Annotated in this window: 59 protein-coding genes (2 of these 59 cut by a window edge); 34 read left to right on the top strand and 25 right to left on the bottom strand. The window is 53.7% G+C overall.

The features are described from left to right. The 8 genes from mrdA to lipA form a co-directional block, all read left to right on the top strand. On the top strand, positions 1–1,056 hold the 3' portion of the coding sequence (gene mrdA, locus AC6EMZ_RS01915; protein WP_498400726.1) for a peptidoglycan DD-transpeptidase MrdA. 846 nt of this gene lie to the left of the window's left edge; only the last 1,056 of its 1,902 coding nucleotides appear in the window; the start codon falls outside the window, past its left edge; it ends in the stop codon at positions 1,054–1,056. Between the two features lie 2 nt (positions 1,057–1,058). Further along, a complete protein-coding gene (gene mrdB, locus AC6EMZ_RS01910) occupies positions 1,059–2,171 on the top strand; it encodes a peptidoglycan glycosyltransferase MrdB (RefSeq protein WP_498400724.1) in 1,113 nt (370 codons plus the stop codon). 16 nt (positions 2,172–2,187) lie between these two features. Next, positions 2,188–3,294, top strand: coding sequence for an endolytic peptidoglycan transglycosylase RlpA (gene rlpA, locus AC6EMZ_RS01905; RefSeq protein WP_498400723.1), 1,107 nt, complete (start codon positions 2,188–2,190; stop codon positions 3,292–3,294). Positions 3,295–3,433: 139 nt separating this feature from the next. Continuing rightward, positions 3,434–4,645, top strand: a complete 1,212-nt coding sequence (dacA, locus tag AC6EMZ_RS01900) for a D-alanyl-D-alanine carboxypeptidase DacA (RefSeq protein ID WP_498400722.1) — start codon at positions 3,434–3,436, stop codon at positions 4,643–4,645. A 104-nt stretch (positions 4,646–4,749) separates the two neighbouring features. Further along, a complete protein-coding gene (ybeD, locus tag AC6EMZ_RS01895; RefSeq protein ID WP_003022706.1) occupies positions 4,750–5,013 on the top strand; it encodes a DUF493 family protein YbeD in 264 nt (87 codons plus the stop codon). Positions 5,014–5,066: 53 nt separating this feature from the next. Next, on the top strand, positions 5,067–5,708 hold the full coding sequence (gene lipB / locus AC6EMZ_RS01890; protein ID WP_498400720.1) for a lipoyl(octanoyl) transferase LipB: 642 nt from the start codon (positions 5,067–5,069) through the stop codon (positions 5,706–5,708). A 300-nt stretch (positions 5,709–6,008) separates the two neighbouring features. Next, complete coding sequence (locus AC6EMZ_RS01885) at positions 6,009–6,962, top strand: YbeF family transcriptional regulator (RefSeq protein WP_498400719.1); 954 nt, start codon at positions 6,009–6,011, stop codon at positions 6,960–6,962. Between the two features lie 207 nt (positions 6,963–7,169). Beyond that, the gene (lipA, locus tag AC6EMZ_RS01880) at positions 7,170–8,135 is read left to right on the top strand and encodes a lipoyl synthase (protein WP_498400718.1); all 966 of its coding nucleotides are present in this window, start codon (positions 7,170–7,172) and stop codon (positions 8,133–8,135) included. A gap of 80 nt (positions 8,136–8,215) precedes the next feature. On the opposite strand, the gene tatE is transcribed toward lipA, so the two are convergent. Together tatE and AC6EMZ_RS01870 are read right to left on the bottom strand one after the other, a co-directional pair. Beyond that, a complete protein-coding gene (tatE, locus tag AC6EMZ_RS01875) occupies positions 8,216–8,419 on the bottom strand; it encodes a twin-arginine translocase subunit TatE (protein WP_498400717.1) in 204 nt (67 codons plus the stop codon). Positions 8,420–8,546: 127 nt separating this feature from the next. After that, positions 8,547–9,335, bottom strand: a complete 789-nt coding sequence (locus AC6EMZ_RS01870; RefSeq protein WP_498400716.1) for a deaminated glutathione amidase — start codon at positions 9,333–9,335, stop codon at positions 8,547–8,549. Between the two features lie 66 nt (positions 9,336–9,401). Between AC6EMZ_RS01870 and crcB the strand changes: the two genes are divergently transcribed. Then, complete coding sequence (gene crcB / locus AC6EMZ_RS01865; RefSeq protein WP_498400715.1) at positions 9,402–9,785, top strand: fluoride efflux transporter CrcB; 384 nt, start codon at positions 9,402–9,404, stop codon at positions 9,783–9,785. 219 nt (positions 9,786–10,004) lie between these two features. On the opposite strand, the gene cspE is transcribed toward crcB, so the two are convergent. The 7 genes from cspE to AC6EMZ_RS01830 all read right to left on the bottom strand — a co-directional run bounded on the left by cspE (position 10,005) and on the right by AC6EMZ_RS01830 (position 17,493). Further along, positions 10,005–10,214: a transcription antiterminator/RNA stability regulator CspE gene (gene cspE, locus AC6EMZ_RS01860; RefSeq protein WP_000034826.1), complete on the bottom strand. Its 210-nt coding sequence runs from the start codon at positions 10,212–10,214 to the stop codon at positions 10,005–10,007. Positions 10,215–10,404: 190 nt separating this feature from the next. Further along, positions 10,405–10,947 (bottom strand): lipid IV(A) palmitoyltransferase PagP, encoded by a 543-nt coding sequence (gene pagP, locus AC6EMZ_RS01855; RefSeq protein WP_498401454.1) that lies wholly within the window; start codon positions 10,945–10,947, stop codon positions 10,405–10,407. A 194-nt stretch (positions 10,948–11,141) separates the two neighbouring features. Further along, positions 11,142–14,258: an efflux RND transporter permease subunit gene (locus tag AC6EMZ_RS01850; protein ID WP_498400713.1), complete on the bottom strand. Its 3,117-nt coding sequence runs from the start codon at positions 14,256–14,258 to the stop codon at positions 11,142–11,144. Then, positions 14,255–15,460 carry an efflux RND transporter periplasmic adaptor subunit gene (locus AC6EMZ_RS01845; protein ID WP_498400711.1) on the bottom strand — a complete coding sequence of 402 codons (1,206 nt, stop codon included), beginning with the start codon at positions 15,458–15,460 and terminating at the stop codon, positions 14,255–14,257. The genes AC6EMZ_RS01850 and AC6EMZ_RS01845 overlap by 4 nt, the downstream gene beginning before the upstream one ends. After that, positions 15,457–16,713: a TolC family protein gene (locus AC6EMZ_RS01840; protein WP_498400710.1), complete on the bottom strand. Its 1,257-nt coding sequence runs from the start codon at positions 16,711–16,713 to the stop codon at positions 15,457–15,459. The genes AC6EMZ_RS01845 and AC6EMZ_RS01840 overlap by 4 nt, the downstream gene beginning before the upstream one ends. A gap of 11 nt (positions 16,714–16,724) precedes the next feature. Next, positions 16,725–17,036, bottom strand: a complete 312-nt coding sequence (locus AC6EMZ_RS01835) for a copper-binding protein (RefSeq protein WP_498400709.1) — start codon at positions 17,034–17,036, stop codon at positions 16,725–16,727. Positions 17,037–17,091: 55 nt separating this feature from the next. Then, on the bottom strand, positions 17,092–17,493 hold the full coding sequence (locus AC6EMZ_RS01830; protein ID WP_498400708.1) for a hypothetical protein: 402 nt from the start codon (positions 17,491–17,493) through the stop codon (positions 17,092–17,094). Positions 17,494–17,834: 341 nt separating this feature from the next. Between AC6EMZ_RS01830 and dcuC the strand changes: the two genes are divergently transcribed. The 7 genes from dcuC to ptsP all read left to right on the top strand — a co-directional run bounded on the left by dcuC (position 17,835) and on the right by ptsP (position 26,544). Beyond that, positions 17,835–19,208, top strand: a complete 1,374-nt coding sequence (gene dcuC / locus AC6EMZ_RS01825; protein ID WP_498400707.1) for an anaerobic C4-dicarboxylate transporter DcuC — start codon at positions 17,835–17,837, stop codon at positions 19,206–19,208. 93 nt (positions 19,209–19,301) lie between these two features. Next, on the top strand, positions 19,302–20,111 hold the full coding sequence (rna, locus tag AC6EMZ_RS01820) for a ribonuclease I (protein ID WP_498400706.1): 810 nt from the start codon (positions 19,302–19,304) through the stop codon (positions 20,109–20,111). A gap of 173 nt (positions 20,112–20,284) precedes the next feature. Next, positions 20,285–20,611 (top strand): PTS fructose transporter subunit IIB, encoded by a 327-nt coding sequence (locus AC6EMZ_RS01815; protein WP_498400705.1) that lies wholly within the window; start codon positions 20,285–20,287, stop codon positions 20,609–20,611. A gap of 27 nt (positions 20,612–20,638) precedes the next feature. Next, entirely contained in the window at positions 20,639–21,889 is a 1,251-nt protein-coding gene (locus tag AC6EMZ_RS01810) for a PTS fructose transporter subunit IIC (protein ID WP_498400704.1), read from the top strand. Between the two features lie 11 nt (positions 21,890–21,900). Continuing rightward, positions 21,901–22,986: an aminopeptidase gene (gene ypdF / locus AC6EMZ_RS01805; RefSeq protein WP_498400702.1), complete on the top strand. Its 1,086-nt coding sequence runs from the start codon at positions 21,901–21,903 to the stop codon at positions 22,984–22,986. Beyond that, entirely contained in the window at positions 22,986–24,026 is a 1,041-nt protein-coding gene (gene ypdE, locus AC6EMZ_RS01800) for an aminopeptidase (RefSeq protein WP_498400701.1), read from the top strand. Before ypdF ends, ypdE begins: the two co-directional genes overlap by 1 nt. A 22-nt stretch (positions 24,027–24,048) precedes the next feature. Further along, the gene (gene ptsP / locus AC6EMZ_RS01795; RefSeq protein WP_498400699.1) at positions 24,049–26,544 is read left to right on the top strand and encodes a phosphoenolpyruvate--protein phosphotransferase; all 2,496 of its coding nucleotides are present in this window, start codon (positions 24,049–24,051) and stop codon (positions 26,542–26,544) included. A gap of 2 nt (positions 26,545–26,546) precedes the next feature. Here ptsP and AC6EMZ_RS01790 read toward each other — a convergent pair whose 3' ends face one another. From AC6EMZ_RS01790 to AC6EMZ_RS01780, 3 genes are all read right to left on the bottom strand, one after another. Next, positions 26,547–27,401, bottom strand: coding sequence for a helix-turn-helix transcriptional regulator (locus AC6EMZ_RS01790; protein ID WP_498400698.1), 855 nt, complete (start codon positions 27,399–27,401; stop codon positions 26,547–26,549). A gap of 1 nt (position 27,402) precedes the next feature. Continuing rightward, positions 27,403–28,023: a flavin reductase family protein gene (locus AC6EMZ_RS01785; RefSeq protein WP_498400697.1), complete on the bottom strand. Its 621-nt coding sequence runs from the start codon at positions 28,021–28,023 to the stop codon at positions 27,403–27,405. Between the two features lie 88 nt (positions 28,024–28,111). Then, positions 28,112–28,942, bottom strand: a complete 831-nt coding sequence (locus tag AC6EMZ_RS01780; protein ID WP_498400696.1) for an alpha/beta fold hydrolase — start codon at positions 28,940–28,942, stop codon at positions 28,112–28,114. A 254-nt stretch (positions 28,943–29,196) separates the two neighbouring features. Here AC6EMZ_RS01780 and rnk point away from each other — a divergent pair, with 254 nt between their 5' ends. From rnk to uspG, 3 genes are all read left to right on the top strand, one after another. After that, positions 29,197–29,607, top strand: a complete 411-nt coding sequence (gene rnk, locus AC6EMZ_RS01775) for a nucleoside diphosphate kinase regulator (protein ID WP_498400695.1) — start codon at positions 29,197–29,199, stop codon at positions 29,605–29,607. A 138-nt stretch (positions 29,608–29,745) separates the two neighbouring features. Further along, positions 29,746–29,835 carry a small membrane protein YldA gene (yldA, locus tag AC6EMZ_RS01770; RefSeq protein ID WP_498400694.1) on the top strand — a complete coding sequence of 30 codons (90 nt, stop codon included), beginning with the start codon at positions 29,746–29,748 and terminating at the stop codon, positions 29,833–29,835. 135 nt (positions 29,836–29,970) lie between these two features. After that, a complete protein-coding gene (gene uspG, locus AC6EMZ_RS01765) occupies positions 29,971–30,399 on the top strand; it encodes a universal stress protein UspG (RefSeq protein WP_498400693.1) in 429 nt (142 codons plus the stop codon). A gap of 61 nt (positions 30,400–30,460) precedes the next feature. Here uspG and ahpF read toward each other — a convergent pair whose 3' ends face one another. Together ahpF and ahpC are read right to left on the bottom strand one after the other, a co-directional pair. Further along, positions 30,461–32,026, bottom strand: a complete 1,566-nt coding sequence (gene ahpF / locus AC6EMZ_RS01760; RefSeq protein ID WP_498400692.1) for an alkyl hydroperoxide reductase subunit F — start codon at positions 32,024–32,026, stop codon at positions 30,461–30,463. Positions 32,027–32,152: 126 nt separating this feature from the next. Further along, positions 32,153–32,716: an alkyl hydroperoxide reductase subunit C gene (gene ahpC, locus AC6EMZ_RS01755; RefSeq protein WP_470395121.1), complete on the bottom strand. Its 564-nt coding sequence runs from the start codon at positions 32,714–32,716 to the stop codon at positions 32,153–32,155. Between the two features lie 514 nt (positions 32,717–33,230). Here ahpC and citR point away from each other — a divergent pair. From citR to AC6EMZ_RS01740, 3 genes are all read left to right on the top strand, one after another. Then, positions 33,231–34,130, top strand: coding sequence for a DNA-binding transcriptional repressor CitR (gene citR / locus AC6EMZ_RS01750; RefSeq protein WP_498400690.1), 900 nt, complete (start codon positions 33,231–33,233; stop codon positions 34,128–34,130). A 108-nt stretch (positions 34,131–34,238) separates the two neighbouring features. Then, the gene (locus AC6EMZ_RS01745) at positions 34,239–35,462 is read left to right on the top strand and encodes a phosphoadenosine phosphosulfate reductase (RefSeq protein WP_498400689.1); all 1,224 of its coding nucleotides are present in this window, start codon (positions 34,239–34,241) and stop codon (positions 35,460–35,462) included. Then, positions 35,447–36,070, top strand: a complete 624-nt coding sequence (locus AC6EMZ_RS01740) for an IbrB-like domain-containing protein (protein WP_498400688.1) — start codon at positions 35,447–35,449, stop codon at positions 36,068–36,070. The genes AC6EMZ_RS01745 and AC6EMZ_RS01740 overlap by 16 nt, the downstream gene beginning before the upstream one ends. Here AC6EMZ_RS01740 and AC6EMZ_RS01735 read toward each other — a convergent pair whose 3' ends face one another. Next, complete coding sequence (locus AC6EMZ_RS01735) at positions 36,071–37,231, bottom strand: pyridoxal phosphate-dependent aminotransferase (protein ID WP_498400686.1); 1,161 nt, start codon at positions 37,229–37,231, stop codon at positions 36,071–36,073. 123 nt (positions 37,232–37,354) lie between these two features. Here AC6EMZ_RS01735 and AC6EMZ_RS01730 point away from each other — a divergent pair, with 123 nt between their 5' ends. The 3 genes from AC6EMZ_RS01730 to AC6EMZ_RS01720 are packed head-to-tail and all read left to right on the top strand — an operon-like array spanning position 37,355 to position 39,194. Continuing rightward, positions 37,355–37,969, top strand: a complete 615-nt coding sequence (locus tag AC6EMZ_RS01730; RefSeq protein ID WP_498400685.1) for a methylthioribulose 1-phosphate dehydratase — start codon at positions 37,355–37,357, stop codon at positions 37,967–37,969. After that, positions 37,966–38,655, top strand: coding sequence for an acireductone synthase (gene mtnC, locus AC6EMZ_RS01725; protein WP_498400684.1), 690 nt, complete (start codon positions 37,966–37,968; stop codon positions 38,653–38,655). The genes AC6EMZ_RS01730 and mtnC overlap by 4 nt, the downstream gene beginning before the upstream one ends. Then, on the top strand, positions 38,652–39,194 hold the full coding sequence (locus tag AC6EMZ_RS01720; RefSeq protein ID WP_498400683.1) for a 1,2-dihydroxy-3-keto-5-methylthiopentene dioxygenase: 543 nt from the start codon (positions 38,652–38,654) through the stop codon (positions 39,192–39,194). Before mtnC ends, AC6EMZ_RS01720 begins: the two co-directional genes overlap by 4 nt. Positions 39,195–39,258: 64 nt before the next feature. Here the strand turns inward: AC6EMZ_RS01720 and AC6EMZ_RS01715 are convergent, their stop codons facing one another. Both AC6EMZ_RS01715 and AC6EMZ_RS01710 read right to left on the bottom strand, forming a co-directional pair. Further along, positions 39,259–40,581 carry a DUF6602 domain-containing protein gene (locus AC6EMZ_RS01715; protein ID WP_498400682.1) on the bottom strand — a complete coding sequence of 441 codons (1,323 nt, stop codon included), beginning with the start codon at positions 40,579–40,581 and terminating at the stop codon, positions 39,259–39,261. Positions 40,582–40,594: 13 nt separating this feature from the next. Beyond that, a complete protein-coding gene (locus AC6EMZ_RS01710) occupies positions 40,595–40,831 on the bottom strand; it encodes a helix-turn-helix domain-containing protein (RefSeq protein WP_498400681.1) in 237 nt (78 codons plus the stop codon). A 106-nt stretch (positions 40,832–40,937) separates the two neighbouring features. On the opposite strand from AC6EMZ_RS01710, the gene AC6EMZ_RS01705 reads away from it, so the two are divergent. Further along, entirely contained in the window at positions 40,938–41,210 is a 273-nt protein-coding gene (locus AC6EMZ_RS01705; protein WP_498400680.1) for a helix-turn-helix domain-containing protein, read from the top strand. A gap of 62 nt (positions 41,211–41,272) precedes the next feature. On the opposite strand, the gene AC6EMZ_RS01700 is transcribed toward AC6EMZ_RS01705, so the two are convergent. Further along, positions 41,273–41,743, bottom strand: coding sequence for an SRPBCC family protein (locus AC6EMZ_RS01700; RefSeq protein WP_498400679.1), 471 nt, complete (start codon positions 41,741–41,743; stop codon positions 41,273–41,275). A 42-nt stretch (positions 41,744–41,785) separates the two neighbouring features. After that, complete coding sequence (mtnA, locus tag AC6EMZ_RS01695) at positions 41,786–42,802, bottom strand: S-methyl-5-thioribose-1-phosphate isomerase (protein WP_498400678.1); 1,017 nt, start codon at positions 42,800–42,802, stop codon at positions 41,786–41,788. A gap of 105 nt (positions 42,803–42,907) precedes the next feature. Here mtnA and mtnK point away from each other — a divergent pair, with 105 nt between their 5' ends. Next, positions 42,908–44,107: an S-methyl-5-thioribose kinase gene (gene mtnK, locus AC6EMZ_RS01690; protein ID WP_498400677.1), complete on the top strand. Its 1,200-nt coding sequence runs from the start codon at positions 42,908–42,910 to the stop codon at positions 44,105–44,107. 475 nt (positions 44,108–44,582) lie between these two features. Here mtnK and AC6EMZ_RS01685 read toward each other — a convergent pair whose 3' ends face one another. From AC6EMZ_RS01685 to AC6EMZ_RS01670, 4 genes are read right to left on the bottom strand one after another with little or no spacing between them, the layout of a single operon-like run. Beyond that, positions 44,583–45,824 (bottom strand): LVIVD repeat-containing protein, encoded by a 1,242-nt coding sequence (locus AC6EMZ_RS01685; protein WP_498400676.1) that lies wholly within the window; start codon positions 45,822–45,824, stop codon positions 44,583–44,585. Continuing rightward, positions 45,821–46,885: a sugar ABC transporter substrate-binding protein gene (locus AC6EMZ_RS01680; protein ID WP_498400675.1), complete on the bottom strand. Its 1,065-nt coding sequence runs from the start codon at positions 46,883–46,885 to the stop codon at positions 45,821–45,823. The genes AC6EMZ_RS01685 and AC6EMZ_RS01680 overlap by 4 nt, the downstream gene beginning before the upstream one ends. A gap of 30 nt (positions 46,886–46,915) precedes the next feature. Then, complete coding sequence (locus AC6EMZ_RS01675) at positions 46,916–47,911, bottom strand: ABC transporter permease (RefSeq protein ID WP_498400674.1); 996 nt, start codon at positions 47,909–47,911, stop codon at positions 46,916–46,918. Then, the gene (locus AC6EMZ_RS01670) at positions 47,908–49,410 is read right to left on the bottom strand and encodes a sugar ABC transporter ATP-binding protein (protein ID WP_498400673.1); all 1,503 of its coding nucleotides are present in this window, start codon (positions 49,408–49,410) and stop codon (positions 47,908–47,910) included. The genes AC6EMZ_RS01675 and AC6EMZ_RS01670 overlap by 4 nt, the downstream gene beginning before the upstream one ends. A 159-nt stretch (positions 49,411–49,569) precedes the next feature. Here AC6EMZ_RS01670 and AC6EMZ_RS01665 point away from each other — a divergent pair, with 159 nt between their 5' ends. From AC6EMZ_RS01665 to AC6EMZ_RS01650, 4 genes are all read left to right on the top strand, one after another. Continuing rightward, positions 49,570–50,667, top strand: a complete 1,098-nt coding sequence (locus tag AC6EMZ_RS01665; protein WP_498400672.1) for an oxidoreductase — start codon at positions 49,570–49,572, stop codon at positions 50,665–50,667. Positions 50,668–50,728: 61 nt separating this feature from the next. Further along, on the top strand, positions 50,729–51,472 hold the full coding sequence (locus tag AC6EMZ_RS01660) for an SDR family NAD(P)-dependent oxidoreductase (RefSeq protein ID WP_498400671.1): 744 nt from the start codon (positions 50,729–50,731) through the stop codon (positions 51,470–51,472). A gap of 188 nt (positions 51,473–51,660) precedes the next feature. Continuing rightward, positions 51,661–51,957, top strand: coding sequence for a type II toxin-antitoxin system RelE family toxin (locus AC6EMZ_RS01655; RefSeq protein WP_498400670.1), 297 nt, complete (start codon positions 51,661–51,663; stop codon positions 51,955–51,957). Further along, the gene (locus tag AC6EMZ_RS01650; RefSeq protein ID WP_498400668.1) at positions 51,938–52,342 is read left to right on the top strand and encodes a helix-turn-helix domain-containing protein; all 405 of its coding nucleotides are present in this window, start codon (positions 51,938–51,940) and stop codon (positions 52,340–52,342) included. The genes AC6EMZ_RS01655 and AC6EMZ_RS01650 overlap by 20 nt, the downstream gene beginning before the upstream one ends. On the opposite strand, the gene AC6EMZ_RS01645 is transcribed toward AC6EMZ_RS01650, so the two are convergent. Together AC6EMZ_RS01645 and cstA are read right to left on the bottom strand one after the other, a co-directional pair. Further along, on the bottom strand, positions 52,339–52,536 hold the full coding sequence (locus AC6EMZ_RS01645; RefSeq protein ID WP_498400667.1) for a YbdD/YjiX family protein: 198 nt from the start codon (positions 52,534–52,536) through the stop codon (positions 52,339–52,341). The two genes, AC6EMZ_RS01650 and AC6EMZ_RS01645, sit on opposite strands and share 4 nt — an antisense overlap. A gap of 57 nt (positions 52,537–52,593) precedes the next feature. Next, the gene (gene cstA, locus AC6EMZ_RS01640) at positions 52,594–54,699 is read right to left on the bottom strand and encodes a pyruvate/proton symporter CstA (protein WP_498400666.1); all 2,106 of its coding nucleotides are present in this window, start codon (positions 54,697–54,699) and stop codon (positions 52,594–52,596) included. A gap of 293 nt (positions 54,700–54,992) precedes the next feature. Here cstA and AC6EMZ_RS01635 point away from each other — a divergent pair, with 293 nt between their 5' ends. The 3 genes in view from AC6EMZ_RS01635 to AC6EMZ_RS01625 are tightly spaced (at most 14 nt apart) and all read left to right on the top strand, a layout consistent with a single transcriptional unit that may run on beyond the window. Continuing rightward, on the top strand, positions 54,993–55,715 hold the full coding sequence (locus AC6EMZ_RS01635; RefSeq protein WP_498400665.1) for a nucleoside recognition domain-containing protein: 723 nt from the start codon (positions 54,993–54,995) through the stop codon (positions 55,713–55,715). Beyond that, positions 55,712–56,176: a YjiG family protein gene (locus AC6EMZ_RS01630; RefSeq protein WP_498400664.1), complete on the top strand. Its 465-nt coding sequence runs from the start codon at positions 55,712–55,714 to the stop codon at positions 56,174–56,176. Before AC6EMZ_RS01635 ends, AC6EMZ_RS01630 begins: the two co-directional genes overlap by 4 nt. Before the next feature lie 14 nt (positions 56,177–56,190). Next, positions 56,191–56,709: the 5' portion of a M20 family metallopeptidase gene (locus AC6EMZ_RS01625; protein WP_498400663.1), read on the top strand. It continues 594 nt past the right edge of the window; the window shows 519 of its 1,113 coding nt (coding positions 1–519); it begins with the start codon at positions 56,191–56,193; its stop codon lies off the right edge, out of view.

Here is a 56,709-nt window from a genome sequence, read left to right as displayed (position 1 = left end):
ATTCTGGCGCTGGTGTCAATGCCAAGCTACGATCCCAACCTGTTTGTGGACGGCATTTCCAGCAAAGATTATTCCGGCCTGCTTAACGACCCCAATACGCCGCTGGTTAACCGCGCCACGCAGGGGGTTTATCCACCAGCCTCTACCGTTAAACCGTATGTTGCGGTATCGGCACTTAGCGCGGGCGTAATCACCCGTAACACCAGCCTGTTTGACCCAGGTTGGTGGCAGCTCCCGGGCTCAGACAAACGTTACCGCGACTGGAAGAAATGGGGACACGGTCACCTGAACATTACGAAATCCCTCGAAGAATCAGCGGACACCTTCTTCTATCAGGTGGCCTATGATTTGGGGATTGACCGTCTTTCCGAGTGGATGAGCAAGTTTGGCTACGGTCACTATACGGGCATCGATCTGTCAGAAGAACGGTCCGGAAACATGCCGACGCGCGAGTGGAAGCTCAAACGCTTTAAAAAGCCGTGGTATCAAGGTGACACCATTCCCGTTGGTATCGGCCAGGGTTACTGGACAGCAACCCCGATTCAGATGAATAAAGCCATGATGATCCTCATTAACGATGGCGTGGTGAAAGTGCCGCACCTGCTGATGAGCACCGTTGAAGACGGTAAAAAGGTGCCGTGGTCACAGCCACATGAACCTCCCGTTGGCAATATTCATTCTGGATTCTGGGAAATTGCTAAAGACGGAATGTACGGCGTAGCGAACCGCCCGAACGGAACAGCACATAAATATTTTGCAGGCGCACCGTATAAGGTGGCGGCGAAATCGGGTACCGCGCAGGTATTTGGCCTGAAAGCGAACGAAACCTATAACGCGCATAAAATTGCTGAACGTCTGCGTGACCATAAGCTGATGACCGCGTTTGCGCCATATGATAACCCGCAGGTTGCGGTGGCGATCATTCTGGAAAACGGCGGTGCAGGCCCGGCAGTGGGTACCATCATGCGCCAGATACTCGACCACATCATGCTGGGTGATAACAACACCGAATTGCCAGCTGAAACCCCAGCCGCCTCGGCGACAGAGGACCAATAATCGTGACGGATAATCCGAATAAGAAATCGCTGTGGGACAAAATCCACATCGACCCAGCCATGCTGCTCATCCTGCTGGCATTGCTGACCTACAGCGCCCTGGTTATCTGGAGCGCCAGTGGTCAGGACATCGGCATGATGGAGCGCAAAATCGGGCAGATCGCGATGGGCCTGGTTATCATGGTCGTGATGGCGCAAATCCCCCCTCGCGTTTACGAAGGCTGGGCACCATATCTTTACTTTGTCTGTATCATCCTGCTCATCGCAGTCGATGCCTTCGGGGCGATTTCGAAAGGGGCGCAGCGCTGGCTTGATCTGGGTATTGTTCGTTTCCAGCCATCGGAAATCGCAAAAATTGCTGTGCCGTTGATGGTTGCGCGCTTTATCAACCGTGACGTCTGTCCTCCATCGTTAAAAAATACCGCTATTGCGCTGGTGCTGATCTTCCTTCCGACCCTTCTGGTCGCGGCACAGCCCGATCTTGGCACCTCCATCCTTGTGGCGCTGTCAGGCCTGTTTGTGCTTTTCTTATCTGGCTTAAGCTGGCGATTAATTGGCATAGCGGTGGTACTGGTGGCCGCCTTCATCCCAATACTGTGGTTCTTCCTGATGCACGACTATCAACGTCAACGTGTCATGATGCTGCTCGATCCAGAAACTGACCCGCTGGGTGCTGGCTACCATATTATTCAGTCTAAAATTGCTATTGGTTCCGGTGGGTTACGCGGCAAAGGCTGGCTACATGGAACACAGTCTCAGCTCGAATTCCTGCCAGAACGTCATACCGACTTTATCTTTGCCGTACTGGCAGAAGAGTTGGGGTTAGTTGGCATTCTCATACTGCTGGCGCTTTACCTGCTGCTCATTATGCGTGGACTCTGGATTGCCGCGCACGCTCAAACTACCTTTGGCCGCGTCATGGCTGGCGGTTTGATGCTGATTTTATTCGTTTATGTCTTCGTAAATATTGGTATGGTGAGTGGGATTCTGCCGGTTGTTGGTGTGCCGCTACCGCTGGTGAGTTACGGGGGCTCGGCGCTGATCGTGTTGATGGCCGGGTTTGGTATAGTGATGTCTATCCATACCCACAGAAAAATGTTGTCCAAAAGCGTATAAAAATAAGGGGATCGCAATGCGTAAGCAGTGGCTGGGTATCTGCATCGCGGCAAGTTTACTTGCGGCTTGTACAAGTGATGATGGTCAACAACAGGCGACCATTGCGCCACCGCAGCCTGCGGTCTGTAACGGCCCGATTGTTGAAATCAGCGGTGCGGACCCGGTTTTCGAACCGCTGAACGCCACCGCGAATCAGGATTATCAGCGCGACGGCAAGAGTTATAAAATCGTTCAGGATACGTCCCGCTTCAGCCAGGCCGGTTTCGCCGCCATCTACGACGCCGAACCGGGCAGCAATTTAACTGCCTCAGGTGAAGCGTTTGATCCTGCACAAATTACCGCAGCGCACCCTACTCTTCCTGTTCCAAGCTATGCGCGCGTGACTAACATGGCGAACGGTCGCATGATCGTCGTGCGTATTAACGATCGTGGCCCATATGGTAACGATCGCGTGATCTCGCTTTCTCGTGCCGCAGCGGACCGCCTTAATACCTCGAACAATACTAAAGTGCGTATCGATCCGATCATTGTGGCGCAGGACGGCACGCTTTCTGGCCCGGGTACAGTTTGTACCACCGTCGCTAAGCAAACGTATGCACTCCCTTCTCGCCCGGATCTCAGTGGTGGAATGGGAGGCGCGTCCTCAACGCCTGAAGCAATGCAGCCTCAGGGCGATGTCCGAGCCATCAGCAACGATACTCTGAAAAGTGAAGATAGCACTGGCGCGCCGGTCAATAGCAGCGGTTTCCTCGGTGCCCCAACGACGCTGGCATCAGGCGTACTGGAAGGAAGTGAACCGACGCCCGCTCCTGTCGTGACTCCCCCAGTCACTCAAAGTGCTCCCGTGACGGCCCCTGCGTCATCCCAAGGGACGGTTGCGGCTACGCCAGCCGCCAGCGGTAGTTTTGTGGTACAGGTGGGTGCCGTGAGCGATCAAGCGCGCGCGCAGCAGTATCAACAACGTTTGAGCCAGCAGTTTGGTGTGCCGGGCCGCGTTGAGCAAAATGGCGCGGTATGGCGTATCCAGATGGGTCCGTTTGCCAGCAAACCGCAGGCTGCATCCTTGCAACAGCGCCTGCAAAGCGAAGCGCAGTTACAATCGTTCATCGCTGTTGCAAAGTAATTAATCGGCGGTATCCGAATTGTCAGCTTGTGTAACTTACATTCACAAACTCATGCTGAAAGTCGGATGCCTGCCTGTATAGCTTTTGCTATAGTAAGGCACTTTTTTTAATTCCATCACGGATGTCGTTGTTCTGACCATGAAGACCACTTTCTCCGCTCGTTTCGTACAGCGCGTGGCGCTGACCACGGCCCTTTGCGCAGCTGCGCTTTCCGCAGCTCACGCCGATGACCTGAATATCAAGACCATGATCCCTGGCGTTCCGCAGATCGACGCTGAATCTTATATTCTGATCGACTACAACTCAGGCAAAGTGCTGGCAGAACAAAACGCTGACACCCGGCGCGATCCGGCGAGTCTGACCAAAATGATGACCAGTTACGTTATCGGTCAGGCCATGAAAGCGGGTAAGTTCAAAGAAACCGACCTGGTGACAATTGGTAACGATGCCTGGGCTACTGGGAATCCGGTGTTCAAAGGTTCTTCTTTGATGTTCCTGAAACCAGGCATGCAAGTTCCTGTTTCCCAACTGATCCGCGGGATTAACCTGCAATCGGGTAACGATGCCTGCGTGGCGATGGCTGATTTCGCTGCCGGAAGCCAGGATGCCTTCGTTGGCCTGATGAACAGCTATGTCTCCGCTTTGGGTCTGAAAAACAGCCACTTCCAGACCGTACATGGCCTGGATGCTGACGGTCAGTACAGTTCCGCACGCGATATGGCGCTCATTGGTCAGGCCCTGATTCGTGACGTGCCAAACGAATACACCATCTATAAAGAAAAAGAATTCACCTTTAACGGTATTCGCCAGACCAACCGTAACGGCTTGCTGTGGGATAACAGCCTGAACGTTGACGGCATCAAAACCGGCCATACGGATAAAGCAGGCTATAACCTTGTTGCATCCGCAACTGAAGGCCAGATGCGTTTGATCTCCGCGGTGATGGGCGGTCGCACGTTTAAAGGTCGTGAAACCGAAAGTAAAAAACTGCTGACCTGGGGTTTCCGTTTCTTCGAAACCGTGAACCCACTGAAGGCAGGGAAAGAATTTGCTTCTGAGCCAGTATGGTTTGGCGACAACGATCGTGCCTCACTGGGCGTTGATAAAGATCTCTATCTGACCATCCCGCGTGGCCGTATGAAAGATCTGAAAGCAAGCTATGTGCTGAACACCAGTGAACTGCATGCGCCGCTGCAGAAGAACCAGGTAGTCGGCACCATCAACTTCCAGCTCGACGGTAAAACTATTGATCAGCGCCCGCTGGTGGTCCTGGACGAAATCCCTGAAGGTAATTTCTTCGGCAAAATCATTGATTACATTAAATTGATGTTCCATCACTGGTTTGGTTAATAATTGAACACTTGAAAGTGTGATTTCCATCCCCATATACTGTGTATCCAGATAACTCCCACCGACGTGGGAGTTATTATTTTTTGAAGTACTGCGGAGCTGACATGAAAACCAAACTTAACGAACTGCTTGAATTCCCTACTCCATTTACTTACAAAGTAATGGGTCAGGCGTTGCCGGAGCTGGTTGACCAGGTGGTTGAAGTGGTACAGCGCCATGCACCGGGCGATTACTCCCCTACGGTAAAACCGAGCAGCAAGGGCAACTATCATTCCGTGTCGATTACCATTACGGCAACGCACATTGAGCAGGTAGAAACGCTGTACGAAGAGCTCGGCAATATCGACATCGTCCGTATGGTGCTGTAATCCCCTTTGGTTACCCGCTTTGCCGGGTAACCCACTTCCCCGGAGTTCTTGTTTTGTATCAGGATAAAATTCTTGTCCGCGATCTCGGGTTACAACCCTATGAGCCTGTCTCTCAGGCTATGCACGATTTCACTGATTCCCGCGATGACGACACACCAGATGAAATCTGGCTTGTAGAACACTTGCCCATTTTCACTCAAGGACAAGCCGGTAAAGCAGAGCATGTGCTGGTCCCCGGTGATATTCCGGTGATCCAGAGCGATCGTGGTGGGCAGGTGACTTACCACGGGCCTGGGCAACAAGTCATGTACGTTCTGCTCAATCTCAAGCGCAGGAAGCTAGGCGTTCGGGAATTGGTCACATTGCTGGAACAAACCGTGGTCGATACGCTGGCAGACTTTGGTATCGAAGCCCACCCGCGAGCCGATGCCCCTGGCGTCTATGTGGGGGAAATGAAGATTTGTTCGCTGGGCTTACGCATCCGCCGGGGATGCTCATTCCATGGGCTGGCGCTGAACGTTAATATGGATTTATCCCCTTTCCTGCGCATCAACCCCTGTGGGTACGCTGGCATGGAGATGACCCAGATGCGACGCTGGGTTGAGACAGCGACTCCCGATATTATTCGCCCTTCCCTGGTGAGCAAGCTTTTAGCACTGCTAAACAATCCACCTCACGAATATATCCCTGCTTAATATATAATACATACTGGTCCATTTATTTGATGGACCTTCACGTATTTACCGCTTTTACGCTTTACAATAATCCACATCTTCTATATTTTCGAAGCGCTTGAGCGATTTCGATTAATTACGCCACGTTTTATACACCACATGAATTTCATCTGGCGAACGGGTCATCTTTTGATCAAAAAACACACAACAGTTTGATTTTTTTGAACAATTTAACTAAAACGAAACCGTTTACTATTCGCTACAAGCATAATATATAAATTCAACTATCATTCATATTGTGAATGAATACGGAGTGACAGCGTGGATTATAATAATTTACCGGCTAAACGACTGAATGAACCCGGCGGTCAAGACAAACCGCAAGTTTTTCGGACTTTACGTAATATTGACCTCAATTTATTGACCATCTTTGAGGCAGTATATGTCCATAAGGGTATCGTTAATGCTGCGAAAATTCTTAATCTCACGCCCTCAGCAATAAGTCAGTCAATTCAGAAATTGCGCGCGATATTTCCCGATCCGCTTTTTATTCGTAAAGGTCAAGGCGTCACGCCTACCGCCTACGCAACGCATTTGCATGAGTATATCAGTCAAGGTCTTGAGTCGATTCTCGGCGCGTTGGATCTGACGGGCAGCTACGATAAGCAGCGAACCATTACCATCGGAACGTCGCCTTCGATAGGCGCAATGGTCTTGCCGCTCATTTATCAGGCTGTGAAAAGTGAAGCGCCACAGCTGGTGCTGCGTAATATTCAGATAACCGATACGGAAATGCAGCTTGCGCAGTTTCAAACGGACCTGATTGTCGACAGCAATGCGTTTAGCGCACGCTCGTTAGGCCACAACGTCCTTTATGCTGATGGTCTGGTATTGGTATGCCGAAAAAACCACCCGGCATTAAGCCAGCCTGCCACCGTGGAAAATTTGCACGAGTATCAGCATGCGTTGTTTATGAATGAAGCGCACAACCTGACCCACCTTCGCCAGCGGATCAATGAGCTTTTCCCGGATCGTCAAACCAGCTTTAGTAGTTACAATATGTTTACTATTGCGGCACTGATTGGCAGTAGCGATCTGTTGGGCATCATGCCAATGCGTCTCTTTACCCTCCTGCGCCAATGCTGGCCACTTGAGCAGATTCCATTTGCTCCCCTCAATAGCGAAACCATTGAGATATCTCTTCATTACAACAAACTGAGCCTGCGCGATCCGGTTCTGGAAAATGTCATCGACATCATACGTCGGGCATTCTGAGACGACCGTTCAGCCTAAGCCCCTGCTTTGTCTGGGGCAAAGGGCACAAAACAACAACTATTTTACAATTTGGCGACCTCACAGGCTGCTTTATCGTCCGTATCAATGGTATACTGCCTGTCATTCATTCAAAAATAGTTGATAAATACAACATTCCCTTGAATTGAAACGTTTTCCCTCGAATTTCGCAACTGGAACACGCACGCTATGAGTAAACCCATTGTGATGGAACGCGGTGTTAAATACCGTGACGCCGATAAAATGGCCCTTATCCCGGTTAAAAACGTGGTTACGGAGCGCGAAGCGCTGTTAAGAAAACCGGAATGGATGAAAATCAAACTTCCGGCAGACTCTTCTCGCATCCAGGGTATCAAAGCGGCGATGCGTAAGAATGGCCTCCACTCTGTGTGTGAAGAAGCCTCTTGCCCTAACCTTGCGGAATGTTTTAACCACGGTACGGCAACGTTCATGATCCTGGGCGCAATTTGCACCCGTCGCTGCCCGTTCTGCGATGTTGCGCATGGCCGCCCGGTTACTCCAGACGCTAATGAACCACTGAAGCTGGCTCAGACCATTGCCGATATGGCGCTGCGCTACGTGGTGATTACCTCTGTAGACCGCGATGACCTGCGAGATGGCGGTGCTCAGCACTTCGCTGATTGTATTAGCGCCATCCGCGAGAAAAGCCCAACGATTAAGATTGAAACGCTGGTGCCTGACTTCCGTGGCCGTATGGATCGAGCCCTGGAAATCCTGACCGCCACGCCTCCAGACGTGTTTAACCATAACCTGGAAAACGTGCCGCGTGTTTACCGTCAGGTTCGCCCAGGTGCCGATTACAACTGGTCCCTGAAGCTGCTCGAACGCTTTAAAGAAGCGCATCCTCACATTCCAACCAAATCAGGTCTGATGGTGGGTCTGGGTGAAACCAATGCTGAAATCGTCGAAGTCATGCGCGATTTACGCCGTCATGGAGTGACGATGTTGACCCTCGGTCAGTATCTGCAGCCTAGCCGCCACCACTTGCCGGTTCAGCGCTATGTCAGCCCTGATGAGTTTGATGAGATGAAAGCTGAAGCGATGGCAATGGGCTTTACCCATGCAGCCTGCGGCCCATTCGTCCGCTCTTCTTACCACGCCGATATGCAGGCGAAAGGCGAAGAAGTGAAGTAATATTTCATTACATTTCACTCATAAAAAAACCGGCTTTTAGCCGGTTTTTTTCTTTCCGCTGATTAGGAAAGATGTTGCCATTACTCTTTATGCGAGAGCTTCTCAGCCGTGACTTCGCCCTCTGCCGTTTTCTTTGCAGTGGCGTCATCGTCATTCATGGCTTTTTTGAAACCTTTAATGGCCGTACCCAGGTCTCCGCCCAGCGTACGTAACTTCTTGGTACCAAACAGCAGAATGACCAGAGCCGCAACCACCAGCAGTTTGGTAATACTAATCTCACCCATAGATACCTTCTTAACTTAAAACAGGCTGCAAACAGCGCCAAAAGACCTGATGTTATTAACGGTCATTCGACGCGCGCACACAATAGCAATCTGTAACAAGGTGAATCAAGCACTGTTGAAAAAAACGTCATAATAATTGCGGTGGCGCAAATCGCCGATTGCGCAGCACCGGTAATTGGCCGCGCGCAAGTGCAATTCTGCCAGGATCGATCTCAGCCATCACCAGCGCCGGCACTTCAGCCGCAGCGGCAACGGTCACGCCCAGGGGATCGATAATCCGACTCTGGCCAATGTTCTTATTTCCACATTCACCTGCGGCTACCACATAGCAGGTCGTATCCAGCGCTCGCGCCGTGAGCAACGTTGCCCAATGGTGCTCTTTCAACGCCCCTCTGACCCACGCCGCGGGCAATACCAGCACCTCTGCACCCGCCAGCGCGAGGCTAAGCGCCATCTCGGGGAAACGTAAATCGTAGCAGGTCATCAGCCCCAGTTTGATACCGTCGACGTCAATCAAGGGGGGAATTTGAGTGCCGGGATCAACCAGCCTTGATTCCTGAATACTAAACGCGTCATAGAGATGCAGCTTGGCGTAAGTCTCAACAATCGCGCCTTCACGTAGCACTACAAGCGTGTTCACCGCCCTCCCCTGCGTAGAAGGCACGTGGATAGTAAAAATAGTGGTCAGCCTGTTACGAGCGCTTTCTTCCAGTAGACATTGCAGGAAACCGCCGTTCAACGGCTGAGCTGATTTCACCGAGAGATCGGGGTCATTGTCATCTCGCGCCAAAAGAGCCTCCGGAAGCACCAGCAACGATGCCCCTTTACTTGCCGCTTGCCCCATTAATGAAATGCATTGCTGCGCATTCGCCTCCCAGTCAGGCGTTACCGCGAACTGGCCTACCGCAACATACATATTTTCCCCCTGGTTCAATTAGCGATACACTCATTACCCTCTCACATCAAATAGCAGGAAATGACAATGTTACAACTCCTTTTAGCCGTTTTTATTGGTGGGGGTACGGGTAGCGTTGCTCGGTGGTTCCTCAGCATGCGGTTCAATCCGCTGCATCAAGCAATACCGATGGGCACGCTTGCCGCTAACGTCATCGGTGCATTTATCATCGGGATGGGTCTTGCCTGGTTCAATCGCATGACCCACATCGATCCGATGTGGAAGTTATTAATCACCACCGGTTTCTGTGGCGGCTTAACGACGTTTTCCACCTTCTCTGCCGAAGTGGTTTTTCTGTTTCAGGAAGGACGCATGGGCTGGGCGTTGACAAACATCGCCGTCAATATGCTGGGATCGTTTGCGATGACCGCGCTCGCATTTTGGTTATTTTCAGCCACAAACACGCATTAATCGCCGATGCGTTAATGTTGCCTTAATTTATCTCTGTCACTCTTGTCGCAATATTGGATGAGGGTGATGACATGAAGCAGAATTTGATGAGCGCGGGTATGGTGTTGCTGAGCGTACTCATCGTCGCCAGCTTTTTAAAAGTGTATCTGTTTAGCTGATTTTAAAACAAAAAAACCCGCTCAATGAGCGGGTTTTGAAACTATTGCTGACGCGTCTGAATTACAGAGCAGTTACGTTAGCAGCAGAAGGGCCTTTGGCACCGTTAGTGATTTCGAACTCAACGCGCTGGCCTTCAGCCAGGGTTTTGAAACCATTAGTCTGGATTGCAGAGAAGTGTACGAACACATCTTTGCTGCCATCTTCCGGAGTAATGAAACCGAATCCTTTGGACTCATTAAACCACTTAACGTTACCTTTAATCTTAGACATCAAAATTACCTTTGCATGAAAAATGGACACAAATGCTGTGTCGGGTATCAGTACAACAATTGTCGGCGGTTTTGTCCAGTGGATATTTGATAAAAAGTGACAAAAGTCGCGTTAATTTTATTGCCTGGCTTTTTGTTCTTTATTACCCCAAATGAGTATGCTTTTTCGCCAGTTTGACACCCTATTTTAGTTAAAACTGAAACCGCATCCAGGCGAAGTAAACGTTGCCGTTATTATAGGTGCCGGGGATATAGGTCATCTGGAATGTCGCTGGACCATACCCAATCGAGGCGAGCGGTAATAACACAGGAACTGGGATATATTTCCAGTTATCACGCGCGGTGAATCCAGCGGTATAACCAAGCCCCATATGGAAGTTGTCGTCGGCCAACGGTCGCCAGGTTTTCTCCCAACCATAGCCGCCAATCGGCTCCCATTTGTTGTAGGAGTCTTTAAACGCCATCAGATACAGCCCGTGCCAGTTGCCTTTATCATCCCAGCGTGACTGACCGAAACCCACCCCCCAAGGACGCTCGTTATAGCGATCTGTTTTCTCTTTGTCATAGGCAAAACGCGCATGCCAGGTGATCGCTGGAATGTAGAGATCGTAATGCTCCGGTTCATTCCAGGTTTGCGCAACGTTATCAGTGAAGGTCGAGAACCAGCCTTTAGGCGCAGTGTTATCATCCGCTATCGCAGATGAGGAAAGCGTTAGCTGTCCAAAAATAAACATCAAAATGAGAAAGGTTTTATTTATTACATTCACTATTCAATTACCATTTTTTGTATTCGCCGCCACCTTATCATATTTTATTTGAATGAATGCTTAACGACATCGGTTTTAATCCTAATTCTGACCATCAGGATTGGGAATATTCTTACTGATAAAATTGAAGCGCCTCAAAATAGATGAGGCGCCAACATCAATTAACGTTTATGCAACAATTTATACAACGCAGGAATAACCAACATCGAGAGTATGGGTGCCGTAACCATTCCACCAATCATTGGTGCAGCAATACGTTGCATCACCTCAGAGCCGCTGCCGCCACCCCACATAATCGGCAGCAAACCTGCCATTATCGTCGCAACTGTCATCACCTTTGGACGAACGCGCAGCACTGCTCCCTCATGGATAGCGCGCTGCACCATCTGGCTCCCACCGTCGGGTTCAAGTCTGCGATATTTATCAAGCGCCTGGTTGAGATACAGCACCATAATAACGCCGAACTCTGCGGCCACCCCCGCTAACGCGATAAATCCCACCGCTCCGGCCACTGAAAGGTTATATCCCAGTAACCACAGCAACCACACGCCGCCAATAAGCGCGAAGGGCAATGTCCCCATAATTAATAAGACATCAGAGACACGTTTGAACGTCAGCCAAAGCAGAAGAAAGATAATCATTAACGTTACGGGGAGCACTAATTTTAATTTCGCCGTTGCGCGTTCGAGATATTCAAATTGTCCCGACCAGGCCAGCGAAACGCCCTGCGGTAACGTCACGTGTTGCGCAACACGTTGCTGCATCTCATCCACCGCAGACTTTAAATCCCGCCCGCGCAAGTCGACGTAAATCCAGTTTGAAAGTCGCGCATTTTCACTTTTCAGCATCGGCGGACCTTCCGTTACGCTGATATCTGCCAGCTCTCCCAGCGCAATTTGGCTGCCGTTTGCGGTGATAACGGGCAGTACGCGAAGCTTGTCAACGTTATCGCGCAGATCGCGGGGATAGCGCAAATTGATGGGATAGCGTTCGCGTCCCTGAAGCACTTCCCCCACATTGTCACCGCCGATAAGCGTGGAGACCATCCCCTGCAATTCATCAACCGAGACGCCGTATCTCGCCGCCTTTTGCCGATCGATACGGATGTCCACATAACGCCCTCCCGCCAGACGTTCCGCCAGCGCGGAGGTCACGCCCGGGACCTTCTTCACTATCTGCTCAATCTGAGCGGCAACCCTTTCGATATCGGCAATATTATTGCCGTTCACTTTAATACCAACCGGGCTTTTAATACCCGTTGCCAGCATATCCAGACGATTGCGAATCGGCGGCACCCAAACGTTAGCAATGCCCGGCACCGAAACGGTTTTATCCAGTTCATCGACCAGCTTTTCGGGCGTCATGCCTGGCCGCCACTGGTCGCGAGGCTTAAAGTGTATCGTCGTTTCCAGCATGGTGAGCGGCGCAGGATCGGTCGCCGTCTCGGCTCGCCCGGCCTTGCCGAAAACGCTTTCAACCTCCGGTACGCTTTTGATCAGCCGATCGGTTTGTTGCAGTAATCGACTCGCTTCACGAGCCGAAATCCCCGGCAACGTAGAGGGCATATACAGTAAATCGCCCTCATCCAGCGGCGGCATAAACTCGCTGCCTAGTCTGCTCAACGGCCAAATCGTCACCAGCAGCAGTACCACCGCCAGCGCCAGCGTGGTTTTCGGGAAGGCCAACACTTTATCCAGCAGCGGTTCATACCAGCGAATCAAAGCACGGTTGATCGGATTGGCTTTTTCATCAGGAATGTTGCCACGAATAAAGTAGCCCATCAGCACCGGCACCAGCGTAATCCCAAGCCCTGCCGCCACCGCCATTGACCAGGTCTTGGTGAACGCCAGCGGGGAGAACATCCGCCCTTCCTGCGCTTCGAGCGAGAACACAGGAATAAACGACAGCGTCACGATCAGCAGGCTGCAAAACAACGCAGGCCCGACTTCCACCGCCGCACGTTCCGCCAGACGCCAGTAATCTGAAGAGAGCGGTTCTTTTTCAGGATTATCGTGACGCCACTGCTCCAGCACTTTGTGCATGTTCTCAATCATCACGATGGCGGCATCCACCATCGCCCCAATGGCAATCGCGATCCCGCCCAGCGACATAATATTGGCGTTGATGCCCTGATAGTGCATGATCACAAACGCGCCCAGAATACCCAGTGGCAAAGAGATAATTGCCACCAGCGCGGAACGCAGATGAAAAAGAAATAACACGCAAACCAGTACCACTACGGCAAACTCTTCCAGCAGCTTGTGGGTAAGCGTTTTGACGGAATCCTCGATAAGCGTTGAGCGGTCATACACCGGGACAATTTCTACCCCTTCCGGCAGCGTTTTTTGCAACGCCTGAAGTTTGTCTTTCACGGCGTGAAGCGTTTCCAGCGCATTTTGCCCGTAGCGCATCACCACCACGCCACCGGCAACCTCTCCCTCGCCGTTAAGCTCTGCTACACCCCGACGAATCTCCGGTCCGAAACCAATCGTCGCCACATCCTTTAGCAGGAGTGGCACGCCGTCACGCGTGGTGATAACGACATTGCGGAAATCCTCCAGCGTGCGCAGATAACCGGTCGTGCGCACCATATATTCCGCTTCCCCCATCTCCAGCAGCGCGCCGCCGCTCTCTTTATTTGCCGCCTGAATCGCACTCACCATCTGCCCATGAGTAATATTCAGGGCGCGCATTTTCTCCGGGGAGGCCACAATCTGGTACTGACGCACCATGCCGCCAATGCTCGCGACCTCTGCAACATTTGGCACCGTTTTCAGTTCAAACTTTAAGGTCCAGTCCTGAAGCGCCCGCAAATCGGCCAGACTATGTTTACCGCTGCGATCGATAAGCGCGTATTCATAGATCCAGCCCACGCCCGTTGCGTCTGGCCCAAGAGAGACTTTCACCCCGGCAGGTAACTGCGACTGAACCTGGTTTAAATACTCCAGTACCCGGGATCGCGCCCAGTAGAGATCCGTCCCATCTTCAAACAGCACGTACACGTAGGCATCCCCGAACATCGAAAATCCGCGCACGGTTTTTGCGCCGGGAACAGAGAGCATCGACGTCGTGAGCGGCCAGGTCACCTGGTCTTCAATCACTTGCGGCGCTTTGCCTGGATAGCTTGCCTTGACGATAACCTGCACGTCCGATAAATCAGGCAACGCATCCAGTGGCGCGCGCTGTACGGCCCACACGCCCCAGCCCGCCATCACTACAGCAACGAGGATAACCAGCAGACGGTTACGTAAAGACGCGCGAATAATAGCAGCGATCATTTCGTCACCTCCGGCAGCGCGCTGCGAAGGCTGGCTTCAGAATCGATCAGGAATTGCCCGGAGGTGACAACGCTATCGCCTTCCTGTACGCCAGAAGTGATTTCGGTCCACCCCTCGGAGGTCATCCCCGTCGTGATGTTAACCGGTTGGAAATAGCCATCGCCCGTGGCCAACAGGAGCCGTTGTGACTCCCCGCTATTAATGACCGCCTCCTCGGGAACCGCCAGCACCGACGTCATCTGTGTGGGTTGCTCACGCGTCACGTTAAGGAACATGCCCGGTTTAAGTTTGTGTTGCGGATTTTCAAGCACGATCCGCGCCCTGAGCGTACGGGTAGCGGTATCCATCTGCGGCAAAATTTCGCTAACTTTTCCGCGAAAACGGATCCCCGGCCAGCTTTCCGACGTGGCGATCGTTTCGCTGCCCACCGCCAGCGATTGCGCCTGCGTTTGTGGGTAATCGACCACCAGCCAAACCGGATCGAGAGACGCGATTTCAAATAATGGCGCGGTCGCCGCCACCTGCGCCCCCTCGCGCACGTCCAGTTTAGCGATATACCCCGCGCGATCGGCGCGCAGCGTCATTCGGGTTTGTGGCTTCCCGCTGCGCTCCAGCGCGCGGATCGTCTCTTCCGGCATAAACTGTAGCGCCAGTCTTTCTCGGGCCGCGCGAGTTAACATCCCGTCGCCAAGCTGACGCACCGCAAGATACTCTTGCTGTGCGGTGGTCCATTGCGGTATCCACATTTCCGCCAGCGGCTCACCGGCTTTAATCTGCTGTAACGGAGCACGAACATAAAGTGTTGAGATAACGCCGGTAGCCGGAGCAGGAAGTGTAGTAATACTGCGCTCATCGGTTGAAACCGTTGCAAACGCCGAGAACGGTAACGTGAGCTGACGCTTCTGCACGTTGGCCGTTTTCATGCCAAGATTTTGCTGCTGTTGGGCGTTTATCCCCACGCCCGCCGCCGCTTTTTCTTCATCGGCATAACGTGGTACCAGATCCATATCCATAAACGGCGATTTTCCCGGTTTATCAAAACGCTGTCCCGGCATCATCGGATCGTACCAATAGAGCACCCGGCGCTCTGCGGGTTTTGCAGCATCGGGCATGACGTGTGTTTTACGCAGTCCAAGGGAGTATCCACCACCTGCGGCCATCAGTACCGCCAGCGCCACCACGGTTAAGCTTTTCGTTTTCATTGTGCGATCTCCTGTGGGATAAGCCACTGGATTGCCGCCCAGTTACGCGCCATTTCACGTTCGGCCTGGCTCGCCGCCAGTTCCGTATCAAGCACACCGCGACGCGCCTCCAGCAGCGTCGGGAGATCCGATTGCCCGGAACGATACTGGGCGGTCAACACGTCCAGCCGCTTACGCTGTAGCGGCAAAATATCTTCACGCTGACGCTGCCAAAGCACCTGCGAAGCCTGATACTGCGCCACCAGCGACTGCACCTGAGCAACGTGTTCACGTTGAACGAGCGTCAACTGATCCACGGCCTGCATTGAGCGCGACAGATCGGCAGCGTAATCCTTATCCTGCCTGCGCGACTGGAACAACGGCAGATCGACGGTGAACATCACCCCGGCCATGTCGTCATACCCTTCGGCGCGATGGGAATAAAACACTTCAACCTCGACATCGGGAAGGGCGGCTATGGCCGACTGCGCGGAACGTGCTTTTGCCGTTTCCGATTCGCGCTGAGCAGCTTCTACCTCGGGATGGCGATCAATGGCGTCTTGCAGAGTCTTTTCATCTGCGGGTAAGCGTTGGTAGCGCGGCAATGGCCCTTTTACATCAGCGATCGATTGCCCGGTAAGCTGCAACAATCGGCTTTGCGCGAGCTGAACATCTCTTGTGGCAATGGTCACTTTGTCGCGCATGGCACTGAGGGTCATCTGCATCGAAAGCACGCTATCCGGCGTTGCGCTGCCTGCGCCCACGCTGGCCTTTTGCACGCCCTGCTGACGTTCGGTTTCATCAACGAGTTTTTTGGCGATTTTCAACGCCTGCTGCGAAAGTGCCAAATCCATCCAGGCCTGCGCCGTATCACGCTGAAGCACAGCGCGAATGGTCCCGGACTTTGCCACCACTCCGCGCGCCTGCGCCTGTAGCGTCTGGGATTTTCGTTCACGCTTTTCCGCGCTGACATAGCTTTGCATAATGCCAATTCGCTGCATGGTCATTCCTTCGCGGGTGAAGCGCTGGTCATTGCTCCCCTGCACCGGCACGTTTTCGATGCCGAATTTCAGTTTGGGATCGGGAAGCTGAGTGGCGGAATCCGCCATTGCGTCCAGGGCTTGCGCTTCATTGCGACTGGCGGAAAGCTCAGCCGAATAACGTTGTGCCACGGTGAGGGTTTGCGTGAGCGTCCATGACTCTGCCTGAACGGCAGAGCATAAAAAGCCGAGCATCACCCCACCGAGCCAAAGGCTCAGTGTCTGTTTTGTCATGATGTCCTCGCTTAATTCAGCGGTGTCAGGGCGATTATCTGAAAGCCGTCACCCGCCCGCTCAAGTGTGAACGTGACGCGGTCCCCAGTCTTAAACGAGGCTGTCTTAACGTTGGTGGCAAGGGCAAACGGCATGGTCATCGCGGGCCACTTCAGCTCGGGAATCGCCTGATGCTTAAGGACAATGTTTGGCGGGGAAATTTCCAGGACTTCGCCCTGCCCCTGCCAGCGCGCAGCTGTAGTGGACGGATCGTTAGCCTGAATGGAAAGCGAGAAAAGAGAAAACAGCACGCCCGTAAGCGCAGAGAAAAATAAAGCACGCATAATAAAACTCCTGTTAAACGTTAATTAAAAATAAATTCAACGAATTAACAGATTTCTACTCCCGGAACCGGCAAAAACGAATCGTTGCCGGAGGCCCTACTGAAGGGGGGGTAAGTGACCATGCGGAGTGTGGCGTCTGACGACATTCCGGGGCGGCTAAACTGAGCGTCATGGCGACAGGCAGTGCAACCAACTGCGGATGTGGCGTATCCGTTTGCGCCCGATCCGGCACACAGTGCTTTTCGCAGAGTGGGGAAACGTCGCCCTTATCATGGGAAACGGGTTTTGCCATCATGTCCATATGCTGGATCATGGCGACTTCGCCCCGAAGATCGAGAGTGCAATCATGCGATGCCACCGCAACCTGGCTTTGGATCAGCAACCAGCCAAAGGCTAACAAAAACATCAACAGATGCTTTTTGAGAAAGCGCAGGCGGTAGGTCCAGTTGGCGTACATAGTGGCGTCGTCAAATGACTAGAGGAGCCCGAGTATAGGAACAGGGCTTGCTGAAATTAAAGCAATTTTAAACAGTTTTACGTTATTAATCCGTTCATTGATAAAACCATCGAACATCAATAACAATTAATCTTCATACCTATGACATATAATATTTATTGTTGTGGTCAATACTGAGGTGACATAAATGGCACGGCAATGGCAAAATATTGCTGACGTCTACCTTAGTAGTCGATTTGTTGATTTTAATCAGCAATCACTGCCCATTTATTCGGCACATTCTCACCCTTCATTTTTTTGATTTTCCGTGCTCTCTGGGGAGTGCACGTACAGGGGAAACCATGCTTACGTTTATCGAACTCCTCATGGGAGTTGTCGTCATTGTCGGCGTCGCACGCTATATCATCAAAGGCTATTCGGCCACCGGAGTCCTTTTCGTCGGTGGGCTGGTACTGCTGATTGCCAGCGCGCTCATGGGGCACAAAATATTACCCGCCAGTGCCGAAAGCACCGGCTATTCTGCAACCGACATTGTGGAGTACATCAAAATCTTGCTGATGAGTCGCGGTGGCGATCTCGGCATGATGATTATGATGCTTTGTGGTTTTGCGGCTTACATGACCCATATTGGTGCTAACGATATGGTGGTAAAGCTGGCATCAAAACCGCTGCAATATATTAATTCCCCCTACATTCTGATGATTGCCGCCTATTTTGTGGCCTGCCTGATGTCGCTGGCGGTTTCCTCGGCAACCGGTCTTGGCGTATTGCTGATGGCGACGCTGTTCCCGGTAATGGTGAATGTCGGTATCAGCCGTGGTGCAGCGGCGGCGATTTGCGCCTCTCCGGCGGCCATCATTCTCTCCCCCACCTCTGGTGATGTGGTTCTGGCCGCAAAAGCCGCAGAAATGCCGCTGATCGACTTTGCGTTTAAAACGACGCTGCCTATCTCTATTGCCGCGATTATCGGCATGGCGGTGGCGCACTATTTCTGGCAGAAGTATCTCGATAAAAAAGAAAATATCAGCCATGAGATGCTCGACGTCAGCGAAATCACCACCGACGCCCCGTCGTTCTACGCCATCCTGCCGTTCACGCCTATCATCGGCGTGCTGATTTTTGACGGTAAATGGGGCCCGCAACTGCACATCATTACGATTTTAGTTATCTGTATGCTGGCAGCGGCCATTCTGGAATTTGTACGCGGCTTCAATACGCAAAAAGTCTTCTCAGGCCTGGAAGTGGCGTATCGCGGGATGGCAGATGCCTTTGCAGGCGTGGTCATGCTGCTGGTTGCCGCCGGGGTCTTTGCTCAAGGCCTCAGCACCATCGGCTTTATTCAGAGCCTGATTTCTATTGCCACCTCGTTTGGTTCCGCAAGCATCATACTGATGCTGGTACTGGTGATCCTGACCATGCTGGCCGCGATGACCACCGGCTCCGGGAACGCGCCGTTTTATGCCTTCGTGGAGATGATCCCAAAACTGGCTCACTCCTCCGGCATCAACCCGGCCTACCTCTCCATTCCAATGCTGCAAGCCTCTAACCTGGGCCGTACCATTTCGCCGGTTTCAGGTGTGGTGGTTGCGGTAGCGGGTATGGCGAAAATCTCACCGTTTGAGGTCGTCAAACGCACCTCTGTGCCTGTGCTTGTAGGTCTGGTGATTGTGATCGTTGCGACCGAGATTTTGGTCCCGGGTACCGTGGCTCACTAAGCGCTAAACGCTCCTGCAAAAAGCGCCTACGGGCGCTTTTTGTGCTTTAATAAGTTCCTGGAATAAATTTGCCTTAAATCATCAGGAATTCAAATGTTCAGGAAGGAATTCGTTACTCGTTTCAGCGCGATAGCACTCGGCTTTTGCGCTTTATCTGCCCATGCCGCTCCCCTCCAGGCGACACAGTATGGCGATTTTGATCGCTATGTTCTGGCCCTGTCCTGGCAGACCGGATTTTGCCAAAGCATGCACGATCGCAACCGTAACGAACCCGACGAGTGCCGTTTGCAAAAAGAGAGCGACAACAAAACGGATTTCCTCACTGTCCATGGACTGTGGCCTGGCCTGCCGAAATCTATCTCTTCTCGCGGTGTCGATGAGCGTCGCTGGATGCGTTTTGGCTGCGCTACGCGCCCCATTCCGAATATGCCTGAAGCCAAAGCCAGTCGTAAATGCGCCGCAGCAGAAACCGGGCTTTCGCTGGAATCCGCCGCCAAACTCAGCAGCGTAATGTCAGGCGCGGGTGGGAACTCCTGTCTTGAACGTTATGAATATGCCAAACACGGGGTCTGTTTCGGTTTCGATCCCGATGCCTATTTTGGCACGATGGTTCGCCTGAATCAGAGTGTAAAAGCGAGCCCGCTGGGGGGATTCCTTGCCGATAACTACGGTAAAACCGTCACCCGTCGGGACGTCGACAAAGCCATCGCGAAAAGCTGGGGACAAGACAGCGTGAAAGCGGTCAAACTTACCTGCCAGGGCAATCCCGCTTACCTGACTGAAATGCAAATATCACTGAAGGCGGCGACCATTAACGCTCCACTGTCATCGGCCTCATTCGCGCCTCAGCCGCATCCGGGCAACTGCGGCAAGCAGTTTGTTATCGATAAAGTCGGTTATTAAGCCTGTGCCGGGCATTCCTGTGCCCGGCGTTTCATCCCGTTCCCTTATAGTACGATGACCGTCACACTTCCGATTTCTCGCATCATCTCTCCAGCCATTGCATCATTTATCCGGTAAACACGGATGAAACCTCCCCGCCATAATCGCGGTATCAACCACAGGAGGAATTTCACATGGCTAAAAAACTGATTGCGTTATGCGCATGTCCAATGGGTCTGGCGCATACCTTTATGGCGGCTCAGGCGCTGGAAGACGCTGCCGTAGAAGCAGGCTACGAAGTGAAAATTGAAACCCAGGGCGCAGACGGGATCCAAAATCGTCTCACCGCAGAGGATATCGCCACGGCGGATATCATTATTCACGCCATCGCCATCACCCCGGAAGATAACGAACGCTTTGAGACCCGCGATGTATACGAAATCTCACTTCAGGACGCCATTAAAAATGCGGCGGGCACCCTGAAGGACATCGAAGACATGATTGCGGCAGAACAACAATAATCATTCTCCAACTCAGGGGTCTTCGTCATGGCAATTAAAAAACGCAGTGCGGTTCGCTCGGACGGTCACGAGGGCGATACGCTGGTGCTAAAACCCGCGCCAGTGGCAACGGGCAGTACCTTCTGGAAAGAGCTTCCTCAGCACATTATGTCGGGGATCTCCCGCATGGTGCCGACGCTCATTATGGGCGGGGTGATCCTCGCGATTTCTCAGCTCATTGCCTACGTCTGGCTGGAAATCCCGCCCGACACCGGCATCATGGATGCGTTGAACTCCGGCAAATTCACCGGCTTTAACCTGTCAGTGCTGAAGTTTGGCTATCTGACGGAATCCTTCGGCGGGCTGCTATTCAGCTTCGCCATTCCGATGTTCTCCGCCTTCGTGGCGAACTCCATCGGCGGCAAGCTGGCCTTCCCGGCGGGCTTCATCGGCGGACTGGTCTCCACCCAGCCCACGCTGGTGCTGAATTTCGATCCTGAAAAACTCACCTGGCTTGCTACTAAGCCTGTGCCATCGACCTTTATCGGCGCGCTGATTATCGCTATCGCCGCGGGTTATCTGGTCAAATGGCTGAACACCAAAATCAGCGTGCCCCAGTATCTGCTGGCCTTTAAAAGCACCTTCCTGATCCCGATCCTTTCCGCCCTGTTCGTGATGCTGGCGATGTACTACATCATCACCCCAATCGGCGGCTGGCTGAACGGCGGGATGCGCACGCTATTACTGGCCGCAGGTCAGGCCGGTTCGATGATGTATGCCATCGGCATGGCGGCGGCAACCGCCATTGACCTGGGTGGCCCCATCAACAAAGCGGCCGGTTTCGTTGGGCTTGGTTTGACTACCGATCATGTTCTGCCGATCACCTCACGCGCCGTGGCCATTGTTATCCCGCCGATTGGTCTGGGCCTCGCCACGCTTATCGACCATCGTCTGACCGGCAAACGCCTGTTCAGCCCGCAGCTGTATCCGCAGGGTAAAACGGCAATGTTCCTGGCGTTTATGGGGATCAGCGAAGGTGCCATTCCGTTCCTGCTGGAAAACCCGCTCGCCACGCTACCTGCGTACATGACCGGAGCCATCGCCGGGGCGATGACGGCCACCGCGCTCGGTGTCGTACAGTGGTTCCCTGAATCAGCCATCTGGGCCTGGCCGCTGGTCACCAACCTTGGGGCTTATATGCTCAGTATTGTGGTGGGAGCCGTGATCACCGCCCTACTGGTGGTGCTGATCCGCAACAGCATGCATAAGCGCGGAAAACTGTCTATCGACGCGCTGTAAGGGAGGTTGAGATGGGATTACTGACAACGCTTCGCGACTTGCTGGCAGCGGAGAATCTGGACGGCATTCTGATCGCCTCGCGTCAGAATAAGCAGCCGCATCTGGGTATTTCCACCGGTTCTGGTTACGTGCTGGTCACGCGTCAGCATGCGCATATCCTGACGGATTTTCGCTACTACAGCGATATCGCCTCACGTATCACCGGGTACGAAATGCACCTGTTGAGCGCCGATTGCCCGTTTTTCACGGTCCTAAACGGGCTTATCGCACAGGAAAACCTGCGCACGTTAGGGTTTGAGGGCGAGCATGTTAGCTGGCATACCGGCAGTCAATGGCGCGACGCGCTTAGCGCGAAGCTTTGCAGCGTCTCGCTTGACGCCCTGCGGCAGATTAAAACCGCTGATGAGATTCTGCGAATCCGCGCGGCCTGTCGGATTGCCGATAGTACCGCGCAGCACATACGCCGTTTCATCCAGCCGGGCATGCGGGAGCGCGATGTCGCCGCCGAGCTGGAGTGGTTCATGAAACAGCAGGGCGCGGATAAGCCCTCGTTCGATACGATTGTTGCCAGCGGGTCGCGTGGCGCACTCCCACACGGGAAAGCCTCCGACAAAGTCATTGCCGCAGGCGAGCTCATCACCCTCGACTTTGGCGCGCAGCATCAGGGATATTGCTCGGACATGACCCGAACGTTCCTCGTTGCCGGGCACGAGGCCACGCCGCAGGCGCATCCTTTGTACGCGGTTTATCAAACGGTGCTGGAGGCGCAGCTGGCGGCCATCGACGCCATTCGCCCCGGCGTGGCCTGCCATCAGGTCGACCGAGCCGCCCGCACGATTATTGAGCGCGCAGGCTTCGGCGCTCAGTTTGGTCACAATACTGGCCACGCCATCGGTATCGACGTACATGAAAACCCGCGCTTTTCGCCTACCGACGCCACGCCGTTACAGCCCGGTATGCTGCTAACCGTAGAGCCCGGTATTTACCTCGAAGGCCAGGGCGGCGTGCGGATCGAAGATGTCGTGCTGGTCACGGAGTCTGGGGCCGACGTGCTCTACACCATGCCAAAAAGGCTGCTAATGACGGGAGAGATCTGATGGATATGGAATTATTACGCGCCCTGAGCGAGGCGGATGCCATTGCCGCCTCGGAGCAAGAGGTGCGCGACATCCTGCTCGCAGAGGCCCGTAAATACGATAAAGAGGTGCAGTTCGATGGACTGGGCTCGGTACTGATCCGCGTTAATCAAAGCAGCGGACCCAAGGTCATGGTTTGCGCGCACATGGATGAAGTCGGCTTTATGGTGCGCAGCATTTCGCGTGAAGGCGCAATTGACGTGTTGCCGATTGGCAACGTGCGGATGAAAGCCCGCACGCTGCAACCGGTACGCATTACCACGCGCGACGGGCGCAAAATCGCCGGCCTGCTGGACGGCGAGGCAAAAGGTGACACCGTTGAGAATCTGCGCGTGGATATTGGCGCAACTCGCGCAGAGGACGTTCTCGCCGCTGGCGTTGACGCAGGCGATCGCGTCACCTTCGACACGCGGTTTAACGCCCTGCCCCACAACCGCATAATGGGAAAAGCGTTTGACGATCGCCTTGGCTGCTTTCTGCTGATAACGCTGCTGCGCGAACTGCACAAAGCCCCGCTGGGTTGCGAGCTGTGGCTGGTTGCCAGCTCCAGCGAAGAGGTAGGACTGCGCGGCGGGCAAACGGCGAGCAGGATGATTAACCCCGATATCGCCCTGGTGCTGGATACCGCCTGCTGGTCAAAAAACTTTGACTACGGCTGCGCCAACCATCGCCAGATTGGCGCAGGCCCTATGCTGGTGCTGTACGACAAGTCGCTGATTGCGCCGCCTAAGCTGGCCGCTTTCGTTGAGAAAGTGGCCCACACCCTGAGTATTCCGCTGCAAAAAGACATGTTCAGCAACGGCGGTACCGACGGCGGGGCCGTTCATCTTTCAGGTACCGGCGTCCCGACGGTTGTACTGGGCCCGCCGACCCGGCACGGGCACTGTGCGGCATCGATTGCTGACGTCCAGGATATTCACCAAACCCACCAGCTGCTGGTTGCACTGGCGGCATGTTTGAATCGTGAGACCGTGAATCATCTGACGGACTTCAGGTGCTGATCTCGCGCTAAACGGAGGTAGTATGTTATCGATTGAATTTTTCTGCCCGCTGCCGAATGGGCTACACGCCCGTCCGGCCTGGGCGCTGAAAGAGCAATGCAGCGCCTGGCGCAGCGATATTCGTTTTATCAACAACCGCCTGAGCAGCCAGGCCGATGCCAAAAGCTCGCTCGCGCTGATCAGCACCGGTACGCTGTTTAACGACAGCTGCATACTTGAAATTAGCGGCAGCGACGAAGAGCAGGCCAGGCGCGCGCTTGAGCAATATCTCAATGTGAGCTTTATCGACAGCGACAGCATTCCGTCCGGCGATGCACCGCACGTGGCGCATCCCCTTCCCCGCTCGCTGGTGCGGCTCAATCCCCATCTGCAACAGGCCATTACCCTCGCCAGCGGCATTGGTGCAGGCACTCTGCAACGCTTTGAGAGCAATAATCTGCAACGCTATCGCCAGCATCCGGCAAGCCCGGAAGATACGACGCGGCTGGAGCACAGCCTGGCGACGCTGGCCGATCGCTTAAACCAGCAGTTGCGCGGACTGGGAGGCGAAAGCAAAACCATCATCAGCGCCCATCTTTCGCTGATCCAGGATGACGAGTTTGGCGGCAATATTCGCCGTCTGATGGGCGAGGAGCGTCTGAGCCTGGCGGATGCCATCATCCGCAACATGGACCATATTTGCCAAAAGCTGTCCCTGTCAGCCAGCGACTACCTTCGCGAGCGGGCGAGTGATATCCGCGACATCAGCGAACAGCTGCTCAGTATTACCTGGCCAGAGCTTGAGCAAACCACAACGTTTGTCCTGAATGCGCCGACCATTCTACTGGCTGACGACCTCACGCCCAGCCAGTTTCTGAGCCTCGACACCCGCCAGCTCAAGGGCATGGTGCTGGAAAAAACGGGCCGCACTTCGCACACGTTAATTCTGGCACGCGCCGCGTCGGTTCCCGTACTGAGCGGATTAACGGTGGCCGCTTTGGCATCAACGGTTGGCAAGAACGTTATTCTCGACGGCGTTTGCAGCGTACTGGTGGTAGAACCCGATGCCGCGGTTAGCCAATACTACGGCGTAGCTCAGCGTCTCGCCGACAAAGCTCATCAGCAGCAGAGTAAAGATGCCGGCCTGCCCGCGATGACAAAAGACCAGATCGCCGTGGATATCGCCGCCAACATCGGTAGTGCGCTGGAAGCGCCCGGCGCCTTTGCCTGCGGCGCTCAGGGCGTGGGATTGTTTCGCACCGAGATGCTGTACATGGACCGCGACGCCGCGCCGGACGAACAGGAGCAGTTCGAAGCCTACCAGCAGGTGTTACTGTCAGCGGAGGGCAAACCGGTTATCTTTCGCACGATGGACATCGGGGGTGACAAGCAGATCCCTTATATCCCGCTCCCGCAGGAAGAAAACCCCTTCCTGGGGTATCGTGCGGTGCGCATCTATCCGGAATTCGTTGCGCTTTTCCGCACCCAGCTGCGCGCCATTTTACGTGCAGGGGCCAGCGGCAATGCGCTGCTGATGATCCCGATGGTTCACAGCCTCGATCAAATTCTGTGGGTCAAACAAGAGCTGAGAAAGGTTCAGGACGAACTGAAGTCGCAGGGTTTACGTCACGCCCCGCATCTGCCGCTGGGCATCATGGTCGAAGTGCCCTCCGTGTGCTTTATCATCGATCACTTCTGCGACGAGGTGGATTTCTTCAGCATTGGCTCAAACGATATGACCCAGTATCTGTATGCGGTCGATCGTAATAATCCGCGCGTGTCACCGCTGTATAATCCCATTGCGCCCTCATTTTTACGCATGGTGCGCCAAATCGTGACTGCCGCCCATCGGCACGGAAAATGGGTTGGGATTTGCGGAGAATTGGGCGGAGAGCGTCGTTATCTGCCGCTGCTGTTGGGCTTAGGCCTCGACGAATTCAGTATGAGCGGTCCGCGCATCCCTGCCGTGAAGGCGCAGCTGCGTCATCTTGAAAGCAGTGCGTGTCGGGCTTTGGCCGATAAAGCCTGCGAATGTCGCAGCGCCGAGGAGATAGAAACCCTTCTCACCGAGTTCACGCCGCAAGAGCCCGCCCGTCCGCTGCTGGCGCTGGAAAATATCGTGATGGATGAGCCGCTCGCCTCCCGAGAGCAGGTGCTTCAATTCCTGTGCGGCAACCTTGCGATCCACGGGCGAACCGAAAACCCAATCGAGCTGGAAGAAGATCTCTGGCAGCGTGAAGAAATTGTCACCACCGCCGTGGGCTTTGGCGTCGCGATTCCGCACACCAAATCTCAGTGGATACGCCACTCCAGCATCAGTATCGCCCGTCTGGCGAGGCCGATAGACTGGGAATCCGATATGGGCGAAGTCGAACTGGTGATCATGCTGACCCTGGGGACGCAGGAGGGGATGAACCATGTGAAGGTCTTCTCCCAATTGGCGCGCAAGCTGGTGAATAAGACGTTCCGGGAGACGTTATTTTCTGCTAACACGCCAGAGAGCATTCTGGAGTTGCTTAACGCCGAACTGATTCTTTAAGATTACTGAAATCGCGCACGATATTCCCCCGGCGTCACGCCAAACTGACGCCGGAATAGCCGACTAAAATAGTCGCTGTCAGGGAAACCACACCGCTTTGCCACCTCACCAACGGGCAGATGATATTTCTGCAAAATCGTTCTCGCCTTGCCCATTCGCACCCAGCGCACGTAATCGACAAAGCTCATGCTCCCCTGCTGGGAAAACAATCGCGACAGATGATTGGGCGAGATATTGAAAAAGGCGGCAACGCTCTCCCGAGAAATCGGCCCGGCATAATGATCCTGCACCCAGTTGCACACGCTCTGATAGAGAAAATCCCCACGCGACAGCCCCGGTTCGGGAAGCGTCGACACCACCTTGCGGCACCAGTGCAGCAGGCTCAACGCCAGCGGCTGAATAATCGCCTGATCCTGCGGCGACGCGCTAAGGTGCGTCAGCGCCATCAGCATTGCCGTTCGTTCGCCGCGCTCCGGGTGCGGCAGCTCAATGTTACGCTGCGGATAGACTGACTCACCGCTGCGGGCATCGTGAAACAGCAGGCCAAGCCAGGACGGCGCAAAAACGATACTCAGCAGCATGGTTGGTTTATCAAATATCGGCACGCTGGCACTGCGGGCCGGAAGAAACAGCATCTCACCCTGCATAAGCGATTTTTGCTCGGCAATAAGCCGATTGCCGTATTCACCCCGCAGCACCACGTCGAGCCGTGGCCATTCCACGCTAAAAGCGCCCTCAGGCAAAAGCGTGGGACGATGGGCAAACCATACACGTCCCAACTGCTGTGAATTCAATACCAGCCCGGCCAACAGGTCGGCAAAAAACTGCTGATCGGCGGGGATTGTGGGGGTGTGCATATTAGCCTCTGCGCGCATCCGGGCGCACCATATCGAAACGCTGAGCGTCGCTAATCGAATAGTATGCCGACGGACCACCAGCACGCAGAATCGGGTTGGCTTTGGCGGTCTGGTAGATCCCCTCTTCCAGCAGCGAGTCATGGATATGAATGCCCACCACTTCACCCAGTACCAGCCAGGTTTCGATAGGCGTTCCGTCTGCGCCCGTGAGCTGGATGCACTGAGAGAGTCGACACTCAAAATTCACCGGGCTTTCTGCCACTCTCGGGGCCTTCACCACACGGCTTGCGCCAGGCGTTAACCCGGCAAAGGAAAACTCATCTTCTTCGTGCGGGAGCGTGGCGGAGGTTTCATTCATCGCCTGCGCCAGGTCAACCGTCGCCAGGTTCCAGACAAACTCCCCGGTCTCAACAATGTTGCGCACGCTGTCTTTCCAGCCATTGCTGGAAAAACCAATAATGGGCGGGCGATAGTTAAAACAGTTGAAGAAGCTGTACGGGGCAAGATTGAGTCGCCCCTCGCTATCCTGGCTGGAAATCCACCCGATAGGCCGTGGCCCAACGATGGCATTTAAGGGATCGTGTGGCAGGCCGTGTCCCTGCTCAGGCTGATAAAAATACATAGCGCTCTCTAAGTGAAAAATCAGGCTGAATGACGCTTCGCTCATCCCCCTGAATCAAGAGGATCAGCGTAGCGCAATCCGTTAAAAATTAGGACTGAATAAATTTCAGCAGGTCGTCGTTAATCTGGTGTTTATGGGTGGCGCAAATCCCGTGGGATCCGCCTGGATAGACTTTTAGCTCGGCATTCGGCAGGATCTCCGCCGCCACTTTGCCACAGGTCTCAAACGGCACGATTTGGTCATCATCACCGTGGATCACCAGCGTCGGAATAGTCATTTTTTTCAGATCTTCGCGCAGGTCGGTTTCCGAAAAGGCTTTGATACAATCGTACAACGCCTTGATAGAGCCCTGGAGCCCCTGCTCAACAAAGCTCTCCCGCACCGCTTTCGACTCTTTAGCACCAGCACGGTTATAACCATAAAAAGCGGCGGTCAGTTCATAAAAGAAAGCCGCACGATCGTTTACCACGCCCTCGCGGATACCGTCGAAAACCTCTTTCGGTACCCCTTCAGGGTTGAAGTCCGTTTTGACCATAATCGGCGTCACGGCGCTAATCAGCACCGCTTTGGCGACACGTTCGGTGCCGTGACGGCCAATGTAGCGCGCGACTTCGCCACCGCCGGTGGAATGGCCCACATGCACCGCATCTTTCAGATTAAGGTGCGCCGTCAGCTCGGCTAAATCATCGGCATACTGATCCATATGATGCCCATCCCAGGACTGCGCGGAACGCCCATGCCCGCGTCTGTCATGGGCAATCACGCGAAAGCCTTTCGACCCCAGATACAACATTTGATCTTCAAAGGCATCGGCGGTTAAAGGCCAGCCGTGACTAAACACCACGGGCTGCCCGCTGCCCCAGTCTTTGAAATGCAAATAACTGCCGTCTTTCAAGGTAAGTTTGTCGTAATCGCTCATGAGATCTCCTGAAAAGGAACACAGAAAACGGATAGTCGCCCAACGGGGCGCTTAAAAAGCATACTGCAAATCTGAGAACCATCACGTTTTTCACCTAAAATTCATCTGCACGATGAATGTGACATTCATCACTTCAAACTTGCGTGCTCAGCCAGTATCATCATGAGAGATAAAACCCTCGCTGCCAGACGGCGAGGGTTTTCTTTTGGATTGGTTTCTGCGCGACACGCAGCACTAAAGACATGGAGTAATAAATGTCCAGACCCACCATTATCATTAATGAACTCGATGCAGAACGTATCGACCGTCTGCTGGAGAAACCCGCATTTGCGTCGCTGCCTGTTGCTGAAGCGTTAAACGCAGAACTGGACCGCGCGCAAATGTGTACGGCTGAGTCGATGCCGCATGACGTCGTCACCATGAACAGCCAGGTAAAATTCCGCGATCTCACCAGCGGTGAAGAACGCACCCGCACGCTGGTCTACCCAGCACAAATGACCGACAGCAGCACGCAGCTTTCGGTCCTTGCGCCCGTGGGTGCCGCTTTGCTGGGGCTGCGTACCGGCGACACGATCCACTGGGATTTACCCGGCGGTACTTCTGCGCATCTTGAGGTGCTGGAACTGCTTTACCAGCCAGAATCAGCAGGCGATTACCTTCGTTAATCCCATCTGAAGAAGCGAACACCGCTTTGCCCGGAGGATGCAGCTGCATCCTCTTTCCGTAATTTCACCCATCTTTCCTATATCGCTCAAAAACGCCTTAATCCAGGCTTAATCCGTTTCGGTGCCGCGGGGACGGTCATGAATGAGATACTTGGCATTACGCTGGTTTATTTCATTTTTTTGGCGATCATCGTCATGGCCGTGCTGTATCTTGAGCGCCACTGGTAACCCCTCTTCCGCGCATTCCTGCGCAAAGATAAGTAAAAAAATGCCACAACGTGAAAAACTGCCTGACAGATAGCAGAAACCGATAATATTTTATGTTTGAATACATTCAGCGTTATTAAACAAGGAGAAACGGGTATGTATCAGACAATCATTATGCCGGTTGATGTTTTTGAAATGGAACTGAGCGATAAGGCCGTGCGCCACGCCGAATTCCTGGCGCAGCAGGATGGCATCATTCATCTTATCCACGTGCTGCCAGGCTCCGCCAGCCTGAGTCTGCATCGTTTTGCCGCCGACGTCCGTCGCTTTGAGGAGCATCTGCAACACGAAGCGGAGGCGCGCCTGCAAACGATGGTCGGGCACTTCAGCATCGATCCTTCGCGCATTAAAACCCACGTTCGCTTCGGCAGCGTGCGTGATGCGGTCAATGAAATGGCGAACGAATTAAAAGCGGATGTGGTCGTTATCGGCTCGCGCAATCCCTCTATCAGCACCCATCTCTTAGGATCTAATGCGTCGAGCGTCATTCGCCACACGCATATCCCGGTGATGGTCGTGAGATAAAAAAAAGAGGCTACCAACCGGTAGCCTCTTCACATTGCAGGTGTAGCCTTACTTTCTTTTATTATGCAATTTTGGTGCGAATCAGATAATCAAACGCGCTCAGGGATGCTTTTGCACCTTCGCCGGTCGCAATGATAATTTGTTTGTACGGTACAGTGGTGCAATCGCCCGCCGCAAAAATACCTTTCACGCTGGTTTCGCATTTGGCATCAATCATGATTTCGCCCATGCGGTTACGCTCAATCGCACCTTCCAGCCAGGTCGTGTTTGGCAGCAGCCCAATCTGAACGAAGATGCCTGACAGCGCCACGCTGTGAACGTCGCCGCTCACGCGGTCACGGTATTCAAGCCCGGTCACTTTGCTGCCGTCGCCTTTCACTTCCGTTGTCTGCGCGTTTAGCACGATATCGACGTTTTTCAGGCTGCGGACTTTATCCTGCAATACCTGGTCAGCTTTCATCTCTGGCGCAAACTCAAGCAACGTAACGTGTTCAACGATACCCGCGAGGTCAATTGCCGCTTCGACGCCGGAGTTACCGCCGCCAATCACCGCCACGCGTTTGCCTTTAAACAGCGGGCCGTCGCAGTGCGGACAATAGGTTACACCTTTCGTACGATACTGATCTTCGCCCGGCACGTTCATATTGCGCCATTTTGCGCCAGTGGCGATGATAATACTGCGGGCTTTTAGCACCGCACCTGATGCGGTTTCAATCTGATGTAAACCGCCTTCAACCGCAGTCGGTACCAGCTTGCTGGCGCTCTGGCTGTCGATCACATCGACGTCATAATCATCTACGTGCGCTTTCAGTGCGCCCGCCAGTTTCTGGCCTTCGGTTTTTGGCACGGAGATATAGTTTTCAATATCCACGGTATCCAGAACCTGGCCGCCAAAACGCTCGCCCATCAGGCCAGTGCGGATGCCTTTACGTGCAGAATATACCGCAGCCGCCGCGCCTGCCGGGCCAGAGCCCACGATCAGTACATCGTAAACATCACGTTTGTTCAGCTCATCAGCGGTACGTTTTTCCGCACCGGTATCCACTTTCGCGACGATTTCCGTCAGTGTCATACGACCCTGGCCGAATTCTTTGCCGTTCAGATACACAGCCGGGACACCCATCACATTGCGATCGGTGATTTCGTTTTGGAACACGCCACCGTCAATCGCAGTGTGTTTGATGCGCGGGTTCAACACCGACATCAGGTTTAACGCCTGCACCACGTCCGGACAGTTATGGCACGAGAGCGAGTAATAGGTTTCAAACTCAAAATCACCGTCGATATCGCGGATCTGCTCGAGCAGCGTTTGGGCTTCTTTCGACGGATGACCGCCGGTCCACAGCAGCGCGAGCACCAACGAGGTGAACTCGTGTCCCAGTGGCGAGCCCGCAAAGCGAGGCCCCTGGTCAGATCCTGGGTTGGTAATCAGGAAAGACGGTTTACGCACCGGCAGGCTGTTGTCTTCTTTAAAGGTCACTTTCGGTGACAGTTCAGCAATCTCCGCCAGCAGTTCTTTGATCTCTGTCGATTTCGCGCTGTCATCCAGTGTGGCAATAAGCTCAACCGGTTTGGTCAGTTTCTCAAGGTAAGCCTTAAGTTGGGTTTTCATGTTTGTGTCGAGCATTATTCTTCCCTCTCTAAAAACGTCATCATGCAAGTTGCCTTATAAAGGCAGCCTGAATGCAACTTGCATCATGGTGTTGGAATGAAATGGGCGCATATGCGCCCATTGATTGACGGGCAAAAAAACTTAGATTTTACCGACCAGATCCAGAGATGGAGCCAGTGTCGCTTCGCCTTCTTTCCACTTCGCCGGGCACACTTCGCCTGGGTGAGAAGCAACATACTGAGCGGCTTTAATTTTACGCAGCAGGTCAGATGCGTCGCGGCCGATACCTTCAGCGGTCACTTCGATGGCCTGGATAATGCCCTGCGGGTCAACAACAAAGGTGGCACGGTCGGCCAGGCCTTCATCTTCACGCATGTTTTCGAAGTTACGGGTCAGGGCACCGGTTGGGTCGCCGATCATCGCGTATTTGATTTTAGCGATGGTTTCGGAACTGCCGTGCCACGCTTTGTGGGTGAAGTGGGTATCGGTAGAAACGGAATAAACGTCTACGCCCAGCTTCTGCAACTCTTCATAATGATCTGCCACATCGCCGAGTTCAGTCGGGCAAACGAAGGTAAAGTCAGCTGGGTAGAAGAAGAACACACTCCAGCGGCCTTCGGTATCTTTCTCGGTGACTTCGATGAATTCGCCGTTTTTGAACGCCTGGTTTTTGAAAGGTTTAATTTTGGTGTTAATCAAAGACATCTGTACTTCCTCCGTGTTTTCGTTGTGAGCTAAGGTAACTAACTTTCATTGATAGGGCTAATGCGTTCGATTTATCAAATCAATCAGTCAAACCTTACAACTTTGATAAGAGGACATTCCAGAACTCGCAAACCAAACGTCGCGGGACCATTCAGTGCCAGTCAAAGCGGGGGATGCGTAGCGATAAGCGCGGCGTCACCTATTACCCAAGGACAGATTTAAATGACGACAACCGGGTATGACATTTCATAACCATGATAAATTGAATTTCGTAATGCAGGATGGCCAGTACATTAACGATACTTGTAATTCAACCCCTCAAACCGACCTTTAGAGAATTAAAATAATTAAACTCCTTTTCTGGCACTATTTTAATAATCCACAGCCATGATATATTAAGTCAGAATTTATGCAGATTTAAGTTAAGCATCACAAAAGGATTGTGAATGGTTAACTTCCATCTATAGTTACCATGTATGTGATAACTATAACCACAACACACTCAGGATGAACTATGGCTAATCTTTACGACCTTAAAAAATTCGATCTCAATCTTTTAGTCATATTCGAATGCATCTACCAACATCTCAGCATCAGTAAAGCTGCAGAAACCTTACACATCACCCCCCCAGCCGTCAGTCAGTCGCTACAACGGTTACGTAATCAGCTTAATGACCCTCTGTTTATCCGTTCTGGGAAGGGAATTACACCCACTACCGTAGGGACCAATCTCCACATCCATCTTGAGCAAAATCTAAATCAGTTAGAGCAAACCATCAACATTACCCATGCATCTGATCTGACCAAAAAATTCATCATCTATGGCCCACAGATTATTACGCCGGGGAGATTGCTCAATCCTCTGTTGTTACTTATTGAAAGAGAAAGTTTCGATATAGAACAATATGATATAACTGTTTCTGCTGAAGCAGCCGAGGATTTACTTGCCTACCGTAAGGCAGACATGGTGTTTACACTTTTCCCTGTCAGCAACCGCTCAATCGTCTGTACTCCGTTTCGATCGGTAAAGATGGTATTGGTCTGCCGAATGGATCACCCTCGTATTGGTGATAGCATCACAAAAGAACAAATGCTGGCAGAAAAGCACACGCAAATGGCCAGTAACGAGCCAGGTGTACAAGAGTTTCAGACATCAATCTTGCCATTGTTGCCTGAAAGGACAATTGCGTTTCGTAGCGACTCATTCATTTCAATAATCAATATTATTAGCGCATCTGATTTAATTGGCTACATTCCCCTTCCCATATTCGAAACATACGCTTCAGTGTTTAATCTTAAAAAAGTCGCCATGCCTTTTGAATTACCGCAACCGCAAGTTTTCATGTTGTATAACCGCGCATCGCTCAATAGCAAGGCCTTTTCTGATTTCATTACTCAAATCCCCATAGATTAAAATAATTACTATTTTTTACTTTTATCTGTGACGCTTTTCATGAATAGTATGCTTACTCATCATTGACGGTGACCCATCCGGTATTGATTACCCAGGAAGCGATTGTTCATGTCAATATACAAATATCCCCTTGTACTAAATGTTCTTGAGGCTGCAGTTGAACGAATAGAATGGACACTTGAGAATTTACCTCAGGTTTGCGTCTCTTTTTCTGGCGGTAAAGACTCGACCATCATGCTTCACCTGACCGCGCAAATTGCACGAAAGCAAAACAAGAAAATAAGCGTTTTGTTTATCGACTGGGAAGCACAGTTTTCCTGCACTATCGAACATGTCGAAACGATGCGGAGGCAATATAGCGATGTCATCGATCGTTTTTTTTGGGTTGCCCTGCCGTTAACCACCCAAAATGCCCTTTCCCAATATCAACCCGAGTGGCAGTGTTGGGAGCCCGGTACAAACTGGGTTCGACAACCGCCAGAAGACGCGATAACCGACCCGAATTTTTTTGATTTTTATCAGCAGGGAATGACCTTTGAAGCCTTTGTCAGAGCCTTTTCTGACTGGTTTGCCGAACAACGGCCTGCCGCCGTGTTGATCGGCATTCGAGCTGACGAGTCCTATAACCGTTTCCTCACTATAGCCAACGCGCGCAAACAGCGTTTTGCCGATGATAAGCCCTGGACCAGCATGGCTCCGGGCGGGCATGCCTGGTATGTCTATCCGATATATGACTGGAAAACGGCAGATATCTGGACGTGGTTTGCTAAAACGAAGTGTTGCTATAACCCATTGTACAACCTGATGTATCAGGCCGGTGTACCGCCCCGTTACATGCGCATCTGCGAACCCTTTGGCCCGGAGCAACGGCAAGGATTGTGGCTGTATCATGTTGTTGAGCCCGAACGCTGGGCAGCGATGTGCGAGCGCGTCAGCGGTGTCAGAAGCGGCGGTATCTATGCGGGCCACGATAATCACTTTTATGGCCATCGAAAACTACTCAAACCCGATCACCTCTGCTGGTATCAATATGCCATGCTGCTACTGGACAGCATGCCGCAAACTACCGCAGAGCATTATCGTAATAAAATTGCTGTTTATTTACACTGGTATCAAAAGAAAGGAATGACCGATATTCCTGACACGCAAACGGGTGATATTGGCTCAAAAGATATTCCGTCATGGCGGCGAATTTGCAAAGTGCTACTGAATAACGATTATTGGTGTCGGGCGCTTTCTTTTAGCCCAAATAAACCAAACCATTATCAACGCTACAATGAACGCATGAAAAATAAACGCAAGGAATGGGGAATATTATGCAAAGAATCATAAGCGCGATGGAATGTTATCTTTCAGCTTTACCTGACGCGGAGCGCATTGAGGCCATAAATGCTTTGCGCCAGGCTATTCACCAGCTAAGTCCTTTTCGCGATCAACCCGTCGACTGTGTGCTGTGGATTAAACAGGACGATATCACCGCCAACGATTACAACCCGAATAACGTTGCCCCGCCCGAAAAACGGCTTCTGAGTAAATCCCTTGAGTTAGATGGCTTCACGCAACCTATCGTGGTGTCCGAAAACGAGCCCCATCATTACGAAATTATCGATGGCTTTCACCGTCATGAAATCGGGAAAAGTAAAGCAACATTAAGGCGGCAACTTAAAGGCTATTTGCCCGTGACCTGTCTGCGCAAAGAAAGGCAGGAGAAGTTCGACCGTATGGCCGCGACGATTCGCCACAACCGCGCACGTGGACGCCATCAAATCAACGCCATGTCTGAGATCGTGCGGGAACTGTCTCTGCTTGACTGGGATGACGAGAAAATTGGTAAAGAGCTAGGAATGGACAGCGACGAAGTGCTGCGTCTGAAGCAAATCAACGGTCTGCTTGAACTGTTTGCAGACCGTCGTTATTCAGAAGGCTGGACGGTAAAATAATTACAACACGTTCAGGCGCTCTGCCGCTGCCAGCAGCGTCGATTCCTGTTTTGCAAAGCAAAGACGAATCAGCTTATGCGGGAAAGGATCGGCGCAAAATACCGATAATGGAATGGCCGCTACGCCCGCTTCTTTGGTTAACCACTGGCAAAAGCTCACATCGTCCAGACTGGAAATCGCACTGTAGTCCGCCAGCAGAAAATAGGTTCCTTCACTCGGCAATATCTCCAGACGGCTGGCGCTCAAGGCATTCACAAACAGATCCCGTCGCGCGCGGTAAAATTCCGGCAGCTCACGATAGTGTTCCGGCTCTGCGCGCAGCATATCCGCCAGCGCCAGCTGCGCCGGGGTATTGACGGCAAACGTCAAATACTGATGTACCTTGCGCAGTTCCGCGCTGATAGCCGCAGGCGCTACGCAATAACCCACCTTCCAGCCGGTCATGTGATAGGTTTTGCCAAATGATGAAACCGCAATCGCGCGCTCGCGCAGCTGCGGATGCGCCAACACGCTGGCGTGCCCCTCTTTCGCAAAACAGATATGTTCGTAGACCTCATCGCTCAGAACGTAAATTTCACGTTCGGCAATGGCCTGCCACAGCGCGGCAAAATCGGCTTTTTGCCACACGGTCGCCGACGGATTATGCGGCGTGTTCAGGATAACCAGACGCGTTTTATCGCTCAGCAGGGCCGCAAAAGCCTGCCAGTCCGGGCGAAAATGCGGCGGCTGAAGCGCGATTCTTTTTACCACCCCACCAGAAAGCTCAACGGCAGGCGCGTAGCTGTCGTAGCTCGGATCAAAGCAAATCACTTCATCGCCGGTACGCACCAGCGCGGTGATGGCCGCGTACAGCGCTTCGGTCGCCCCAGCCGTCACCGTCACTTCGCTGTTGGCATCGGGTTTATAGCCGTAAAGCTCAGCCGTTTTATCGGCAATCGCTTCACGCAGCGATTGCGCACCGGTCATTGGGGCGTATTGATTCGCGCCCTGCGACACGTGATACGCCAGACGCTCCTGCAAATATGTCGGCCCGTCAAAATCCGGAAAACCTTGTGAAAGGTTAATCGCATTATGCTGCTGCGCTAATGCACTCATTTGCGTGAAAATCGTCGTGCCGAGGTTGGGCAGTTTGCTTTGCGGAATCAACGGGTTATTGCTCATTATGCGGTGCCTGCGTGTAATACTTATGTTGCTGCCACTATAACACGATGTTAGTCTTTGGCAATCAAGACGCTTAGACGTCTAAATCATATGAATATTCCTGGCCGACAGAGGTAAAAGGAAATGACAGACAACCTGCAACTCACACAACTGGTCGATGCCTGCCGCTGGATTGGCGCAAAAGGCTGGGCTCCGGCGACCGGCGGCAATATGTCCATTCGTCAGGATGACCATCTTTGTTGGCTCAGCGAATCGGGTAAAGACAAAGGCAGCCTGACGACCGACGATTTTCTACAGGTCGAAATCGCCAGCAACCGCGCACCGTCCGGTCGCAAGCCTTCGGCGGAAACGGGATTGCATACGCTGATTTATCGCCTGTTCCCGCAGGCCAATGCGGTGCTGCACGTTCATACCGTCAACGCCACAGTGCTGTCGCGCCTGACCAAAACGCCAGAACTGCACATCAGCGGCTTTGAAATGCAGAAATCCCTCACCGGGCAAACCTCGCATCTCGATACCGTGACGATTCCGGTGTTCGATAATGACCAGGACATTGACGCCCTCGCCGCGCGAATCGCCCATTACGCCCAGGAAACGATACTTAATTATGGTTTTCTTCTGCGCGGCCATGGCTTAACCTGCTGGGGACGCGACGTGGCCGAGGCCCGCCGTCACCTGGAAGGTCTGGAATTCTTATTTGAATGCGAAATGCGTTTACGACAACTGGAGAGATTATGATTCGCGCGATAGTGACGGATATTGAAGGCACCACCAGCGATATTCGTTTTGTTCACAATGTGTTGTTTCCCTATGCGCGCGAGCGGCTGGCGGGGTTTGTCACCGCACAGCTTTACGCCGAGCCGGTGAAATCCATTCTGGACAATCTGCGTGATGAAATTGGCGCGCCGCACGCCAGCATCAGCGAACTTATCGACACGCTGTTTGCCTTTATGGACGACGATCGTAAATCAACCGCGTTGAAAGCCCTGCAAGGCATTATCTGGCAGGACGGCTACGTGAACGGTGACTTCACCGGTCAACTTTACCCGGACGTTTTGCCATCGCTCGAAAAATGGAAAGCGCAAGGGATTGATCTCTATGTTTATTCCTCTGGCTCCGTTGCTGCGCAAAAACTGTTATTTGGCTACAGCGACGAAGGTGATATTACTCATCTGTTCAGCGGATACTTTGACACCCACATCGGTGCCAAGCGCGAGGTTCAGTCTTATCAGAACATCGCGACACAGATTGGCGTTGCCCCCTCGCAGATCCTGTTCCTCTCCGACATTCATCAGGAGCTGGACGCCGCTGAACAAGCTGGTTTTCGCACCCTACAGCTGATTCGCGGCGATGAAGACGGCGCGAGCCACCATCATCAGGTGCATCAATTCGACGAGATTAATCCGGAGCAGATCCCTTCATGAGCGCATTAACGATTTATTCTGAAACCGAGACCCGCGAGCCGCTGTGGCACAGCACCGACGCCGCTGATATTGCCGCGAAGCTCAACGCGCGCGGCGTGCGTTTTGAACGCTGGGAAGCCGACCGCGATTTAGGTCGCGATCCCGCACCAGAGGTGGTGATCGAGGCTTATCAGCACGCCATCGACAAGCTGGTGGCTGAGAAAGGTTATCAGAGCTGGGATGTTATCAGCCTACGTGCGGATAACCCGCAGAAAGAGGCCCTGCGCGCGAAGTTCCTTAACGAACACACGCATGGTGAAGATGAGGTCCGTTTCTTCGTCGAAGGTGCCGGGCTGTTTTGCCTGCACATCGACGACCAGGTTTATCAGGTGCTGTGTGTCAAAAACGACCTGATTTCCGTGCCAGCGGGAACGCCGCACTGGTTTGATATGGGCTCAGAGCCGAACTTCACGGCAATCCGTATTTTCGATAACCCGGAAGGCTGGGTAGCGCAGTTTACGGGCGATGCGATTGCGGATGCCTATCCGCGGCTAGCCTAATTTTCACTAAATTCAGTCATCAACTCTAGATATTAAGATTGGTGACTGTTTTATTAAATACACATTAATCCATAATTAATAGTTTAATATAATTTTTTTCCAACCCTTTAATTTCGCACCATATATCCAAGCCAGCTTGATTTGATGTTATATAGCTATCACCGTCCGCATCTGTAACTTGCAGCATGACATTAGAAATAGGCCGGATGTAATCGCCTACTCTCTTAAATAAAAATAGACTCATAATATCTTTAATTAATACATCACTTGTGACATTAAAATTCCTTGCTATAACAGCCATATCTTCCATATGGATGTACCCACCATTGAATAACATTAAATCGAAGACGTTCTTTAAAGCCTCACCTATTAACTCTGGCTCCCAACTTTGTAAGAATTTTCTTTTTTTTAATTCCACCTCTTTCATTTCTATAAATTTAAATTTCCAACCAACCTTATCTCCCTCCTCAACTGGAATGGCATACAACAAAGGAGCAAAAAATTCAATTTTATCAACGTTGCACCATGGCATTTCGACGTTAAAATAAACTGATATTTTAGACCAAATAATCTCTAACATGATTCTTGCTGCATTATCTCGCATGGATACTAATGCTGCCCATTGTTGTTCTCGGTTTATACCCAGATAAGGCATTCCATTTGCCTTAACAATACTAATATTGTTTGTTGTAACTAAAGTTGGGAAACTCGGAACTCCTAAGCCTTGCCCGGATATTTCTTTTTTCATCGTTAAAATGTCTACAAATGCATTTCTTATACCATATTCAGTAGAATAACCGCCATACCCATGGATTATACTGACGGGGGCCAAACTCTCCTGGACAAGAGCATAAAAAAGAATTGAATCGGGCCTAGATAAAGAATGAATGTCTCTATAATGCTTAGGTGCTTCCTTACCAGTAATTTGAGAGAAGTGTTTCCTCGCTATAGATACATCTGGATTGAAAAAAAAAGACCTTCTCAATCTGGATTCAAAATATTTTGCATACTTACTTCTAATAATCCTAAGGTGATCAAATGCATCTATGTAATCTGATTTTTTTAGCGTCTTCTTAACTTCAAATATGCATAGAACTTGATCTATTGGGTATATAAATTCTTTTGTTCTTCCATATTGCTGACCATCACCGCAAACCAACATACCATCAATTTGTTGAGGTAATAAATTGCCGTCTATCGATATGAAACCCGACACCACTTTAAGATCCAATCCTTCAGGAAGGATGTAACTTTGATCAATCCCTTGCCTTGTTATTTCTTCATAAGCTGAACCTAATGTCGGCATATGGGGCATATCGATTTTGCTGAGTTGGATCTTCTCAATCTCTATAAATTTCTCAAGTAATTCTGAAGCTTTTTCAATCATAAAACCTCACATCCTAATCATGAAATTTAATACTATTGATTACATTTGTTGGTTCAAAACCTATCAATTGAGCTAAATGCACAAATTCCACCACATCTAACCTGCGCTCACCATTTTCAACTTTCGCGATAAACGACTGCGGCTTGCCGAAAGCCTCCGCAAGCTGCGCCTGAGTAATTCCTTTTTCTTTGCGGGCTTTCTTCAACGCATTGATAACACGCTGGTATTCATCTGAGTAAACTGAGGCCATTGTTCCGATTCCATACAAATATCCTGAAATCGAATATCCTCTCATTGTGTTTTTATCCCAAAACAGGATAATTAAGCGCGTAACGGACACATGTTAGGAGGACACAATGCATCATCAAAACTGGCATCCTGCCGATATCATTGCCGCACTAAAGAAACACGGAACAAGCCTGGCAGCTTTGTCACGTCAGGCCGGGCTTTCGTCATCCACACTAGCGAATGCGCTTTCCCGGCCATGGCCTAAAGGAGAATTGCTTATCGCACAGGCGCTAGATATTCCGCCCGATGTGATATGGCCGGAAAGATACTTTGATGAAAAGGGAGAGCCAATATTTCGTCAGATAAGGAATACCAAAAAGAGAAATCTGTCTTCAACATAATCAATGAATTCTTCCCCCCTCACCCCAACCCTCTCCCTCAAGGGAGAGGGGGTCTAAGAGCACTACCGTTTTAGCCCCTTCGCATACGCCACCAGCTGATCCAGCACAATCCCCCACCCTTCGTGGAAGCCCATCTGTTCATGCTGCTCGCGGATTTCCTTCGTTGGATGGCGCGCAATCGCCGTATAGCGGGTCTTCCCCTCCCCCGCATCTTCCAGCAGCAGGATCGCCGTCATAAACGGTTTCTCGGCCGGCTTCCAGTCTTCGGTATAGCCGTCGGTAAAGACCAGCTTTTTACCGGGATCGATTTCAAGAAACACGCCGAGGTTATCCATCCGCTGCCCGCCCACCTCAAACACGGTGTTAAACCGCCCGCCCACGCGCAGATCGAGGTCGCAGTCGGTCACCTTATGGGGAGCTGGAATGAAGAAGTTTTTGATGTGCTCCGGCGTGGTCCAGCAGAGCCAGAGTAGGTCGCGCGGTGCGTCCACCACGCGTTCCAGTTTTAAGTCAGTATCAGGATCGAGCGTCACGTTACCGTCCTCTTAAGGGAACCCCTTAAAGGATAGCCACACTCAGGAAAATTGCCCTTTCGCCACGTCTTCCGGCCTCACCACGCCCGTATCCAGCACCCAACCACTAATTAACGCCGCTGGCGTGACGTCAAACGCCGGGTTATACACCTGCGCATCATCCGGTGCCCACTGCACCGCGCCAAAGCTCCCGGCAACGCCCGTCACTTCGCTTGCGGCACGCTGTTCAATCGGAATCGCCTCGCCGTTTGGACAGTTCGGATCGAGGGTGGTTTGCGGAGCGGCGACGTAAAATGGAATGCCGTGAAATTTCGCCAGCACCGCCAGGGAGTAGGTGCCGATTTTGTTTGCCACATCGCCGTTAGCCGAAATACGGTCCGCCCCAACCCACACAGCATCGACCTGCCCTTTTGCCATCAAACTGGCGGCCATCGAATCGGTGATCAGTTGATATGGCACACCCAGCTCGCCGAGCTCCCAGGCGGTTAATCTCCCGCCCTGTAACAACGGACGCGTTTCATCCACCCAAACGTTGCTCACGTTGCCTTCCTGATGCGCGCGCGCGATGACGCCCAGCGCCGTGCCGACGCCCGCCGTTGCCAGCCCGCCGGTATTGCAGTGGGTTAACAGGCGGCTGCCAGGCTTCACCAGTTGGCTACCCGCGCGGGCAATAGCATCACAAAGCTGTTTATCTTCATCAATCAGGCGTAGCGCTTCAGCCGTCAGCTTAGGCACAAAATCTTCCTGCCACAGCGCCTGCTTCATGCGGTCGAGATTATTCATCAGGTTCACCGCCGTCGGGCGAGAGGCACGCAGGGTTTCCAGCGTCACGGCCAGCTCATCGCGGCTTTTACCACTTTCTGCCAGCAGCGCCAGCAGCAGGCTGGCAGAAAGGCCGATCAGCGGCGCACCGCGCACGCGCAGGGCGTGAATGTGCCCCACCAGCAATTCTGTGGTGGACGCATCCAGCCAGCGTTTTTCCTGCGGAAGCGCCTGCTGATCGAGAATAAAGAGCTGATTATCCGCCACCCGCAGGCTGGTCGTCTGTAATGTCTGCATGTCGTTAATTCTCTGTTGCGTTGATGTATCACATTGTGTCAGGATAAAATTCAGATGTATAGACGTCTAAATGTCTTTATTACCAGAACCAATGAGGAACAGGCAATGTCGCAATATCGTACCTTCACCGCCCAGGACGCCGTTGAGTATGCAAAGCAGTTTGGCGGCCTCGATAACCCTTCTTCGCTGGTGGAGGCGCAGGAAGTGGGCGACGGCAACCTCAATCTGGTGTTTAAAATTTTTGACGCTGACGGCGTGAGCCGCATCATCGTTAAGCAGGCGCTACCCTACGTGCGTTGCGTTGGGGAATCCTGGCCGTTAACGCTGGACCGCGCACGTCTGGAGGCGCAAACCCTGGTCGAGCATTACCAGCACAGTCCACAGCACACGGTCAAAATATTCCATTACGATCCAGAACTGGCAGTGATGGTGATGGAAGATCTCTCCAGCCACAAAATCTGGCGCGGCGAGCTGATAAACAATCACTACTACCCGCAGGCCGCGCGCCAGCTGGGCGAGTATCTGGCGCACACGCTGTTTCACACCAGCGATTTTTACCTGCATCCGCACGACAAAAAAGCGCAGGTGGCGAAATATATCAACCCGGAAATGTGTGAAATCACCGAAGATCTGTTCTTTAGCGATCCGTATCAGATCCACGAGCGCAACAACTATCCGGCCGAGCTGGAAGCGGATATCGCGGCCCTGCGCACCGACGACGCGCTGAAGATCGCCGTTGCGTCTTTGAAGCACCGTTTCTTTTCACAGGCCGAAGCGCTGCTGCATGGTGACATTCATAGCGGGTCGATTTTCGTCGCCGACGGCAGCCTGAAGGCAATCGACGCCGAGTTCGGCTATTACGGCCCGATCGGTTTTGATCTCGGTACGGCCATCGGCAATCTGCTGCTCAACTTCTGCGGTCTGCCGGGGCATTTGGGCATTCGCGATGCCGCCGCCGCCCGCGAGCAGCGCCTTAAGGATATTCAGGAGCTGTGGAATACCTTCGCCGAACGCTTCCAGGCGCTGGCAAGCGAGAAAACTCGCGACGTCGCGCTTTCCGTGCCGGGCTATGCGTCTGAATTCCTGAAAAAGGTCTGGAAAGATGCAGTTGGTTTTTGCGGCACCGAGCTGATTCGCCGCAGCGTCGGCCTGTCGCACGTGGCGGATATCGACACCATTCAGGACGACGCCATGCGCCACGAATGCTTGCGTCACGCCATTACACTGGGTAAAGCACTGATCGTGATTGCCGACCGCATCGACAGCGTGGAAGAACTGATTGCACGGGTGCGACAGTACAGCTGATTTTCTCCCTCTCCCCGTGGGTTGAGGGATCCCCACAAATCGAGGATTTGCACAATGTACTCCCTCTCCTCTTCGGGGAGAGGGCTGGGGTGAGGGGGAGCATGCGGCTCAGGAGGTTATTCCGTTCACTTCCAGTTTCGTGCTTCTCTATGAACCCGGAAACGGTGAACGTGCCATGGCGGCTCAATCGCCGCCGCCCTGGCGACCGGGGCTCCCGGCAAGAAAATCGTCGCTTCGCGATACCCTCGTCTTATTCCTTACGGCTATCGGGGACGGGCGCTGCAACGTCCCTGTAAATGCGCCCTCGCCGCGCATCCATGCGCGTCGCCCCGGCCTTCAGTCAACGACTCGGCGATTTACAGCCGGACCAGGTCATCGCGGTAAGTCTGATATTTGGATGGCACCATTTTCATGGCTATGGAACCAAAATTACTGGGGATCCCTCAGCCCTGTAGTTGAAGGCATCAGACCGCACCTATCCCAAATACTCAATCACCGATAACCCACCGTTATAATCCGTGCTGTAGATAATCCCCTGCGCGTCCACAAACACGTCGCAGGACTGGATCACCTGCGGGCGATTCGGGCGGGTATCCATCATTTTCGCCGGGGCCGCTGGCACCAGCGCACCGGTTTCCACCGGGCGATACGGATTCGAAATGTCGTACGCGCGCACGCCTGCATTCTGGTAGGTCGCAAAAATCAGCGTCGAGCTGATAAAGCTCCCCGGCCGATTTTCATGCAGATTGTGCGGGCCAAAGTGCGCCCCTTTTGCGACATAATCAATTTCATCCGGCTGCGGGAAGGTGGCAATACTGACCGGATTCGACGGTTCGCGGATATCAAACAACCAGATGAGCTTCTCGCCGTCCTCCTGGTTATCCAGCACCGCTTCGTCCAGCACCACCAGCAGGTCTCGCTCCGGCAGCGGCAGCGCGGTGTGCGTGCCTCCGCCAAACGGCGGGCTCCAGTTGCGATGGCTGATGAGCTTCGGCTGAGTGCGGTCCTTCACGTCCAGCAGCGTCAGGCCGCCGTCGCGCCAGCTGCCGTAGGCCGTATCCCCGGCAATAATCGCGTGATGCAGCGCATAGCGCTTGCCTTCCGGCCACGTCGGCTGTTCACCGTCGGTCTGATTCATCCCCGGCAACCACCAGCGCCCCGCCACTTCGGGTTTACGCGGATCGGCCAGGTCGATGGTCAGGAAGATGTAGTCGGTAAACCCGTCAATCAGCGCCGAGACGTACGCCCAGCGCCCACCCACGTACCAGATACGGTGAATGCCAATCCCATCCAGCGACAGGAAGCTGATTTCGCGCGGTTTGTCCGGCGTGGAGATATCAAAAATGCGCAGCCCCGCGCTCCAGTCTTTGTCCTGCACGTCGCTGACGGTATGCCCCACCTGACGAGTGTAATAGACCTTTTCGTCGGCGAAACGCGCGTCGGCAAACAGGTCACGGGCGTTAATCACCAACAGCAGGTCGTCATGCGCCTGAAGATGCACGTTCCAGGTGCCAGGCGGTGCGGGCACGTAGCCCGCGGCCTTTGGGTTTTTCGGATCGCGCACATCAACAATCGAAAAGCCCTGCGACACCATATGGCCGATATAGGCAAAGCCGCGATGCACCATTAGCTGTACGCCGTCCGGGCGACCGCCCTGATCGCTATGGCCAATCAGCCGCATGTTGCGGCTGTATTCGGGCGTCGGCAACGCACTCATTTGCTTTTCGCTTCAAGCGTGGCAAACCACGGGGCGATAAAGTCCTCGGTCTGGCCCCAGCCCGGAATGATTTTACCCAGCGATGCCACGTTCACCGCACCCGGCTGGGCGGTCAGCAGCGCCTGCGGAATGGCAGCGGCTTTGAAGTCATAAGTCGCAGGCGTAGCTTCACCGGCAATCTTATTGGCAATCAGACGCACGTTAGTGGCCCCAATCAGCTTAGGATCAACCGCAACGCTCACCTTCCACGGGCTGCCTGACTCGCGCATCAGCTGCAAATCCTGGTTGGAAATGTCGATGCTGTAGAGTTTAATTTCGGTGCGGCCATTCTCTTTCAGCGCCTTGTAAGCCCCCTGGCTAAACGCATCCCAAGTACCCCAGATGGCGTCGATTTTGCCTTTCGGGTATTTCGCGAGGATCGCCCCGACCTTGTTCGCCGTGTCGCCCTGTACGTCAGAAGAGACGGCACCAATGGACTCCAGCTCTTTGATGTCCGGATACTGTTTTTGCAGTTCCTGATAGGCTGCCTGACGGCGTTCCATCGGCGGGAATCCCGCGACCCACAGCTTAACGATGTTCGCTTTGCCGTTGAAATCCTTCGCCAGTTGGCCGAAAGAGAGGTGGGTCAGCGAGGCATCGTCCTGCTGAGTCACAGTGACGCCCGGGATCTCACCGGTCACCGCAGTATCAAACACCGCCACTTTGATCCCGGCATCCACCGCCTTTTTCACCAGCGCGGTCGAATACGGATCGCGACCCTGCGACAGGATAATCCCGTCGTATTTTTGGCTGATCGCCTGGTTCACAAAGTCCTGGAACTTCGCATCGTCGCCGTTACTTAAAAAAGTGCTGACCTTAAAGCCGAGTTTTTTACCTTCCTGAATCGCGCCAGAGACAAACTGCGTGGTGTTGTCATCGGAGCCGAGGTTACGAATCACCGCAATGCGAATCGGGCCTTCATGGTTGGCGATGGCGGCCGGAACCGGTACAGGCGTTGCCGCGTGGGTGGATAAAGAAGTCAGTAACCCCAGCGCCACTAAAGAGAGTGCAATTTTTTTCATTATGGTTTTCCGTTGTGTTGTTTTAAATGGTTAACGTTTTTGTATGTAGGTGATTGCCAGCGCAACCGCCAGCACCAGCCCTTTTATAATGTCCATCGCGTAATACGGCACCGAGAGCATCACCAGCCCGTTCGATAGCACGCCGAGGATCACCGCCCCTACCAGCGTACCCAGCGCGTTCGGCTTGCCGGAGCCCGCCAGCGAAAAGCCGATCCACGCCGCCGCGACCGCATCCATCAGGTAGCCACCACCCGCATTCACCTGCGACGAACCAATGCGCGAAGCCAGCAAAATGCCGCCAAGCCCGGCCAGCAGCGAGGCAATCACGTAGGCCGCCACCTTGTAGCGCGTGGTGCGAATGCCGGAAAGGCGCGCCGCTTCCGGGTTACCACCGATGGCGTACATCCGGCGTCCGTGAGTCGTCAACGACAGCGCCAGCTGCGCCAGCACCGTCACCACCAGCATAATAATCACAATGGTCGGCACCTGGCCCAGCGCGCCAAAGGCCGCCGGAATGGTGCCTTCCGCCATGTCGCCGCTCGGCAGCACCATGTTTTCAGTAATCGACCCGCCGTAGCTGTAGGTCATCGCCACGCCCTGAATCACAAACAGGCTGGCAAGCGTGGCGAGCATGTCCGGGATGCGCAGAATGACAATCAGAAAGGCGTTAAACAGCCCGACCAGCGTACAAAGTGCGAGGGTAATCAGAATCGACTCGGTAGTGCCAAAGCCATGCCAGACAAAGAGCGAAATCACCAGCGCGTTCGCCAGCGACGCGGTCGATCCCACCGAGAGATCGAACCCGCCGACGGTCAGCGAAATCGACACGCCGATGGCAATCACCGTCACGATCGCTATCGATCGCAGAATATTGATGATGTTAAAGGGATCGAGGAAGTTATCCGAGGCCATGCCAAAAATCGCCACCAGCGCGACCACGGTCAGCAACATGCCCCACTTATAAAGAAAATCAAAAATCTGCTGACGGCCCGACGCCGCCGCATTCACTGAAAGGGCCTTGCTCACGACGCCGTACCTCCGGTTGAATAATAAAGTAATGTCTCTTCGCGGGCCTCAGCCCCGGCGATTTCCGCCACGATACGTCCGTCCCACAGCACGCAGATGCGGTCGCACAATCCCACCAGCTCGGCGAACTCGCCAGAGGCATAAATCACCCCTTTGCCCTCGCGCGCCAGCCCGTCGATCAGCTGGAACAGATCGGTTTTGGCCTTCACGTCCACGCCCTTGGTTGGCTCGTCAAAAATCAGCACGCTGGCTTCGTTGCGCAGCCATTTGCCTATTGCCACCTTTTGCTGATTGCCACCGGAAAGACGGCGCAAAATCTGCCCCGGCCCACGGGCACGGACACCGACGCGGGCGATCACTTCCTCCGCCCAGCGCCACGCCTGACGATGACCAAACAGGCTCCAGCGTGAAAAACTGTTATCCGCACTGACCGCCAGATTCATGCTCACCGGCTCGTCGATAAAAATGCCCTCTTTACGCCGCTCTTCCGGCACCAGCGCCAGCCCACGCAAAACGGAATCTGCAGGATCGCGTGGCTTCCACGGCTGTTGATGCAGTTCCCCGCGCGCCACGCGGCTTTTGGTTGCACCAAACAGCGCCTTGCACAGCTCGGTTTTGCCCGCTCCTGCCAGCCCGGCAATCCCCAGAATTTCGCCCTTGCGCAGGTGCAGAGAGATATCCTTCAGCAGCACGTCGTCGTGCAAACCGTCGACGCGCAGCAGCGTTTCATCGCTGTACTTCGGTCTTGGCGGTGGATAGATATCGCTCAGCTCGTGGCCGAGCATTTTCTCGACGATGGCTTCTCCGCTCAGGTTCGCCATCGGGCTGGACTCAACAAGCTTGCCGTCGCGCAGCACCGTTAAGGTGTCGCAAATCGCCTTTAATTCGTGAATACGGTGAGAGATAAACACCACGCCGATGCCCTGCTGCTTGAGCCGGTTCACCACAGCGAACAGGCGCTCGCTTTCGTGAGCGTCCAGCGGCGCGGTCGGTTCATCCAGAATCAAAAACCGACAGTGATGTGACAGCGCCCGCGCCAGCAGGATTTGCTGTTTTTCCGCCAGCGAACAGCTCTCTATCGAGCGACGAACGTTCAGGGAGACGTCGAGTTGCGCCAGCGCCTGTTTCGCCTGCTCGCGGATCGTGCTCCAGCGATAGCCATGCCCCGGCAGCGCAAGGTTATCGAGCATGATATTTTCGGCAATGCTTAAGCCCGGGATCAGCGCTACGTCCACTTCCTGCTGCACCAGATGAATGCCCAGCCGTTTAGCATCGAGCGGCTCGCGAATCGACACCGGCTGGTTATTAATAATAATTTCACCCTCGTAATGGTCATGCGTACCGCACAGCACCGCCATCAGGGTGGATTTCCCCGCGCCATTCGCGCCCGTGAGCGCATGCACGGATCCGCCCGTAAGCGTGAAGTCCACGCGCGATAGCGCCTGAAACCCCGCAAAGGCCAGGCTGATGCCACGCATCTCAAGGCGACTGGAAACCATTCGCGTAAATCCTTCATTAATATTTTGATTTATGGAATTTTTCACAGCTCGGGTTGACTGGCAATGATAGAAAAGGCATAAGATAAAGCTAAATATTATTAGCCATCCGGATGTCCAGACATAACATCGGGTTAGCGCTTCGTCTAAAAGGACACTTCCATGAGCAATACCGATATTCGCGTCGTACCCGGCCCGGCAAACTACTTTTCCCACTCCGGCAGCCTGGCGCGCCTGAGTGACTTCTTCACCCCCGAGCAGCTCTCCCGCGCCGTCTGGATCTACGGCGAGCGCGCCATTGAAGGCGCGCTCGCCTATCTGCCAGAAAGTTTTCATGCGCCGGGGGCTACGCATCTGCTGTTTAAGGGCCATTGCAGCGAGCGTGACGTGACCGACCTGGTGAATCAGTCGGGCAGCGAGGCCAGCGTGGTGATTGGCGTCGGCGGCGGCGCAGTGATGGATACCGTCAAGGCCGTGGCGCGTCGTTTAAGCGTGCCGTTCGTTGGCATTCCAACCATTGCCGCCACCTGCGCGGCCTGGACGCCGCTTTCGGTGTGGTACAACGACGCCGGTCAGGCATTGCAGTTCGAAATTTTCGACGATGCCAACTTCCTGGTACTGGTCGAACCGCGCATTATTCTGAACGCGCCCGCGGAATATCTATTGGCGGGCATCGGTGACACGCTGGCGAAATGGTACGAGGCGGTGGTGCTGGCACCCAAACCGGAAGCACTTTCTCTGACTGTCCGACTGGGGATTAACGCCGCGCTGGCGATCCGCGACATGCTGCTGGAGAGCAGCGAACAGGCCCTGGCGGATTGGACGCGCGGTGAACTGACGCAGGCGTTTCGTGACGTGGTGGACGCCATCATCGCGGGCGGTGGTATGGTCGGTGGGCTGGGCGAACGCTACACCCGCGTGGCCGCCGCACATGCGGTGCACAACGGGCTAACCGTGCTGCCGCAAACCGAGAAATTCCTGCACGGTACCAAGGTGGCATACGGCATTCTGGTGCAAAGCGCCCTGCTCGGTCAGGACGACGTGCTTGCAGCGCTTATCGCCGCCTACCAGCGCTTTAACCTGCCAACCACCCTTCGCGAGCTGGACGTGGATATCCATAACCGCGACGAGCTGGACAACGTTATCGCCCACACGCTGCGCCCGGTGGAGTCGATTCACTATCTGCCGGTCGAGCTGACGCCAGAGGTGTTACGCGCGGCCTTTGAGAAAGTCGAGGTCTTCAACCATTCAGCGCATTGACGGCGGGTAAACACCCTCTATACCTAATGATGGTTCTCATCACTCTCGCAACGAGGTCATCATGCAGATCGATTTAACAGGTAAAAAGGCGCTGGTCACCGGCGCCAGCCGTGGATTAGGTCGCGCCATTGCATTGTCGCTGGCACAAGCCGGTGCCGATGTGGCTATTACTTATGAAAAATCCGCCGATAAAGCGCAGGCCGTCGCCGACGAAATCGCCGCGCTAGGAAGGCGCAGCGAGGCCATTCAGGCCGACAGTGCCAATGCCCAGGCGATTCAGGATGCGGTGAATCGCACCGCGCAGACGCTCGGCGGGCTGGATATTCTGGTGAACAACGCCGGGATCGCACGCGGTGGCCCGCTGGAATCCATGTCGCTGGAGGATATCGATGCGGTGATTAACGTCAATATTCGCGGCGTGGTGATCGCCACCCAGGCGGCGCTGGCGCATCTTACCGAGGGTGGACGCATTATTAACATCGGCAGCTGCCTGGCAAACCGTGTTGCCCAGCCGGGGATTTCCGTCTATTCGATGAGTAAATCCGCGCTGAATTCCCTGACCCGCGGCTTAGCCCGCGATCTGGGGCCACGCGGCATTACCGTTAATCTGGTCCACCCCGGCCCGACCGACAGCGATATGAACCCGGCGGACGGTGAACAGGCTGATTCGCAACGCACGCTCATCGCCACCGGACATTACGGCACGCCGGAGGATATCGCCGCCGCCGTCACGTTCCTGGCAAGCCCGCTGGCCGGACAAATTTCCGGCACCGGTCTGGACGTGGACGGCGGGCTAAATGCCTGAGTGATTCCACTTTTTTTGCACGCCTCTGTCACTCGATGGAGGCGTTTGCGAGCCGCTTCGACAGCTTCTGTTTTGCCCCTTTCCCCTGATGACACTTCGTCCTACAGTGCCCCCATAAGAAATTCGCAATTTATCTAATAGTCTTATTATTTACTTATAATTTGTGAGAGAGTACAGTGGAGGTACGGATGAGGATTGTCTGGTCAAATGCAGCAAAAAAAGCGCTCAGTAAAATTGACAGCCGGTATCAGCAGCGAATAGAAACAAAGCTTGCTGAACTGGACGATCGCTCGGCTCCCCGACCCGATATCAAAAAGATATCGGCTTCGGAGAACCACTTCCGCTTGCGAGTGGGCGATTACCGGATAGTTATTACGCTTCGGGACGATCCCCATAACGATTGTCATGTTTTAGCTGTCAAACGCAGAACATCGACGACTTACCTGCACGAGGAGAACGCGCCTTATGGCTGTTCAGTTAATTAAGGATGATGAAGGGAAACCACAGTATGTGGTCATACCCTATGACGAATACTTCCGTATGTGCTTACAGATGGCAGAAATTGACGACGAAACCGACGATGATCTGGAAGATATAGAAGTCGAACACGACTGTTATGATGACGTTGAATTACCGGGAGAAGTGTGTAGCATCATGACCTGGCAGGAGGTCAGCCTGCAGGCCGCATGGCGCATCTTCCGTGGTTTATCGCAACAGGAAGTGGCCGACAAACTGGGCATCAGCCAGTCTGCCGTTTCACAGCTTGAGGCGGTAGACTCTCGACCGCAAAAACGCACCCGCGAAAAGCTGGCGGCGATTTACGGCTGTAAGCAGGAACAGATCAGCCTGTACCTGCCGAAAGAGGGCTAGCAGCACTTCACGCCGCCCTTCGCGCCATAGCGAGCGTCCTGGCGATCGCGGAAAAATTCTTCATACGTCATCGGCGCCTGATCCGGATGGGTCACGCGCATATGCTCAACGTAATTATCGTAATCCGGCACGCCAATCATCATTTTGGCGGCCTGTCCTAAGTACTTACCTGCTTTGGAGAGGGTGTCGAACATAGGTCGTTTCTCGTCTTTATTCCCTCTCCCCTTTGGGGAGAGGGCTAGGGTGAGGGGTTAATGCGCCCCTTTAGCCTGGGTCACAATCTCATCCAGGTTTGCCGGCATCGGCTCGTATGGCGTCTCTTTCGCCGTTGGCTTATCCACTTTCAGCGCCGCCATCGCGGTTTTGACAGAGTACAACGCCAGCACCACAACCACCACCATAAAGAAGATGGTCAGCCCGGCATCCAGACGGTTGTTGAACACCAATTGCGAAAGCTGGGATTCAGTGTACTGCGCCGGAATTTTGCCGCTGTCGATCATTGCCTGGAACTTATTGGCAATCGCCAGGAAGCCAATTTTGTTATCCGGGCTAAACGCTTTCTGCCAGCCTGCGGTCAGGGTACAAATCAGCAGCCACGCGGTCGGCACCAGTGCTACCCAGGCGTAACGCTGACGCTTCATCTTGAATAGCACCACGGCACAGAGCATCAATGCCATACCGGCCAGCATCTGGTTGGCGATACCAAACAGCGGCCACAGGGTGTTAATACCGCCCAGCGGATCCACCACGCCTTGATGCAGGAAGTAGCCCCACGCCAGTACGCACAGCGCCGTCGCCAGCAGGTTCGCCGGGAGCGAATCGGTGCGTTTCAGCCCCGGGGAGATAACCCCCAGCAGATCCTGCAACATAAAGCGCGCCGCGCGTGTGCCCGCATCGACTGCGGTCAGGATAAACAGCGCCTCGAACAGAATGGCGAAGTGATACCAGAAGGACACGTCCATCAGCCCGCCCAGCGCACCATGGAGGATATACGCCATCCCCACCGCCAGCGTCGGCGCACCACCCGCTCGGGAGATAATCGACTGCTCGCCGACCTCATTCGCAATATGGGTTAGCGTTTCCGGGGTAATGGCAAAGCCCCAGCCGCTCACCACCTGCGCAGCAGACGCCACCACATCAACCGTACCGGCCGGAGCCAGTACCGCCATCGGGCTGTTCATCGCAAAATACACGCCTGGGTCGATAATACAGGCAGCCACCAGCGCCATAATCGCGACGAAAGACTCCATCAGCATGCCGCCGTAACCGATGAGGCATGCCTGATTCTCATTCGCCAGCATCTTCGGCGTCGTGCCGGACGCAATCAGCGCGTGGAAGCCAGACACCGCGCCGCAGGCGATAGTAATAAACAGGAACGGGAACAGGCTGCCGGTCCAGACCGGGCCGGTGCCGTCGATAAACTTCGTCAGCGCAGGCATGGTCAGCATCGGGCGCATAATCAAAATGCCGATCGCCAGCCCCACGATGGTGCCGATTTTCAGGAAGGTCGAGAGGTAATCACGCGGGGCCAGCAGCAGCCACACCGGCAGGACTGCCGCAACAAAGCCGTAGCCCACCAGCATCCAGGTCAGCTGCACGCCGGTAAAATCGAACATCGGTGCCCACGTTGGGCTTTCCGCGACCCAGCCGCCGGAGATAATGGCAAAAATCAGGAAGAACAGGCCAATCACCGACACTTCGCCAATGCGCCCAGGACGCAGATAGCGAATATAAATCCCCATAAACAGCGCCAGCGGAATGGTAAAGGCAACGGTATACGTTCCCCACGGGCTGTGGGTCAGCGCTTTCACCACGATCATCGCCAGCACTGCCAGAATGATCACCATGATCATAAAGGTGGCGATAAGCGCGATCACTCCAGCCGTTGCGCCCATCTCCTCTTTCACCAGCTCACCCAGCGAGCGCCCGTCACGGCGGGTAGAAACGAACAGCACCATAAAGTCCTGCACGGCCCCCGCCAGCACCACACCGGCCAGGATCCAAATCATCCCTGGCAGATAGCCCATCTGCGCGGCAAGCACCGGTCCCACTAACGGACCCGCCCCGGCAATCGCCGCAAAGTGGTGGCCGAACAACACTTTTTTATCCGTTGGAACGTAGTCCAGACCGTCGTTATGACGAACGGCGGGCGTCATACGCGTGGCATCAACTGCCAGCACTTTATCGGCAATAAATCGCCCGTAAAAACGATACGCGATCAGATAAATGCAGACGGAGGCCACGACTATCCATAGCGCATTGATCTGTTCACCACGATTGAGGGCGATAAAGCCCAGAGCAAACGCCCCCACAACGGAGAGCCCTGCCCAGATAAGGTATTTCCCTGAGTTGTTCATAGTTGTTGTCCGTTAGCGTGAAACAGCGAGATGTTACATTTTGTTTCTAGATCACCGCTTCAGATTTAACAACTTTGAAACGCAATATTGTGTGGTCAAACCAGACATTTACCTCACAGTGTTAACTCGATCACTTTCGCAGTGAAACATCCCCCTGCCGTCTCCACTTTCCCGGTCACATTTTTGCACTTTTCATCCAACTTCAACGTTAGGTAATGATTTATATCATTTTTATTACGCACAACCTCGCCAGACTGAATCCTGCGCGATCGCGCATTAACAAGGAAAAGGATATGAACAGTTCAACACACCAGGACTTCAAGGTCGGACCGGGCGCGTACTTTGCGCTAGCATTTGCCGCCGTTTTCTTCTCTGGCCTGTTAGGCGGAAAAGAGTGGTACGGCGTTTTCGATTTCACCACGCTCAACGGCGCTTTCGGCAAGGTGGTCAGTAAAGCCAGCCTTGATGATGGCACCTTAACCACCGCCACCAGCGCCTTTCGCGGCACGGGCGGCAGCGGTGCTATGGACGGCTTTCTGTTTGCGCTCGGCTTAATCCCGGCGGTGATGTTTGCTTTGGGCATGATCAACGTGCTGGAGCACTACGGCGCGCTGCGTGCCGCCCGCAAGCTCCTTACTCCGCTCTTACGTCCGCTGCTCGGCATCCCCGGCACCACTGGACTGGCGCTGATTGGCAGCCTGCAAAGCACCGACGTGGGCGCATCACTCACCCGCAATCTTGCCGACGAAGGACAAATCAGCGAAAGCGAGAAAGACGTCTTCGCCATGTTCCAGTTCTCGGCAGGCGCGATGATCACTAACTTTTTCTCGTCGGGTGCCATCCTGTTCACGCTGATCGCCGCTGACGGCACAGCGGCGGTGCCGACCTCCATCGGTGCCTGCGTCGCAGTGATGTTCATCATGAAAATCGTCGGGGCCAACCTGCTGCGACTGATCCTCAAATTTACCGGCAAAGAAGCCACTGACGCCCAACCGGCAAAAGGAGAAGCCCAATGAGTGCCCCACAATCGAATCCCGTTATTACCGATGTATTTGTTGAAGGCGCGCGCAAAGGCTGGGGCATCGCCACCAGCAGCACCCTGCCAAACGTGGTGATGGCCTTTATCATCATCAAAGCGCTGGAAATCACTGGCGCACTGAAGGGGCTGGGGATGATTTTTGCCCCGCTGATGGGCCTGTTTGGCCTGCCGGGTGAAGCGGCTGCGGTGCTGATCGGCGGCTGGATGTCGATGGGCGGCGGTATCGGCGTGGCAATTGGCCTGTTTGATAAAGGCATTATCAGCGGCGAACATCTGGCAATCCTTGCCCCTGCTATCTATCTGATGGGCTCGCAGGTGCAGTACCTCGGGCGCATTCTCGGCGTAATCGGCACCCGCGCTAAGCGCATTCCGCTAATGATCGCCATTTCCGTCGTCAATGCATTTTTAGCCATGCTGCTGATGCGTATTATTCTCTGAACAGGACGTTAACCATGAATCTTGACCATTACATTGAAGAACTCAAAACGCTGGTGAATGTTGACTGTGGTACCCAGACCATTGCGGGTGTTGCGACCGTGGCGGGCCTTATGCAAGCGCTATGGCAGCGCGAAGGCTGGCATACCGAGCAAGTGGATTTGGGCGATAAGGTCGGCCCTGGCGTTTTCGTTTGCAACAAGCCGCAGGCGGTGCAATTTGACGTTCTGCTAGTCGGCCATCTGGACACCGTGTTCGCACCGGGTACGGTTGCAGAACGTCCGATGACCCAGGACGACACTCGTCTGTATGGCCCTGGCGTCTCGGATATGAAGAGCGGGTTACTGAATATTCTGTGGGCAATGCGCGAGCTGGACGCGGCAGACAAATCGCGTCTTTCCATTGCCGTGGCGATGAACCCGGACGAAGAAACCGGATCGGTCTATTCCCATGAATGGATTGGCGAGCTGGCGAAACGCGCCCGCTGCGTACTGGTGTGCGAAGCCGCGCGCGCCGACGGCTCGCTGGTGAAGGCG

Source organism: Enterobacter sp. SCRI0065 (assembly GCF_059766475.1).
The sequence above is the reverse complement of the archived record's forward strand: the minus strand, read 5'-3'. Positions and strand labels throughout refer to the sequence as shown.

Coding starts and splice junctions, on each gene's coding strand:
- rlpA (WP_498400723.1), top strand. CDS start 2,188: ATGCGTAAGCAGTGGCTGGGTATCTGCATCGCGGCAAGTTTACTTGCG.
- dacA (WP_498400722.1), top strand. CDS start 3,434: ATGAAGACCACTTTCTCCGCTCGTTTCGTACAGCGCGTGGCGCTGACC.
- ybeD (WP_003022706.1), top strand. CDS start 4,750: ATGAAAACCAAACTTAACGAACTGCTTGAATTCCCTACTCCATTTACT.
- lipA (WP_498400718.1), top strand. CDS start 7,170: ATGAGTAAACCCATTGTGATGGAACGCGGTGTTAAATACCGTGACGCC.
- tatE (WP_498400717.1), bottom strand. CDS start 8,419: ATGGGTGAGATTAGTATTACCAAACTGCTGGTGGTTGCGGCTCTGGTC.
- AC6EMZ_RS01870 (WP_498400716.1), bottom strand. CDS start 9,335: ATGTATGTTGCGGTAGGCCAGTTCGCGGTAACGCCTGACTGGGAGGCG.
- crcB (WP_498400715.1), top strand. CDS start 9,402: ATGTTACAACTCCTTTTAGCCGTTTTTATTGGTGGGGGTACGGGTAGC.
- cspE (WP_000034826.1), bottom strand. CDS start 10,214: ATGTCTAAGATTAAAGGTAACGTTAAGTGGTTTAATGAGTCCAAAGGA.
- pagP (WP_498401454.1), bottom strand. CDS start 10,947: ATGTTTATTTTTGGACAGCTAACGCTTTCCTCATCTGCGATAGCGGAT.
- AC6EMZ_RS01850 (WP_498400713.1), bottom strand. CDS start 14,258: ATGATCGCTGCTATTATTCGCGCGTCTTTACGTAACCGTCTGCTGGTT.
- AC6EMZ_RS01845 (WP_498400711.1), bottom strand. CDS start 15,460: ATGAAAACGAAAAGCTTAACCGTGGTGGCGCTGGCGGTACTGATGGCC.
- AC6EMZ_RS01840 (WP_498400710.1), bottom strand. CDS start 16,713: ATGACAAAACAGACACTGAGCCTTTGGCTCGGTGGGGTGATGCTCGGC.
- AC6EMZ_RS01835 (WP_498400709.1), bottom strand. CDS start 17,036: ATGCGTGCTTTATTTTTCTCTGCGCTTACGGGCGTGCTGTTTTCTCTT.
- AC6EMZ_RS01830 (WP_498400708.1), bottom strand. CDS start 17,493: ATGTACGCCAACTGGACCTACCGCCTGCGCTTTCTCAAAAAGCATCTG.
- dcuC (WP_498400707.1), top strand. CDS start 17,835: ATGCTTACGTTTATCGAACTCCTCATGGGAGTTGTCGTCATTGTCGGC.
- rna (WP_498400706.1), top strand. CDS start 19,302: ATGTTCAGGAAGGAATTCGTTACTCGTTTCAGCGCGATAGCACTCGGC.
- AC6EMZ_RS01815 (WP_498400705.1), top strand. CDS start 20,285: ATGGCTAAAAAACTGATTGCGTTATGCGCATGTCCAATGGGTCTGGCG.
- AC6EMZ_RS01810 (WP_498400704.1), top strand. CDS start 20,639: ATGGCAATTAAAAAACGCAGTGCGGTTCGCTCGGACGGTCACGAGGGC.
- ypdF (WP_498400702.1), top strand. CDS start 21,901: ATGGGATTACTGACAACGCTTCGCGACTTGCTGGCAGCGGAGAATCTG.
- ypdE (WP_498400701.1), top strand. CDS start 22,986: ATGGATATGGAATTATTACGCGCCCTGAGCGAGGCGGATGCCATTGCC.
- ptsP (WP_498400699.1), top strand. CDS start 24,049: ATGTTATCGATTGAATTTTTCTGCCCGCTGCCGAATGGGCTACACGCC.
- AC6EMZ_RS01790 (WP_498400698.1), bottom strand. CDS start 27,401: ATGCACACCCCCACAATCCCCGCCGATCAGCAGTTTTTTGCCGACCTG.
- AC6EMZ_RS01785 (WP_498400697.1), bottom strand. CDS start 28,023: ATGTATTTTTATCAGCCTGAGCAGGGACACGGCCTGCCACACGATCCC.
- AC6EMZ_RS01780 (WP_498400696.1), bottom strand. CDS start 28,942: ATGAGCGATTACGACAAACTTACCTTGAAAGACGGCAGTTATTTGCAT.
- rnk (WP_498400695.1), top strand. CDS start 29,197: ATGTCCAGACCCACCATTATCATTAATGAACTCGATGCAGAACGTATC.
- yldA (WP_498400694.1), top strand. CDS start 29,746: ATGAATGAGATACTTGGCATTACGCTGGTTTATTTCATTTTTTTGGCG.
- uspG (WP_498400693.1), top strand. CDS start 29,971: ATGTATCAGACAATCATTATGCCGGTTGATGTTTTTGAAATGGAACTG.
- ahpF (WP_498400692.1), bottom strand. CDS start 32,026: ATGCTCGACACAAACATGAAAACCCAACTTAAGGCTTACCTTGAGAAA.
- ahpC (WP_470395121.1), bottom strand. CDS start 32,716: ATGTCTTTGATTAACACCAAAATTAAACCTTTCAAAAACCAGGCGTTC.
- citR (WP_498400690.1), top strand. CDS start 33,231: ATGGCTAATCTTTACGACCTTAAAAAATTCGATCTCAATCTTTTAGTC.
- AC6EMZ_RS01745 (WP_498400689.1), top strand. CDS start 34,239: ATGTCAATATACAAATATCCCCTTGTACTAAATGTTCTTGAGGCTGCA.
- AC6EMZ_RS01740 (WP_498400688.1), top strand. CDS start 35,447: ATGCAAAGAATCATAAGCGCGATGGAATGTTATCTTTCAGCTTTACCT.
- AC6EMZ_RS01735 (WP_498400686.1), bottom strand. CDS start 37,231: ATGAGCAATAACCCGTTGATTCCGCAAAGCAAACTGCCCAACCTCGGC.
- AC6EMZ_RS01730 (WP_498400685.1), top strand. CDS start 37,355: ATGACAGACAACCTGCAACTCACACAACTGGTCGATGCCTGCCGCTGG.
- mtnC (WP_498400684.1), top strand. CDS start 37,966: ATGATTCGCGCGATAGTGACGGATATTGAAGGCACCACCAGCGATATT.
- AC6EMZ_RS01720 (WP_498400683.1), top strand. CDS start 38,652: ATGAGCGCATTAACGATTTATTCTGAAACCGAGACCCGCGAGCCGCTG.
- AC6EMZ_RS01715 (WP_498400682.1), bottom strand. CDS start 40,581: ATGATTGAAAAAGCTTCAGAATTACTTGAGAAATTTATAGAGATTGAG.
- AC6EMZ_RS01710 (WP_498400681.1), bottom strand. CDS start 40,831: ATGGCCTCAGTTTACTCAGATGAATACCAGCGTGTTATCAATGCGTTG.
- AC6EMZ_RS01705 (WP_498400680.1), top strand. CDS start 40,938: ATGCATCATCAAAACTGGCATCCTGCCGATATCATTGCCGCACTAAAG.
- mtnA (WP_498400678.1), bottom strand. CDS start 42,802: ATGCAGACATTACAGACGACCAGCCTGCGGGTGGCGGATAATCAGCTC.
- mtnK (WP_498400677.1), top strand. CDS start 42,908: ATGTCGCAATATCGTACCTTCACCGCCCAGGACGCCGTTGAGTATGCA.
- AC6EMZ_RS01685 (WP_498400676.1), bottom strand. CDS start 45,824: ATGAGTGCGTTGCCGACGCCCGAATACAGCCGCAACATGCGGCTGATT.
- AC6EMZ_RS01680 (WP_498400675.1), bottom strand. CDS start 46,885: ATGAAAAAAATTGCACTCTCTTTAGTGGCGCTGGGGTTACTGACTTCT.
- AC6EMZ_RS01670 (WP_498400673.1), bottom strand. CDS start 49,410: ATGGTTTCCAGTCGCCTTGAGATGCGTGGCATCAGCCTGGCCTTTGCG.
- AC6EMZ_RS01665 (WP_498400672.1), top strand. CDS start 49,570: ATGAGCAATACCGATATTCGCGTCGTACCCGGCCCGGCAAACTACTTT.
- AC6EMZ_RS01660 (WP_498400671.1), top strand. CDS start 50,729: ATGCAGATCGATTTAACAGGTAAAAAGGCGCTGGTCACCGGCGCCAGC.
- AC6EMZ_RS01655 (WP_498400670.1), top strand. CDS start 51,661: ATGAGGATTGTCTGGTCAAATGCAGCAAAAAAAGCGCTCAGTAAAATT.
- AC6EMZ_RS01650 (WP_498400668.1), top strand. CDS start 51,938: ATGGCTGTTCAGTTAATTAAGGATGATGAAGGGAAACCACAGTATGTG.
- AC6EMZ_RS01645 (WP_498400667.1), bottom strand. CDS start 52,536: ATGTTCGACACCCTCTCCAAAGCAGGTAAGTACTTAGGACAGGCCGCC.
- cstA (WP_498400666.1), bottom strand. CDS start 54,699: ATGAACAACTCAGGGAAATACCTTATCTGGGCAGGGCTCTCCGTTGTG.
- AC6EMZ_RS01635 (WP_498400665.1), top strand. CDS start 54,993: ATGAACAGTTCAACACACCAGGACTTCAAGGTCGGACCGGGCGCGTAC.
- AC6EMZ_RS01630 (WP_498400664.1), top strand. CDS start 55,712: ATGAGTGCCCCACAATCGAATCCCGTTATTACCGATGTATTTGTTGAA.